This window comes from Streptomyces sp. NRRL S-378 (assembly GCF_000720645.1).
Taxonomy (GTDB): Bacteria; Actinomycetota; Actinomycetes; order Streptomycetales; family Streptomycetaceae; genus Streptomyces.
In genome coordinates this window covers 1-47,792 of the sequence record NZ_JOBX01000069.1, presented here as the reverse complement: position 1 = coordinate 47,792, position 47,792 = coordinate 1, and the positions used below count along the sequence as shown (strand labels likewise).

Annotated in this window: 45 protein-coding genes and 2 pseudogenes; 12 read left to right on the top strand and 35 right to left on the bottom strand. The window is 71.5% G+C overall.

The features are described 5' to 3' along the window. Both IH80_RS47490 and IH80_RS47485 read right to left on the bottom strand, forming a co-directional pair. Positions 1-2,513: pseudogene (locus tag IH80_RS47490) on the bottom strand (beta-ketoacyl synthase N-terminal-like domain-containing protein); the annotation flags it as partial. Between the two features lie 135 nt (positions 2,514-2,648). Beyond that, positions 2,649-4,847: pseudogene (locus IH80_RS47485) on the bottom strand (AMP-binding protein); the annotation flags it as partial. Between the two features lie 188 nt (positions 4,848-5,035). On the opposite strand from IH80_RS47485, the gene IH80_RS0132620 reads away from it, so the two are divergent. Both IH80_RS0132620 and IH80_RS0132615 read left to right on the top strand, forming a co-directional pair. Then, positions 5,036-5,872: a shikimate dehydrogenase family protein gene (locus IH80_RS0132620; protein ID WP_030965280.1), complete on the top strand. Its 837-nt coding sequence runs from the start codon at positions 5,036-5,038 to the stop codon at positions 5,870-5,872. A gap of 141 nt (positions 5,873-6,013) precedes the next feature. After that, a complete protein-coding gene (locus IH80_RS0132615) occupies positions 6,014-7,408 on the top strand; it encodes a class II 3-deoxy-7-phosphoheptulonate synthase (protein WP_030965278.1) in 1,395 nt (464 codons plus the stop codon). A gap of 116 nt (positions 7,409-7,524) precedes the next feature. Here the strand turns inward: IH80_RS0132615 and IH80_RS0132610 are convergent, their stop codons facing one another. The 5 genes from IH80_RS0132610 to IH80_RS0132590 all read right to left on the bottom strand — a co-directional run bounded on the left by IH80_RS0132610 (position 7,525) and on the right by IH80_RS0132590 (position 12,434). Then, positions 7,525-8,187 carry a 4'-phosphopantetheinyl transferase family protein gene (locus tag IH80_RS0132610; protein ID WP_030965277.1) on the bottom strand — a complete coding sequence of 221 codons (663 nt, stop codon included), beginning with the start codon at positions 8,185-8,187 and terminating at the stop codon, positions 7,525-7,527. Continuing rightward, complete coding sequence (locus IH80_RS0132605) at positions 8,184-9,026, bottom strand: metallophosphoesterase family protein (protein ID WP_030965276.1); 843 nt, start codon at positions 9,024-9,026, stop codon at positions 8,184-8,186. The genes IH80_RS0132610 and IH80_RS0132605 overlap by 4 nt, the downstream gene beginning before the upstream one ends. 360 nt (positions 9,027-9,386) lie before the next feature. Then, positions 9,387-10,172, bottom strand: a complete 786-nt coding sequence (locus tag IH80_RS0132600) for an AfsR/SARP family transcriptional regulator (RefSeq protein WP_051810197.1) — start codon at positions 10,170-10,172, stop codon at positions 9,387-9,389. A gap of 466 nt (positions 10,173-10,638) precedes the next feature. Beyond that, positions 10,639-11,463 (bottom strand): AfsR/SARP family transcriptional regulator, encoded by an 825-nt coding sequence (locus tag IH80_RS0132595; RefSeq protein WP_030965272.1) that lies wholly within the window; start codon positions 11,461-11,463, stop codon positions 10,639-10,641. Positions 11,464-11,795: 332 nt separating this feature from the next. Further along, positions 11,796-12,434, bottom strand: a complete 639-nt coding sequence (locus IH80_RS0132590; protein WP_030965271.1) for a ScbR family autoregulator-binding transcription factor — start codon at positions 12,432-12,434, stop codon at positions 11,796-11,798. Between the two features lie 659 nt (positions 12,435-13,093). On the opposite strand from IH80_RS0132590, the gene IH80_RS0132585 reads away from it, so the two are divergent. Further along, positions 13,094-14,095, top strand: a complete 1,002-nt coding sequence (locus IH80_RS0132585; RefSeq protein WP_037881804.1) for a ScbA/BarX family gamma-butyrolactone biosynthesis protein — start codon at positions 13,094-13,096, stop codon at positions 14,093-14,095. A gap of 25 nt (positions 14,096-14,120) precedes the next feature. Here IH80_RS0132585 and IH80_RS0132580 read toward each other — a convergent pair whose 3' ends face one another. Further along, complete coding sequence (locus IH80_RS0132580) at positions 14,121-14,966, bottom strand: NAD(P)H-binding protein (protein WP_030965268.1); 846 nt, start codon at positions 14,964-14,966, stop codon at positions 14,121-14,123. Between the two features lie 133 nt (positions 14,967-15,099). Between IH80_RS0132580 and IH80_RS0132575 the strand changes: the two genes are divergently transcribed. Further along, the gene (locus tag IH80_RS0132575) at positions 15,100-15,771 is read left to right on the top strand and encodes a ScbR family autoregulator-binding transcription factor (protein WP_030965267.1); all 672 of its coding nucleotides are present in this window, start codon (positions 15,100-15,102) and stop codon (positions 15,769-15,771) included. Here IH80_RS0132575 and IH80_RS0132570 read toward each other — a convergent pair. Continuing rightward, positions 15,764-17,272 carry an FAD-dependent monooxygenase gene (locus IH80_RS0132570; RefSeq protein WP_051810196.1) on the bottom strand — a complete coding sequence of 503 codons (1,509 nt, stop codon included), beginning with the start codon at positions 17,270-17,272 and terminating at the stop codon, positions 15,764-15,766. The two genes, IH80_RS0132575 and IH80_RS0132570, sit on opposite strands and share 8 nt — an antisense overlap. Positions 17,273-17,380: 108 nt before the next feature. Then, a complete protein-coding gene (locus IH80_RS0132565) occupies positions 17,381-18,163 on the bottom strand; it encodes a TetR/AcrR family transcriptional regulator (protein ID WP_030965265.1) in 783 nt (260 codons plus the stop codon). Between the two features lie 104 nt (positions 18,164-18,267). On the opposite strand from IH80_RS0132565, the gene IH80_RS0132560 reads away from it, so the two are divergent. Continuing rightward, a complete protein-coding gene (locus IH80_RS0132560) occupies positions 18,268-19,203 on the top strand; it encodes a daunorubicin resistance protein DrrA family ABC transporter ATP-binding protein (protein WP_030965263.1) in 936 nt (311 codons plus the stop codon). Beyond that, positions 19,200-19,955: an ABC transporter permease gene (locus IH80_RS0132555; RefSeq protein ID WP_030965262.1), complete on the top strand. Its 756-nt coding sequence runs from the start codon at positions 19,200-19,202 to the stop codon at positions 19,953-19,955. Before IH80_RS0132560 ends, IH80_RS0132555 begins: the two co-directional genes overlap by 4 nt. 47 nt (positions 19,956-20,002) lie before the next feature. Here the strand turns inward: IH80_RS0132555 and IH80_RS0132550 are convergent, their stop codons facing one another. From IH80_RS0132550 to IH80_RS0132510, 9 genes are all read right to left on the bottom strand, one after another. Then, positions 20,003-20,275, bottom strand: coding sequence for a DUF1876 domain-containing protein (locus IH80_RS0132550; RefSeq protein ID WP_030027023.1), 273 nt, complete (start codon positions 20,273-20,275; stop codon positions 20,003-20,005). A 180-nt stretch (positions 20,276-20,455) separates the two neighbouring features. Beyond that, complete coding sequence (locus IH80_RS0132545) at positions 20,456-21,112, bottom strand: contact-dependent growth inhibition system immunity protein (RefSeq protein ID WP_030965261.1); 657 nt, start codon at positions 21,110-21,112, stop codon at positions 20,456-20,458. A 12-nt stretch (positions 21,113-21,124) separates the two neighbouring features. Then, entirely contained in the window at positions 21,125-21,424 is a 300-nt protein-coding gene (locus IH80_RS0132540) for an RNase A-like domain-containing protein (RefSeq protein WP_030965259.1), read from the bottom strand. A 12-nt stretch (positions 21,425-21,436) separates the two neighbouring features. Then, the gene (locus tag IH80_RS0132535; RefSeq protein ID WP_051810195.1) at positions 21,437-22,006 is read right to left on the bottom strand and encodes a hypothetical protein; all 570 of its coding nucleotides are present in this window, start codon (positions 22,004-22,006) and stop codon (positions 21,437-21,439) included. Next, on the bottom strand, positions 22,006-23,823 hold the full coding sequence (locus tag IH80_RS0132530) for an RNase A-like domain-containing protein (protein ID WP_051810194.1): 1,818 nt from the start codon (positions 23,821-23,823) through the stop codon (positions 22,006-22,008). Before IH80_RS0132530 ends, IH80_RS0132535 begins: the two co-directional genes overlap by 1 nt. Then, positions 23,823-24,128 carry a WXG100 family type VII secretion target gene (locus IH80_RS0132525; RefSeq protein ID WP_030965255.1) on the bottom strand — a complete coding sequence of 102 codons (306 nt, stop codon included), beginning with the start codon at positions 24,126-24,128 and terminating at the stop codon, positions 23,823-23,825. Before IH80_RS0132525 ends, IH80_RS0132530 begins: the two co-directional genes overlap by 1 nt. 23 nt (positions 24,129-24,151) lie before the next feature. Continuing rightward, a complete protein-coding gene (locus tag IH80_RS0132520) occupies positions 24,152-24,541 on the bottom strand; it encodes a WXG100 family type VII secretion target (RefSeq protein ID WP_030965254.1) in 390 nt (129 codons plus the stop codon). Positions 24,542-24,910: 369 nt separating this feature from the next. Beyond that, entirely contained in the window at positions 24,911-25,486 is a 576-nt protein-coding gene (locus IH80_RS0132515; RefSeq protein ID WP_037881802.1) for a hypothetical protein, read from the bottom strand. Positions 25,487-25,503: 17 nt separating this feature from the next. After that, a complete protein-coding gene (locus tag IH80_RS0132510; RefSeq protein ID WP_030965252.1) occupies positions 25,504-26,109 on the bottom strand; it encodes a hypothetical protein in 606 nt (201 codons plus the stop codon). A gap of 124 nt (positions 26,110-26,233) precedes the next feature. Between IH80_RS0132510 and IH80_RS0132505 the strand changes: the two genes are divergently transcribed. Next, complete coding sequence (locus IH80_RS0132505) at positions 26,234-26,620, top strand: hypothetical protein (protein WP_030965250.1); 387 nt, start codon at positions 26,234-26,236, stop codon at positions 26,618-26,620. 13 nt (positions 26,621-26,633) lie between these two features. Here the strand turns inward: IH80_RS0132505 and hemB are convergent, their stop codons facing one another. Continuing rightward, positions 26,634-27,635 carry a porphobilinogen synthase gene (gene hemB, locus IH80_RS0132500; RefSeq protein ID WP_030851849.1) on the bottom strand — a complete coding sequence of 334 codons (1,002 nt, stop codon included), beginning with the start codon at positions 27,633-27,635 and terminating at the stop codon, positions 26,634-26,636. Between the two features lie 43 nt (positions 27,636-27,678). Then, positions 27,679-28,185 carry an ATP-binding protein gene (locus tag IH80_RS0132495; RefSeq protein ID WP_078906865.1) on the bottom strand — a complete coding sequence of 169 codons (507 nt, stop codon included), beginning with the start codon at positions 28,183-28,185 and terminating at the stop codon, positions 27,679-27,681. Positions 28,186-28,298: 113 nt separating this feature from the next. Here IH80_RS0132495 and IH80_RS0132490 point away from each other — a divergent pair, with 113 nt between their 5' ends. After that, the gene (locus IH80_RS0132490; protein WP_030965248.1) at positions 28,299-29,123 is read left to right on the top strand and encodes a helix-turn-helix domain-containing protein; all 825 of its coding nucleotides are present in this window, start codon (positions 28,299-28,301) and stop codon (positions 29,121-29,123) included. After that, the gene (locus IH80_RS0132485; protein ID WP_030965246.1) at positions 29,120-29,362 is read left to right on the top strand and encodes a DUF397 domain-containing protein; all 243 of its coding nucleotides are present in this window, start codon (positions 29,120-29,122) and stop codon (positions 29,360-29,362) included. The genes IH80_RS0132490 and IH80_RS0132485 overlap by 4 nt, the downstream gene beginning before the upstream one ends. 434 nt (positions 29,363-29,796) lie before the next feature. Here IH80_RS0132485 and IH80_RS0132480 read toward each other — a convergent pair whose 3' ends face one another. The 6 genes from IH80_RS0132480 to IH80_RS0132455 all read right to left on the bottom strand — a co-directional run bounded on the left by IH80_RS0132480 (position 29,797) and on the right by IH80_RS0132455 (position 37,107). Continuing rightward, positions 29,797-31,272: a HEAT repeat domain-containing protein gene (locus IH80_RS0132480; RefSeq protein ID WP_051810193.1), complete on the bottom strand. Its 1,476-nt coding sequence runs from the start codon at positions 31,270-31,272 to the stop codon at positions 29,797-29,799. 154 nt (positions 31,273-31,426) lie between these two features. Further along, a complete protein-coding gene (locus tag IH80_RS0132475; RefSeq protein WP_030965244.1) occupies positions 31,427-33,094 on the bottom strand; it encodes a uroporphyrinogen-III synthase in 1,668 nt (555 codons plus the stop codon). Next, complete coding sequence (hemC, locus tag IH80_RS0132470) at positions 33,091-34,059, bottom strand: hydroxymethylbilane synthase (protein WP_030965243.1); 969 nt, start codon at positions 34,057-34,059, stop codon at positions 33,091-33,093. Before hemC ends, IH80_RS0132475 begins: the two co-directional genes overlap by 4 nt. Then, on the bottom strand, positions 34,056-35,750 hold the full coding sequence (locus tag IH80_RS0132465; RefSeq protein WP_030965241.1) for a glutamyl-tRNA reductase: 1,695 nt from the start codon (positions 35,748-35,750) through the stop codon (positions 34,056-34,058). Before IH80_RS0132465 ends, hemC begins: the two co-directional genes overlap by 4 nt. Continuing rightward, positions 35,747-36,556, bottom strand: a complete 810-nt coding sequence (locus tag IH80_RS0132460) for a redox-sensing transcriptional repressor Rex (RefSeq protein ID WP_030965239.1) — start codon at positions 36,554-36,556, stop codon at positions 35,747-35,749. Before IH80_RS0132460 ends, IH80_RS0132465 begins: the two co-directional genes overlap by 4 nt. Positions 36,557-36,828: 272 nt before the next feature. Further along, positions 36,829-37,107 carry a glutaredoxin family protein gene (locus IH80_RS0132455; RefSeq protein ID WP_030965238.1) on the bottom strand — a complete coding sequence of 93 codons (279 nt, stop codon included), beginning with the start codon at positions 37,105-37,107 and terminating at the stop codon, positions 36,829-36,831. 117 nt (positions 37,108-37,224) lie between these two features. Between IH80_RS0132455 and IH80_RS0132450 the strand changes: the two genes are divergently transcribed. The 3 genes from IH80_RS0132450 (at position 37,225) to IH80_RS0132440 (ending at position 40,843) form a co-directional block, all read left to right on the top strand. Continuing rightward, positions 37,225-38,208 carry an HAD family hydrolase gene (locus tag IH80_RS0132450; protein ID WP_030965236.1) on the top strand — a complete coding sequence of 328 codons (984 nt, stop codon included), beginning with the start codon at positions 37,225-37,227 and terminating at the stop codon, positions 38,206-38,208. 371 nt (positions 38,209-38,579) lie between these two features. Further along, a complete protein-coding gene (locus IH80_RS0132445; protein WP_030833467.1) occupies positions 38,580-39,398 on the top strand; it encodes an ECF subfamily RNA polymerase sigma factor, BldN family in 819 nt (272 codons plus the stop codon). A gap of 236 nt (positions 39,399-39,634) precedes the next feature. Continuing rightward, positions 39,635-40,843: a DUF5667 domain-containing protein gene (locus tag IH80_RS0132440; protein WP_030965235.1), complete on the top strand. Its 1,209-nt coding sequence runs from the start codon at positions 39,635-39,637 to the stop codon at positions 40,841-40,843. A 61-nt stretch (positions 40,844-40,904) separates the two neighbouring features. Here the strand turns inward: IH80_RS0132440 and IH80_RS0132435 are convergent, their stop codons facing one another. From IH80_RS0132435 to IH80_RS0132405, 8 genes are all read right to left on the bottom strand, one after another. Next, positions 40,905-41,894, bottom strand: coding sequence for a lysophospholipid acyltransferase family protein (locus tag IH80_RS0132435; RefSeq protein WP_030965234.1), 990 nt, complete (start codon positions 41,892-41,894; stop codon positions 40,905-40,907). Then, positions 41,894-42,970 (bottom strand): NAD-dependent epimerase/dehydratase family protein, encoded by a 1,077-nt coding sequence (locus IH80_RS0132430; RefSeq protein WP_037881800.1) that lies wholly within the window; start codon positions 42,968-42,970, stop codon positions 41,894-41,896. The genes IH80_RS0132435 and IH80_RS0132430 overlap by 1 nt, the downstream gene beginning before the upstream one ends. 95 nt (positions 42,971-43,065) lie before the next feature. Then, positions 43,066-43,164 carry a 30S ribosomal protein bS22 gene (locus tag IH80_RS42980; RefSeq protein ID WP_003948845.1) on the bottom strand — a complete coding sequence of 33 codons (99 nt, stop codon included), beginning with the start codon at positions 43,162-43,164 and terminating at the stop codon, positions 43,066-43,068. A gap of 142 nt (positions 43,165-43,306) precedes the next feature. Next, positions 43,307-43,516, bottom strand: coding sequence for a helix-turn-helix domain-containing protein (locus IH80_RS0132425; RefSeq protein WP_008738568.1), 210 nt, complete (start codon positions 43,514-43,516; stop codon positions 43,307-43,309). 114 nt (positions 43,517-43,630) lie between these two features. Further along, positions 43,631-44,461, bottom strand: a complete 831-nt coding sequence (locus IH80_RS0132420) for a phosphatase (protein WP_030965231.1) — start codon at positions 44,459-44,461, stop codon at positions 43,631-43,633. Between the two features lie 96 nt (positions 44,462-44,557). Continuing rightward, positions 44,558-45,706 (bottom strand): acetoin utilization protein AcuC, encoded by a 1,149-nt coding sequence (locus IH80_RS0132415; protein WP_030965230.1) that lies wholly within the window; start codon positions 45,704-45,706, stop codon positions 44,558-44,560. Beyond that, entirely contained in the window at positions 45,678-46,919 is a 1,242-nt protein-coding gene (locus IH80_RS0132410; RefSeq protein ID WP_030965229.1) for an MFS transporter, read from the bottom strand. Before IH80_RS0132410 ends, IH80_RS0132415 begins: the two co-directional genes overlap by 29 nt. A 43-nt stretch (positions 46,920-46,962) precedes the next feature. Further along, positions 46,963-47,616, bottom strand: a complete 654-nt coding sequence (locus IH80_RS0132405; RefSeq protein WP_030965227.1) for an HAD family hydrolase — start codon at positions 47,614-47,616, stop codon at positions 46,963-46,965. Positions 47,617-47,792: the final 176 nt, after the last annotated feature.

The following is a 47,792-nucleotide window of genomic DNA, read 5'->3' as shown; positions in this document are numbered from 1 at the left end:
ATCGAAGGCCTCCGCGAACACCGGGAAGGCCCCGTACAGCTCACGCCCCATCCCCAGGCGCTGCGCACCCTGCCCCGTGAACAGCACCGCCAGACGGCCCGTACCGGCGACCGAACCCGTCACCTCCCCGTCCGCGACGGCACGCAGACCCGCGACGGCCTCCGCGCAGTCGGCGGCGACGACCACCGCCCGGTGCTCCAGCGCCGCACGCGACGTGACCAGCGAGTACGCGATGTCCGCGGCGCGCGCCGACCCGTCGCCCTCGATGCGATCAGCCAGCCGGGCGGCCTGAGCCCGCAGGGCCTCCGCCGACTTCGCGGACACCGCGAACGGCAGCGGGCCGCCCACGGGCCCGGCCGCGGACGCGGCCGTCTCCTCGGCGGGCGCCTCCTCGATGACGACGTGCGCGTTCGTACCGCTCACGCCGAACGACGAGACACCGGCACGACGCGGACGCCCGTTCCGCGGCCACGGGCGGGCCTCGGTCAGCAGCTCGACGGCGCCTGCGGTCCACTCGACGTGCGGGGTGGGCTCGTCGGCGTCGCCTCGATCGGGTCACCGAGCACGGTGCCCGTGCCGTGCGCCTCGACCACGTCCACATCCGCCGTGGTCAGACGACCGTTCGCCAGCGCCTGACGGATGACGCGCTCCTGCGAAGGACCGTTCGGGGCCGTCAGACCGTTCGAGGCACCGTCCTGGTTCACCGCGGAACCCCGCACCACCGCGAGCACCGGATGCCCGTTGCGGCGCGCGTCCGACAACCGCTCCAGGAGGATGACGGCGGCGCCCTCGGCCCAGGCGGTGCCGTCGGCGCCGGCCGAGAACGCCTTCGCACGGCCGTCCTCGGCGAGTCCGCGCTGGCGGGAGAACTCCACGAACACGCCCGGCGTGGCCATCAGGGCCACTCCCCCGGCGAGCGCCATCGAGCATTCGCCCTGACGCAGCGACTGGGCGGCCAGGTGCAGGGCGACCAGGGAGGAGGAGCAGGCGGTGTCGACCGTGACGGCCGGCCCCTCCAGCCCCAGGGTGTAGGAGACGCGGCCGGAGGCGACGCTGCCCGCGGTGCCGATGCCCAGGTAGCCCTCGGTGCCCTCGGGCACCTGCTGGATGTTGCTGGCGTAGTCGTGGTGCATCACACCGCTGAACACGCCGATGTGGGTGCCGCCCAGCGAGGTGGGGTCGATTCCGGCCCGCTCGACGGTCTCCCAGGAGGTCTCCAGCAGGAGCCGCTGCTGCGGGTCCATCGCGAGGGCCTCGCGGGGCGAGATCCCGAAGAACGCGGCGTCGAAGTCGGCCATCTCCGGCAGGAAGCCGCCGTGGCGGGTGTACGAGGTGCCGGGGTTCGCGGGGTCCGGGTGGTAGAGGCGCTCCAGGTCCCAGCCCCTGTTGTCGGGGAACTCGGTGATGGCGTCGGTGCCTTCGGCGACCAGCCGCCACAGCTCCTCGGGCGAGGTCACCCCACCCGGCAGCTTGCAGCCCATGGCGACGATGGCGATGGGCTCGTCGGAGACCCCCGTGTGCGGGTGGTCGGCGACGGGCTCGCCCGACGGACCGCCGAACAGCCGCTTGCGCAGGTAGGCGGCGACGGCAGCGGGCTTGGGGTGATCGAAGGCGAGGGTGACCGGGAGTCGCAGCCCGGACTCCTCGGTGAGGCGGTTGCGCAGTTCGACGGCGGTCGCCGAGGTGAAGCCGAGCTCCTTGAAGCTGCGGGTGGTGTCGAAGGAGGTGAGGCCGGTGATGGCACGCACCTGTTCGGCGACGAGTTCGGTCAGCAGCCGGTCCTGCTCGGTCTCCGGGTGCCCCTCGAAACGGGCCTTGAACGCCTGCGAGTGGTCCTCGTCGGGAGCCACGGCCGTGGTGCGCGGTGTGTCGATGAGGTCGGCCAGCAGCGCCGGCACCTCCCCGTCGGGCAGGGCGGCGATGTCGGGCCGTATGGCGGTCAGCTGTGCCTGCGCGACGGTGTGCGCGGCGTCGAACATGGCCAGGGCCTCCTGCGCGGCGAGCATGCCGGTGCCGGTCGGCCGGGCGCGGCCGGGCGTCTCGGCCGCCGCGCCGTCCCAGGGGCCGAGCACGAAGGAGAGCGCGGGCAGTCCCAGGGCGTGGCGGTGGCCGACGAGGGCGTCGAGACCGGCGGCTGCAGCAGCCGCCATGCCGTGGCCGGGGGTCCCCAGGATGCCGTCGGCAGGGGGGACCACGATGAACGTGGCGAGCGTGGAGTCCTTGGTCAGCTCGTGCAGGTTCACCGCCCCCTGGAGGGCGAGACGGCGGCCCTGGACCGTGTCCAGGTCCTCACGGCCCGCGGTGTGGACGACCGCGGTGACGGGCGGCTCGGCCCTGGCGAGGAGCTTGCCCACGGCCCTGCGGTCGGCGACGTCGCAGGCTTCGAGTCGGGCGTCGGCGCCGCCGCGGGCCAGTTCTGCCTGGAGAGCGGCGGCCGCCGCGTCGTTGCGGCCGCCACCGCTGACGAGCAGCACGCGGCGGGCCCCGTACACGTCGACGAGATGGCGGGCGATGCTCTCGGCGGCGACACCGTCGGCACCGGTCAGCAGGACCGTTCCGGTGACGTCGGGAGCGGAGCCGGACCCGACGCCGTGGCCGGCGCCGCGGGCGCCCGCGGCCGAGACGGACGCGCGGACGAGCCTCGGGCGGAGCAGGACACCGTCCCTGATCGCCGACTGCGGCTCCTGGGAGGCGAAGGCCGTGGCGAGGGCGGTGGCGGTGCGGAGGTCGTCGAGGCTCTCGTCGGCGCCGAGGTCGGTCAGTACGAACCTCTCCGGGTGCTCTGCCTGGTAGGAACGGACCAGACCCCAGACGGCGGCGTGTGCCATGCCGTCCAGGTCGTCGTCAGGTCCTGTGGCGACGGCGTCGCAGGTGACCACCGTGAGCGGCACCATGGCGGTGCGCTCCTCGGCCAGCCACGCGTCCAGGCCCTGGGCGACCCGGGCCACGAGGGCCTCGATCGCCTCGGCCCGGCGGCAGGTGCTCTCGTCGGCCTCACCGAGGAACAGCATGGCCACATCGGGGGCGGGGGCACCTGCGGCGAGTTCGTCGAGGAAGGAGTCGAGCGCGTCGACGCCGGCGAGTCCGTCCACTTCCGCGAGGTTGGCGAGCCCGCCCAGCGCGAGGTGGGTGTCGACCGTGTTGCCGAGGTCCTCCAACGTGGTGGTCAGGCCGGTGCCGTAGAGGTCACCGGCGACCGCCCAGTGGCCGGGGACGACCTCGGGGGCGGACACGGACGGCAGCGGTAGCCAGTCGGTGCGGAACAGGGACTCGTAGCGGCCGTCGCCCGAGGCGCGCAGCCGGGCGGGGCGTTCCAGCAGGACGTGCCGCTTGATCTTCCCGGAGGCGGTTCGGGGGATGCGGTCGATCTCGTAGAGCTCCTCGGGGATCTTGTGGTAGGCCAGGCGCTCCCGGCACGCCTCGTACAGGCGCTCCAGGTCGAGTCCCTGCGGGCCGGGAACGAGGAAGGCCACCGGTACCTCGCCGAGCACCCGATGGGGCTTGCCCGCGACCGCGACGTCGGCGACGCCGGGCACACCGCGCAGGACCTCCTCCACCTCGCCGGGGTGGATGTTCTCCCCGCCGCGGATGACGAGTTCCTTGATGCGGCCGGTGACGGTGAAGTAGCCCTGCTCGTCGCGGCGCGCGAGGTCGCCGGTGCGGAACCAGCCGTCGCTCATCGCCTCGGCGGTGGCCTCCGGCTGGTTGTGGTAGCCGACCATCACGCTGGCGCCCTTGACCCAGACCTCGCCCTCCTCTCCGGTGGCGACGTCCACTCCCGTCTCGGGATGGACCAGGCGCACGCCGAGGCCGGGGACGGGCAGTCCGCAGGAGCCCTCGACGCGCGCGCCGGTGGGCCAGTTGATGGTGATGGAGCCGCAGGTCTCGGTGGATCCGTAGGCGTCGAGCAGCGGGGCCCCGAAGACCTCTTCGAAGGACTGGCGCAGCTCGGCTGTGGTGATGGCGCCGCCCACCAGGCACATGCGCAGTTCCGGGGCGGTGAACCCGCGCTCACGGGCGGCCTGGACCAGGTAGTGGTACATCGTCGGCACACCGGCGAGGAAGGTGGCGTTCTCCTCGCGGACGGCGTCGAGGATCTCGTCGGCGGAGAAGCCGTCGACGATCCGGGCCGTGGCGCCGACGGCGGTCACCGTGAGCACGCAGACGATGTGCGCGAGGCTGTGGAAGAGCGGCAGCGGCCAGACCACACGGTCCTGCTCGGTCAGACCCGGAATGGGCGCGTAGCAGGCGGCGACGGACGTGAGGCAGTTGCGCTGGGTGGACAGCACCCCCTTGGGACGACCGGTGGTCCCGGAGGTGTAGAGCATCCAGGCGACGTCATCGAGGCCGAGGTCGTCGTGGGCGGGCTGGGCCGGTTCGGTGGCGGCCAGCGTCTCGAAGGCGGTGGTGCCCTTGGGGGCGCCGGCGGGGATCCCCTCGTTGCCGGTGACGACCACGCGGATGTGGGGGCGGTCCTTGAGGAGCCGGGCGACGAGCTCGATCCGGGAGGGCTCCGTGATGACGACACGGGCACCGCTGTCGTCGAGGAGGTAGGAGAGCTCGGACTCCGTGAGGCGGGGGTTGAGCGGCACGCCGACACCGGCCGCCCTGGTGATCGCGAGATAGCTCTCGACGAACTCCACGCTGTTGCCGTGCAGGATCGCGGCCCGGTCGCCCGGCTGCAGCCGCAGTCCCGCCAGATGACCGGCCAGCCGGCGCGTGCGCTCCTCCAGTTCGGCATGGGTCACGCTGCGCCGCGCGTCGCGGTAGGCGACCTTGCCCCCGAAGCGATCGGCGTTCACCCTCAGCAGCTCGGGCAGCGGCCGGATCAATTCGGTACGCAGCATGGCGGACACCCTTCGTCGAATAGAAAGTCACGATGCGGAGATCACAGCGTCACATTCACGGGGTCCGGGTGACCCATTATCACCCCCCCTATGTGGGCCCTGGATTGACGCGGGACGGCGATCGGGGGTAGGGGTACGGGGTTCAATGCGACGGTAATCATCCGCCTCGCCTTCACCGGAGGAATGCAATGGAACATCCCGAACGGGCAACGTCAGGAATTTCCGGGAAGACGAGGCTTTTCGCGGTTCTCGGCGACCCCGTGGAACAGGTCCGCGCTCCGCAGATGCTCAATCCGGTGTTCTCCTCACTCGGCATAGACGCCGTGCTGGTACCGGTGCACGCGCCGGTCGGGCAGCTGGGCGAGGTGGTGCGCGGCCTGCAGCGCTCCCGCAACGTGGACGGGCTGCTCGTGACCGTTCCGCACAAGGACGCCGTGCGGCGGTTCGCCGACGTCAACAGCCCCGCCGTGGAACTGGCGGGCAGCGCCAACGCGCTGCGGCGGGGGGAGGACGGCCGCTGGTACGGGGAGAACTTCGACGGCGCCGGATTCGTGACCGGACTGGTCGGAGCCGGTCACCCCCCCACGGGCCGGCGCGTCGCCCTGGTGGGTGCGGGAGGAGCGGGAGGCGCGATCGCCGCCGCGCTGACGACGGCCGGGGTGGACCGCCTGGACGTGTTCGACCACGACGCCGCACGCGTGGAGTCGGTCGTGGACCGGCTGTCCCGGTACGCCCCGGGGCGGGTCGTCGCCGGTGCACAGGATGCCCTCGGCTCGGCGCACATCGTGGTCAACGCGACCCCGGTGGGCCTGCGAACGGGGGATCCGCTGCCCTTCGACCCGGCCGCGCTGGCCGACGGGACCCTGGTCGCGGACATCATCATGACTCCGCGTGAGACGGAGCTGCTCAAGGCGGCGGCCGCACGGGGGCTGCCGGTGCACCACGGCCACCACATGCTGGCGCACCAGTTGGAGATGTACCTGGATTTCTTCGGACTGCGGCGGCCCGCTCCCGTCGGAGCCTGACCCGCGACGGGCAGAACCGCACCCCGCCCGGGGCCGCCGCACCCCTCCCGGGGCCGCCGCCCACGGCCCCGGGAGCCGGGGTTCGCGGGCAGTGCCCGGCGGGTTCCCGCCCCGTTGCCATGCCCTTCTTAGCCTGCGCGTATGAACCCGACGATCGGCGACGCGAGGGCGGCAGATCCGGCCTCCGCACCGCGAATCCCCGAAGACATTGACGCCAAGGTTGCTGCGGCGCTGGCCCTGCCCGCAGCCCAGCAGCCCGAGTGGCCCGACCCCCGACGCGCCGTCGAGGCGCGGGACACACTGCGGGAACTGCCGCCCCTGGTCGTACCGGGCGAGGTGGACCGACTCCAGGGCCTGCTGTCGGAGGTGGCTCGCGGCCGGGCCTTCCTGCTCCAGGCGGGCGACTGCGCCGAGACCTTCGCGGGCAACACCGAGTCCCACGTCACCGCGAACATCCGCACCCTGCTGCAGATGGCCGTCGTCCTGACCTACGCGGCCAGTGTCCCGGTGGTCAAGGTGGGCCGCATCGCCGGCCAGTACGCCAAGCCCCGCTCCAACGCCACCGACGCCCTCGACCTGCCGGTCTACCGCGGCGACATCGTCAACTCCCTGGAACCCACGCCCGGCGCCCGGGTGCCCGATCCCGGCCGCATGCTCCGCGCGTACGCCAACTCGGCGTCCTCGCTCAACCTGGTCCGTGCGATGGCCGGCTCCGGTCTCGCCGACCTGCGCCACGTCCACGACTGGAACCGGGACTTCGTACGGACCTCGCCCGCCGGTGAGTGCTACGAGGCACTGGCCGGCGAGATCGACCGGGGCTTGGCCTTCATCTCCGCCGCCGGCTCCGACCATGCCGCGTTGCACACCACGGACATCTACGCCAGCCACGAGGCGCTGCTTCTGGAGTACGAGGACGGGCTGCTGCGCTGGGCGGGCTCGCCCGACGGCGAACGGCGGCTCTACGGGCTCTCCTCCCACTTCCTGTGGATCGGGGAGCGCACCCGGCAGTTGGACGGCGCCCACGTGGCGTTCGCCTCCATGCTCGCGAACCCCATAGGTCTCAAGCTCGGCCCGGGGACCACCCCGGAACAGGCCGTCGAGTACGTGGAGCGGCTCGACCCGCACAACGTCCCCGGCCGGCTCACGCTGATCACGCGGATGGGCAACGGGAAGGTCCGCGACGTGCTGCCCGCGATCGTGGAGAAGGTCGAGGCATCCGGCCACCGGGTGATCTGGCAGTGCGACCCGATGCACGGCAACACCCACGAGGCCGCCAGCGGCTACAAGACCCGCCACTTCGACCGGATCATCGACGAGGTCAAGGGCTTCTTCGAGGTGCACCACGCCCTGGGCAGCCACCCGGGCGGCCTGCACATCGAGCTCACCGGCGACGATGTCACCGAGTGCCTGGGCGGTGCGCAGGAGATCGACGAGGAGTCCCTCGCCGAGCGCTACGAGACCAGTTGCGACCCGCGGCTCAATCCGCAGCAGTCGGTCGAGCTGGCCTTCCTCGTGGCCGAGATGCTCCAGGGGTGACGCGGTGAAGGGGGGTATCCGGAACGTCCGGATACCCCCCTTCCGTGTGCCCGGGCCGAGGCCGGGCCCCCGTTCCCGGCCGGGCCCCGCCCGGGCGGGCACGGCCGGCTCCGGACTCAGCCGTCGTCCGCGATCGTGATCGCGGTGAGCAGCAGCCCGCCCGTCGCACTCCACCGGCCGTCGAGGCTGTCGTACCAGCGGCCGCCGACGACCAGTCCCGGCACCAGCAGCCGGGCCCGGAACGTTCCGTTGAAAGGGTCGATGGTGATCGACGCGTCGGAGAAGTCGAGCCGTACCCCCGTCGCCGGGAACGTCGCCTTGTAGACGGACTCCTTGGCGCTGAACAGCAGCCGGTCCCAGGCGATCTGCGGCCGGGCCCGCGACAGCCTGCGGACGTGCGCCTGCTCGACCGGGAGCGCGATCGCCTCCAGCAGGCCGTCCGCGAGCGGCTCTGCCGGCTCCGCGTCGATGCCGATCGCGGTGACGTGCCGGTCCAGCGCGACCACGGTGCCCCGGTAGCCCACGCAGTGCGTCATGCTGCCGACGACCCCCTCGGGCCACCGCGGAGCACCGCGGGGCCCGGGCAGCAGGGGCGAAGGGCCGAGGCCCAGTTCGGCCAGGGCCCGCCGGGCACACACCCGTACCGTCGTGAACTCGCGGCGCCTGAGCGGCACCGACCTGGCCACCAGCTCCGCTTCCTCGGCGAACAGGAAACCGCCGGGCGGGTCCCCGAACTCCTCCGCGAAGGCCACGGCCGGCGGCAGAAGTGATGCGATCACGGGCCGCCTCCCGTCGCCGGCAGGATCTGAACGGGCCACGGGCGCACGGTCGCGTACCGCCGCCGCTCCCGGGGGTAACCGAGCGAGACCTCCTCGAAGCGCACCCCGTCGTGCCATGTGGTGCGCGGAATGTGCAGGTGTCCGTAGACCACTGCGCAGGCGCCGTACCGCAGATGCCAGTCGTCGGTCTCCTCGGTTCCGCACCACTGGGCGAATTCGGGGTGGCGCAGGATCGCGGTCTCGTGCCGCCGCAACGGGAAGTGGTTGACCAGGATCACCGGCAGGTCGCCCTCGAGCGCGTCGAGCCGCTCGCGGGTCCGCTGCAGCCGGTCCCGGCACCACGCCTCGCGGGTGGGGTGGGGATCGGGGTGCAGCAGGTACTCGTCGCTGCACACCACGCCCGCCTCGTGCGCGCGGGCGAGCGACTGCTCCTTGGTGTCCGTGCCGGGTGCGCGGAAGGTGTAGTCGTAGAGCAGGAACAGCGGCGCCACGACGGCGGGCCCGCCGGGGCCGGTCCAGACGGCGTACGGATCCTCAGGCGTCAGTACCCCGATGGACCTGCAGAACTCGACGAGGCGCAGGTAGCGATCCTCGCCCCGCGAGGTGTCCGGGTCCTTGGGGTGCGTCCACAGCTCATGGTTGCCCGGGGCCCAGATGACCTGCGCGAACCGGCGGGCCAGCAGGGCCAGCGCCGACTGCACGTCCGCAGTGACCTCGCCCGCGTCGCCGGCGACGATCAGCCAGTCGTCCGCGGACGTGGGGCGCACGTCCTCCAGCACCGACCGGTTCTCGGGGTACGCCACATGCAGATCACTGAGCGCCAGGAGGCGCGCGCTCATTCGGAGAGGTACGCGAGGCGGTTCCAGGCCGCCGCGGTACCCCGCGCCCCCTCCGGGACGGCCTCCTGAGGAGCGGAAGACACGGCGAAACGTCCGTGGAGATTTCCCGTGAATATACCGATCACGGCATCGAGCGCTGCAGAGAGATCACTTCCACCCTCGGCCCATGAATCTCCCGACGAAAAGCCGCGGTTCAGCACGGCAACGGTGTCGGACGGTCGAGCGGGCATGATTACCCCTCCCTGGCAGGCCGCGAACTCATAACTAGCGAAAATCTAGAAGTCCGGAGCGACCAGGGGATCCCCTAATTCCCCCGACACTTCGAGGGCGCAGCGCCCTGTATTCCGTCATGGCGACGGTTCATGCGAGCTGCGGCTGACGGCCGAGCAGGCTCGGCTCGTGGTTGAGGATCGCCCGCTCCAGCTCCTGCAGTTCACGGGTCGGGTCGAGTCCGTGGACCTCGACGAGGGCATGGCGGGTGCGCCGATAGGCGACGAGCGCCTCGGACTGACGGCCGCAGCGGTAGAGCGCCACCATCAGGTGGCGGCAGATCCGCTCACGGGTGGGAACCGCCGCCCCCATCTCCTCCAGGTCGGCGACCAGCTCGTGGTGGCGGCCCAGCTCCAGACCGGCCGTGACCCAGTCCTCGTACGCTGCCAGGCGCTCCCGCTCGAGCTGCGCGAAGGAGGGCCATGCGATGCCGCTCTCGGCGAGGTCGGCGAGTACGGAGTCCCGCCACAGGTCGAGGCTCTCGGCCAGGGTGTCGACCGCCAGGTCCGGGAACCCGGCGGCCAGCTCGCCGCGTCCCCGGGCCGCCAGGCGGCGGAAGCGCGCGGCGTCGACGGTGTCCGGGTCGATGTGCAACTGGTAGCCGTACGGGGCCGTCGCCAGACGCGTCCCGAGGGCCTCGGCCCCGGGCTCCTCCAGAAGCCGGCGGATGCCGGAGACGGCGTTCTGAACCATCTTGCGCGATGTCATCGGCGCGTCGTCGCCCCACAGCGCCTTCACCAGGCGGCTCGTCGCGACGACCTTGTTGGGGTTGAGCAGCAGGTAGCCGAGGGTGGCGCGCTGGATGACACCGCCGAGCGGCAGGGCGCGCTCGGCGGTGACCACTTCGAGCGGACCGAGAAGGTTGAACAGCATCATGCCCCCACTTGCTGTGACGTCTCTAGCAACACACCCATAAAACAAACCGCGCAGACTGTTTGTCAAGCCCGATGGCGCTGTCCGTCGGCGCAGGCACCGCGAGATCGGCCCGTCATCAGCCAATCCAGCATGGGCAAATGTCCTATCTCACGCATTTTTGCCGTCTTGTGGCGCGCGCTCCACTGCGGGCAATAAACCGCAGTACCGGTATGTTTACCGCTGGTGGTGCGGGGTGCGGGGTGCGGGGTGCGTGGTGCGTGGTGCGTGGTGCGTGGTGCGTGGTGCGTGGTGCGAAGCGCGGGGTGCTGGGTGCGGGCTACAGCGGCCCGGGCAGGGCCCGCACAAACGAACGCGCCCCGCCCCGGCCGGCGGACCGGGCGGGACGGGGCGGGACGGGACGAGGCGGGGCGGGACGAGGCGGGGCGGGGCGGGGCACGCTCTGTGCGCCGCTCGCGGGGAGACGGGTTCAGTTCACCTGGGCCAACTCGCGCCCGGCGGCGGCCGGCTGCGCGGGCCGGGTGCCGGCATTGGCCATGAGGATGGAGCGCTGCAGCCGGACGAGGGATGCCGCGGGCTCCAGGCCGAGTTCCGAGACCAGCGTCGCACGCAGCCGCTGGTAGACGTCGAGGGCCTCGCCACGCCGGCCCGAGCGGTACAGCGCCAGCATGAACTGGCCCTGCAGGCTCTCGTGCGTCGGATGCAGGCTGACCAGGACCGTCAGCTCGGAGAGCAGCTCGCGGTGCCGCCCGAGGTGCAGGTCGGCCTCGATGCGCTGGTCGAGCGCGCACAGCCGGGCCTCTTCGAGCCGCTTGACCTCCGTACCGATACGGACTCCGGGCTGCACGTCGGCCAGCGCGGCCCCGGTCCACAGCGACAGGGCGTCGGACAGGCGGCGCGACGCGCCCGCGTAGTCCTCGGCGTCCATGGCCCGGTACCCGGCCGCCGCACGGCGCTCGAACTCCCGGAAGTCGAGGGAGCCGCCGCCCGCTTCGAGGCGGTACCCCCCGGGGAGCGTCGCGAGGACGTCCTTCGCCGTGCACCGCTCGTCATCACCGTGGGCGAGGGCCTCGGCGATCAGCTCGCGAAGCTGCAGGATGTAGGTCTGCAGGGTGGTGCGCGCGCTGCGCGGCGGCGCGGCCCCCCACAGCTCCTCCATGAGGACCGTCACCGGGACCACCTGTCCCGCGTGGAGCGCGAGCAGCGCCAGCACACGCCGCGGTTTCGGCGCTGTCGGAGTGATCGACACCCCGTTCATGCGTACCGACAGCCCGCCGAGCACTTCGATGTCCACGCTCTCCCCCAACAGTCCGCCCAGAGGCCGGCTTCCGGCGTACAACCACAACCGGACCGCACCGATAAAAAAACAGCGCAGTCGGTTTGTCAATCATCGAGGGAAGGTTTCAGTCATCAGGGTCCTCCGTCCACCCGCCGCTCGGCGTCCGCCCACGGGGGTGGGCACTCCCCGGAACGCGGCCCCCAGCTCCACACAAACACCCGTGGACAGGGGTGATTCGGCGGGCCTCAACCGCCCGGACCACCGCACGGGCGGCGGCGACGGGACCGCCGGGCAAGTGGCCGGAAAACGTTGGCGCTCCACAGCGGGGAAGCTGGGGCCCCGGGCCTTTACAGAACGTTTTGGCCGTTCAGCGGCGAACTTCCTTCCGCTTCGATCCTGCCCCGTACGTCCTCCGACGCGAGGGAGGGCAGGATCAGTTGCCAGAACTGGGTGACCGTGCGCCGGGACATCCACACGGCGTGCCGGGCGCCCAGTACTTCGAAGCCCACGGTCGCGGCGACCACGGCCGTCACGGCGCTCTCCGTCGTCACCCCCGGCCGCAGCTCCCCCCGGCCGGCCGCCCGGGCCATCTCCTCCTCGACCCAGCCCTGCCAGCTGTCGCGCAGGTCCCGGCTCGGCGGGCGGGCCACGTCCCCGCTCAGCTCGAAGCCCGCCCGCAGCACCACGTCGTCCCTCAGCCCGCGGGCGAGCCCGTGCGTCACGTCGACCACGTGCTGCAGCGCGCTCCATCCCTCCGCCGGCGCACGGCCGGTGACGGCTCGCAGCCGTATGAGGGCAGCCGTCTCCACCGCGTCCGCCAAGGCGGCCTTGGTGGCGAAGTGGAAATGCAGCGCGCCGTTGCTCACACCGGCGCGCTTGCTGATGGCGGTGAGCGAGGCGACCGCGAAGCCGTCACTGGTGAAGGTCTCGGCCGCGCACTTGATCAGTGTTTCCCGGGTGCGCACCGCGCGTTCCTGCTGGGCCATCGAGTGCTCCGTTACTGCGGTGGGGTTGCCATGCTTGCGGGACGGCGGATCGGCGTGCCCGCTGTGGAGCGTCGCCAGGACGCCGACGAGGCCCTCGCAGGACTCGGGTCGATGACGTTCGACGACGAGACCGGGTGCGGCCGCGCAGACGGGTGCGTCAGTTCGGCCTGGCGTTCTTCCTTGACCGTCGGTGGGGCGACTATAACAAACCGCAGATGCGGTTTGTTATAGCTCCGCAGCGCTGCCCGGGTGGTTGCGGCGAGTGAGCATGCGATCAGAACGCGCCGGACCGACCGGGGCCCCCAGGACCCGACCGAACCCCCCTCATCATCGGCGGACCGCGGCTCCCGGCGCGACGCGCGGGCTGCAATCTGTCCGAAATCACCTGTGGTGTCGCACCTCCGTCCGGACACCGGACGGGAGTGCGGTGGAACTCCGCTCGCGGGCCGCTAGAGAACCACCAGCGGCGATGAGGGAGGAGTCCGGGCCGCCGCACCACGGGGACCTGGGAAGACGTCCTCCAGGAGATTGTCCGGAACCAATCGCTCCAGTTTTCCCCGGCATGGCAGCCCGCCTCACCCTGGAATAAGAACCGGTTGGTTTGTATGTTTCAGGGGTGGCGGCACACACTGCCGAACTCGTCAACGCCAGGGGGAGCAATGACCGCGATCACGTTCCGAGTCGAACACCCGACTCCCGACGCCCATGCACACGGAGGGCGGGCGTTCATCCCTCGCCAGGCCACCGGATCGCGCTACCCCACGTTGACGGCCACCGTACCCAAGGAGTTCGTGCACCGCGCCGCGGTCGCCGAGGTCATGCTCACCGACTGGCAGCGTCTGGACGACACCCACTTCACGGTGAGCGCCCAGTGGCCGCGCGGGCACAGCTTCTTCACCCCGATCGGCGGCGAGCACCACGACCCGCTCATCGCGGCGGAGACCATGCGGCAGATCGGACCACTGCTGGGACACGCCGAGTTCGGCGTGCCCCTCGGCTACCAGTTCGTCCTGTGGGACCTCGACATCGCGGTGGCCCCGCCGAACATGCGGGTGGGCAGCGCCCCCGCCGCACTCGACATCGAGGTCACCTGCACCGAGATCAAGCAGCGGGGCAGACACCTGTCCGGGCTCCGCATCCTGACGGTGTTCCGACGCGACGGCCAGATCGCGGCGACGGGCACCGGCTCGTTCTCCTGCCTCGCTCCCGGGGTCTACAAGCGCATTCGCGGCGAACACGCCCGCATCGGCGACCGGTCTCCGCTGCCCCTCACCGCCCCAACCCTCCCGCAGAGCGTCGGCCGCACGTCCCCGATGGACGTCGTGCTGTCGCCCATCGGGGAGCCCGCCCGCTGGCAGCTCAGGGCCGACACCCGGCACCCGGTCCTCTTCGACCACGCCGTCGACCACATACCGGGCATGGTGCTGCTGGAGGCCGCCCGCCAGGCCACCGCCGCCGTGCTGGGGCGCTCGACGTACATCCCCCACAGCATCAGCAGCGAGTTCCGCCGCTACGCGGAGCTGGACGCCCCCTGCTTCATCGAGGCGCGCCGCCTTCCCCGGGTGGGCTCCGCCGACCAGGACAGCGTTCTCGTCACGGGCCACCAGGACGACGCCCTCGTCTTCAGTTCGACCGTCACCACGGGAACGCGGGGGCTGTGACCGACCGCTTCGGCGACCGGCCGCGTCAGCCCGCGGAGAAAGCACTCAGATGATCCGCCGCCCAGGCGCGGAAGGATCCGGCCGGTCTGCCGAGGATCTCCCGCACGGCGCCCTCCACCTCGGCCTTTCCCCCCTCCCGCCGGCGTTCCGCGCTCTCCAGCAGGGCCTCGGCGACCGCCTCGGAGTGTCGAGCACGCAGCGCGGCGCGCATCCGGGCCACCCCCAGTTCCTCGAAGCGCAGTGGACGGCCCAGCAGTTCGGCGAGCTGGGCCGTCTGCTCGGCCGCGGTGATCGGTTCCGGCCCGGTCAGGGCGTGGGCCCTGCCCGCGTGGCCGCCCTCGGTGAGAGCCCGTACGGCCACTTCCGCAATGTCGCGCGGATCGACGCACGCGGTGGCCGACGACCCGTACAGCGCCCGCACGACCTGCTCGGTGCGGACGGCCGTCGCCCAGGACAGGGTGTTGGACATGAAGGCGCGCGGCCTCAGCACGGTCCACTCCATGCCCGACTTCCGCAGCAGCTCCTCGTTCCCGCGCTGCCAGCGAGTGATCAGGTCCTGGGCCAGGGGGTCGGCGACCGCGGCCGCGGAGAGCTTCACCACGTGGCGTACGCCGGCCGCGCGCGCGGCCTCCACGAACCGCGCGTCGTCGTCGGAACCGACGCGGTTCGTCACGAGGAACGCGGCGCGCACGCCCTGCACGGCCCGGGCGAGCGACCGCGGATCGCCGTAGTCCCCGCGGACGACCTCGGCCGCACCCGGGTCCGCCACCCGGGCCGGATCCCTGGTCATGACGCGGACGGCCGCGTCGGCGGGAAGGCGGCGCACCACTTCCCGGCCGACCGTTCCGGTGGCACCGGTGACAAGGATCATCAGGTCCTCCTGCGTGTCGCGTCGCCGGCGTCAGGCGAGCGGTTGTGGGGCCCGTTACCCGCTGTAAGATACGGACCGGGCGGTTTTTCAATGGAACACAAGGCTTAAGAACCCGTGAGGGAAGGAGCGCAGCATGGCCGAGCAGGTCCGAGCCATCCGCACACGTCAGGCGATCCTGTCCGCCGCGGCGAAAATCTTCGAGGAGCGCGGCTACCAGGCGGCCACCATCTCCGAGATCCTCACCACGGCCGGAGTGACCAAGGGGGCCCTGTACTTCCACTTCCAGTCGAAGGAAGACCTGGCCCAGGGCGTCCTCGCCGAGCAGGACCAGAAGCTCACCGTCCCCGACAGCGCCGGCAAGGTGCAGGTCCTCGTGGACGTCGTGATGCTGCACGCCTACCGGCTCCAGACGGACCCGATGGTGCGCGCCGGCGTGCGGCTCACCATGGACCAGCTCGCGCAGGGTCTCGACCGCACGGGCCCCTTCGTCCGCTGGAGCGACATCGGGGTCGAGCTGCTGGAGAAGGCGCAGGCTCAGGGGGAACTGCTGCCGCACGTCCTCCCCAGGGAGACCGCCGAGGTCTTCGTGGGGTCCTTCGCCGGCATCCAGTCGATGTCGCAGGCCATCTGCGAGTACCAGGACCTGACCGTCAGGGTCTCGGCACTGATGCGCCACCTGCTGCCCAGCTTCGTGGTGCCTTCCGTGCTGGCCTCCCTGCGGCTCTCCGAGACCCGCGGCGCCGACGTCTACGCCGAGGCCCGCCGGGCCGCTCCCGGCCAGGAAGACAGGCTCCTGGTCAGCTGAGCCGCGGGGCACGCCCGCTCCCCGTCCCCGGTCCTGTTCCCCGGCCCGCGCCGAAGTACCGGAACAGGGCGGCGCCCAGCTCGCCGCCGCCGGAGGACCAGGCGACATAGCCGTCAGGCCGCACCAGCACCGCGTCGTACGCCGGTCCGGGCTCCGGCCGCGACAGCTCGACCACCCGGACGGCCGGTTCCCAGGGGCGTACCGCGGCCCGGTGACGGCTCACGCCGTCGCCGAGGAGCAGCAGGAGCGGCCGGCCCTCCCGGAGCAGCCCGATCACATCGGTCACGCCCTCCGGCGTGGTCAGCGGCATGTTCGTGAAGAACGTCCCTTCCCAGGGGGAGGGACGATCCGTGTACCCCGGCAGCACCACGTCCTGCGCGCTGATCATGTTCCCCAGCAGCCCTCGGCCGCGGTCGGCCGCCACGACACCGGCGAACACCGAGCGCAGCGCATCGACTTCCGGGCCCGGACGCATCAGCGCGAGCTGGGCCCGCGTGTTCTCGACGACCCGCCGGGCGGCTGTACGGCGTTCCGGATCATAGGAGTCGAGCAACGCCGGGCCCGCCTCCCCGCGCGCGGCGAGCGCGAGCTTCCAGCCCAGGCACAGGGCGTCGAGCACTCCGGCGCTCAGGCCCTGGCCACCGATGGGGAAGTGGACGTGCGCTGCGTCCCCCACGAGGAAGACCCGCCCCGCACGGAACGTCCGGGCGAGCCGCGTGTAGTCGCTGAACCTGCCCAGCCAGCGCGGCTGCCCCATCGCGATGTCACGACCGGCGATCCGGGACACCTCCAGCCGGAACTCCTCCAAGGAGACCGGCAGGTGCCGGTTCCCCACGGGCGCCCTGCAGTCGAGGGTCCGGATGGAGGTGCCGGCACCCGGCAGGTGCTTGGAGACGATCCAGCCGCGCGGGGTGCGCAGGAACCCGCCCGGGAGGGCCTCCGCCTCTTCCAGCGTGACCAGGCCCGTCAGCGCGGACACCGTCGCCGGGCTGGTGTCGGAGGCGATCCCCGCCTGTTCGCGGACCGTGCTGCGCGCCCCGTCGGCGCCCACCAGGTAGCGGGCCTCGCAGACCGCAGTCCCGTCCGGCCCCTCCACCTTCAGCCGCACACCCTCCCGGTCCTGCTCGATCGCGGTGACGCGGTGCCCGCGCAGCACGCGCGCGCCCGCCGCCCGCGCCCGCGCCTCGAAGTGCCGTTCCAGTTGCGCCTGGGAGGACTTGAGGATCGGTACCGGCTCGGTCCGGGGCGCCGGGACGGCCAGGCCGGGCAGGCCTGCGAAGTGGAAGTCCCCGGCCGCCGCTCCCCGCGGGCCGTCGGCTGCCGCAGGCGGCAGATGCCCGCGCCGGGCCAGGCACTGCACCGCCCGGGCATGCAGCGTGGTCGCCTTGGGCCGCTCGGAGACATCGGCCCGCATCTCGAAGACGACGACATCGACCCCGTACGCGGCCAGTTCGGCCGCCACCAGCATGCCGACCGGCCCACCGCCCGCCACCGCGTGCATCGCAAGGCGGAGGGCCGCGGCTCGTACTGGACGTACGTGCGCGGTCCGACAACGCGGCGAGGTGCCGTGCCGGGCGTCGCGACCCGGTGAACCCTTCCGGTCACAGCACTAGGCTTCCGACCGCCCCGCGATGAGCGCCGCCAAGCCGTCCAGGATGCGGTTCAGGCCGAAGTCGAACTGGAAGTCCGGTTCGTCCGATCCCGTGAACGCGTCCGACTCCAGCAGCCGCGTCACCGCCGGGTGGGTGTCCGGGCCGGTCATCAGCCGCAGCGTGCGTACGTACTGGCCCAAGACCCGGTCCGGTGAGACGCCCGACTTCACGATGGCGTCCATCATGTCGGCCGCCATCGTCGCCTCGTTGCGGACCAGACCGCCGATCAGGATGATCGTCGAAATCTTCTCGCCCTCGGTCAGGCCAGCGCCGGCCAGTGCCGCGAGCCCGCGTTCCATCCAGGCCAGCTGGTTCGGGCTGACCGGCGCCCCGGTGATCGGGATGCGCAGGATCCAGGGGTTGGCCATCAGCACGGCCCGCTGCTCGTACGCCCACCGGGTCACCAGCTCGCGCCAGCCCCACCCTTCCGCCTCCGGCGGCAGCGCCGGCGGGGCGCCGACGCCCGCGTCCGACATCAGGATGTAGAGCTCCTCCTTCGCCGTGACGTACCGGTAGAGGGACATCGTCGAGACGCCCAGCTCCTTGGCCACCCGGCCCATGGAGACGGCGTCCATGCCCTCACCGGCGGCCAGCGTCACGGCCGTCTCCACGATGCGCGGCAGCGTGAGCGTGGGGCGCGGCCCCTTGCCGGGGCGTTCGCGAAGGCCCCAGGCCATTTCCAGGCTGGCCGGAAGTCCGGTACCGCCGCCCCCGTCGCCCGCGTCGTCCTCGTCCGCCATGACCGCCCACTCCTCGATTGACCCCCATCCTAGTTCTGTGTATTACTTACACAGAAGAGCGTAAGGCATACGCAGAAGCCCCCGCGAAGGGAGCACATCTCCTCATGACCACGCACGCCCCCGGCGCCCTGGGAATCCACGCCACCGGCCTGACCAAGTCCTACGGCGACGTCCGCGTCCTCGACGGCATCGACCTCGCCGTCCCCCGCGGCAGCGTCCTCGCCCTCCTCGGCCCCAACGGCGCCGGGAAGACCACCACCGTCCGGATCCTCGCCACCCTCACCGCCCCCGACACGGGCACCGCCCGCGTCGCCGGGCACGACACCGTCGCCCAACGGGCCCTCGTCCGCGAACGCATCAGCCTCACCGGACAGTTCGCCGCCGTCGACGACCTCCAGACGGGCGCCGAAACGCTCCGCATGATGGGCCGGCTCTGCGGGCTCACCCCGCGCGCCGCCCGCGCCCGCGCCGACGAGCTCCTCGCCCGCTTCGGGCTCACCGGGGCCGCCGCGCGCACTGCCAAGACGTACTCGGGCGGCATGCGACGCCGCCTCGACCTCGCCGCGAGCCTCGTCTCCCGCCCCGAGGTGATCTTCCTCGACGAGCCGACCACCGGACTCGACCCGCGCAGCCGCCAGGACCTGTGGGAACTCGTACGGGAACTGCGCTCCGACGGCACCACCGTGCTGCTCACCACCCAGTACCTGGAGGAGGCCGACCGGCTCGCCGACCGCGTGGTCGTCCTCGCCGACGGACGGATCGCCGCCGAGGGGACGCCCGCCGAACTCAAGGCGCGCGTCGCGGGCCACCGGCTCGACCTGACCCTCACCACGCAGGCCGCCTACGAGGCCCTGGTCCCGCGCGCCGTCCACCTCGCCCCGGACGACCTCACCCTCGGCGTCGCCACCGACGGGAGCGCCGCCCACGTCCGCACCCTGCTCGACGAACTCGACCCGGACCGCACCACCGTGGACCGCTTCGCCGTCCGCACCGCCACCCTCGACGACGTGTTCCTCACCCTGACGGGAGCCGACCGATGACCGCCACCCCCGTGAGCGCCCTCACCCTGGCCGGCCGCAGCCTGCGCATCAGCAGCCGGCAGCCCGACGCGCTGATCACCGCGCTGATGCTGCCCGTGATGCTGATGCTGATCTTCGTCTACTTCTTCGGCGGGGCCATCGACACCGGGACGGAGTACGTGACGTACGTGGTCCCCGGCGCCATGCTGCTCTGCGCCGGCTTCGGCGCGGCCTCCACCGCCGTCAGCGTCGCCGACGACATGCGCACCGGCGTCATCGACCGCTTCCGCACCCTCGACATCGGCGGCATCCCCGTCCTGGCCGGACACGTCACCGCCTCCGTCCTGCGCAACCTGCTCTCCACCACCCTGGTCCTCGCCGTCGCCCTCGCCATCGGCTTCCGGCCCCAGGCCGGACCGGCCGCCTTCCTCGCCGCGGCCGGCCTGCTGCTGGCGTACATCACCGCGATCTCATGGCTGGCCGCCGCGCTCGGGCTGCTCGCCAAGACGCCGGAGGCGGCGGGCGGCTTCACCTTCCTGATGATGTTCCTGCCCTACCCGTCCAGCGCCTTCGTCCCCATCGAGACGATGCCCGGCTGGCTGCACGGCTTCGCCGAGCACCAGCCGCTCACCCCGGTGATCGAATCCCTGCGCGCGCTGCTCCTCGCCCAGCCCGCCGGAAGCGCCCCCTGGACGGCTCTGGCCTGGTGCGCTGGCATCACGGCCGTGGCCGTGACCCTGGCCGCCGTCCTCTTCCGCAGCAGGACCCGCTGAGCGGCTCCGGCAGGAGCCCCTCAGCGGGCCGGTGGTCCGCCCGCCGCTCAGCGGTTGAGCGGGTAGGAATGACGGCCCGTCGCCTCGTCGATCTCCGAGTGGGCCTTCTGCAACATCTGCTGCGCGAGATCCATGAGCGCACGAGCACCCGCGATCTCTTCCCCGACCCTCATCTGCTCCGGGTCGGAGGGGTGACGCAAGGCATAGCCCCGCGCCCTGATCTCGGAGCCGTCCCCGAGCCTTACCAGGGCCGCCGCACTGGTGCGGTGGCCCTCCTCGGTGAATTCGAGCTCCACATGCCACCCGACGAGCGTGGCCATGGTGCATCACCTCCAGGGTCACCTGTTCCCTCCAGAGTGCGCCTACGCCCCGACAGGCGCGAGCGGAGCCAAAGCCCGGCCCCACCCCCAGGCGCGTCAGGGTCACAACACGGCGGCAGCCGACAGGGCGGGGGGCGCGAGGCGAGGCAGGGGGCGTGGGGGAAGCGCGTATGGGGCTGGTCAGCCGCTGGCCAGGCTGGTCGCCACCGACTGGAACCACGCCCCGTACGAGAACGGCTCGGGCGGGTGGACCTCCATGCCGAGTTCCGCCGCGGCCAGGGCGTAGTCCCCCTCGTCCAGCGGGAGGGCGATCAGCTCGTGGAGCTCACCGACAAGGCGGGCGACGAGCTGCGGGTCGGTGGTGGCGGCGTAGTCCGCGACCGCAGCCTCGTGGTCGGGGAACTCGTCGACGATGTCCTGCGAGAACCAGCCGCCCAGCAGCTGGGCGGCCTCCGGGAACCGCGCGTGCCACTCCCAGTGCGTCTGCGGGATCGCCGGCGGGGGCACCTCGCCGTCCTCGACGCTCTGCTTGAGGTGGTCGGCGAGCACGAGCAGCCAGTCCCCGATCGCGGCCTGCGGAATCCCGACGTCGGGGACGGCGTAGAACTCGCCGAGGTCGATCCGCAGGCGCCCCGGAGGATTCCGGCTGTACTCGCGCAGCTGGCGCTCCGCCTCCGCGATCGCCCAGGGGCGGGTGTGCCAGGTGTGGCGCAGATAGGCGTCCAGCGCAGGGCTGCGACGCTCGGCCGTGTCCTCTCCCTGCTGGCCGAGGTAGGCGCGCATGACCTGATCGAGCTCGCCGTAGCGCCGGTCGTGTTCGAGGGGCTTCATGGGCACGGTCGGTTGCCTCTACAGGTAGAACGGGACGGTGGTCTGGACGACGAATCCGTACGGGCTGTCCGGCTCGCGACGCAGGACGACGCGGGCGGCACGAACGTCGACGGGCCCCTGTCCGGCGAGGAGCATCGCCTCCAACTGCACCCGGCCGACGGGGTCCTCACGGGACGGCCAGGCGGCCTCGATGGTGAGTCGGGCCCGCGTTCCCTGGGCGAGCCAGCGGTGGATGACCTGCTCATTGGCGGTCACCACCTGCTGGGTGGCCCACTGTGCGGTCTCCCGGTCGGGGTAGGTGGCGGATCGGGTCAGCATCGGATCATTGTCTCAATTCGCGTTGAACGACCAGAAGACGCCGACCTCGTCCGCGGACACCGCGACCAGGCCGAGATCCATCATGTAGTCGGTGAAGGGGTGGCCGCTTTTGAGATCCTGGGCCAGGAAGTCGGGCGCGTCGCAAGTACGGGCGAGGCGGGAGGAGGTCCAGAACGACGCGTCCGAACCGAAGCGATCCAGCACGGTCCGGGCGTCCGCGAGTACCTCGTCGCGGTCCTCCCTCAACCGGACCGGGTTGTCTTCGAAGAACCACTCCTGCGCGAGCGAGGCGAGCAGCTCGACAGCGGCGCCGGCCGTGATCGGCCGGAGCCCGGCCCGCAACTCCTCGGCGGTCAGCGCAAGGAAGGGGTGGAACGGATAGCCGCTCTCCCGCCCCACCTTGTCCATCTGCCATTCCATGACGGACCAGCCCCGCGGGTCGGCGACCGACCGCTCCATGACGGCGCAGGCGTCCTCGGCCCAGTCCTCGTGCAACCGGGGGCCGCTCCAAGCGAAGGTGTAGACATCCTCCAGAAGCCGCAGCAATGCCGCTTCCCAGGTGATCTTGTCGAGGTGGCTCATCAGGGTGCCGGGAGGTCTTTCGGTCGGGGCGCGGGCATCGACGTGTAGATGACATACGGGGGATCGAGCCTGGAATCGTACTTGAGGACGGTATTGACCCACGTGACACCGACCGGCTTCGCGTTGAGGCCGTGGTCCTTGTACCCCGTCCCAGGGATCTTGCCCGGGGACCCGTCCTGGTTGTCCGTGGCCTGCTTCGAGATGTAGTTGCCGCTGACCTCGCGGTTGGGCGTTTCACTTATGAAGGACTCCCTGTCACCGTTTTGCGGGTTGGAGGCGAGCCACGCGTCGATCTCGGATTGCTTCAGTCGCAGGTTCTGCTCGGTGAGCCGCTGCGCGTCCCCGATCGTCTTGAAGCTGGACGAACCACCGATGCTGGGTTTGGCACCCTCGGGCCACGTATTCGACGCGTTCGACTGGTCGCGCAAGCGCTGCGCAAGCTGCTCGTCGGTCTTGCCCACGTGCTTGTCCAGCGTGTGACCGCCGCCGAGGTACTCGTTGGAGGCCAGGTCGAAGGCCACGTTGCCGTTCGAGCCGGGAACGGTCCACTGCTGCTCGTGCTTGAAGTCGTTGAGCGACCGGGATCCAAAGCCGTGGGCGCGGGCGACGCCGGCCTCGAACTTCGGGGCGCTCCTGTGCGCTTCGTTCAGGACGGCCTCAAGCGCTTCCATCCGTGTGGTGAGGCCGTCCACGATGCCGGTGTACTCGTCCACGATCCGGTTGAGCTTGGCCTTGTCCAGGTTCAGGACCGTGTTGACGTCGAACTTCAGCAGGAGCCCGACTGCCCCTCCGGCCCCGCTGGCCACGCTGGTGACCGCGCCCGCGATGGTCTTGAGGCTGGGCTTCTCCTTGGCCTTCTCCAGGTCATCGAGGATGCTCATGGCGGCCTTCTTCATGGCCCGCTTGAGCTCTTCGAAGACGTCGTGGTTCAGCTCGACGGCGGCTTCCGCGTACTCGCGCAGACAGTCGCTGATCTTGATCGCCACATCTGCCAGGACAGCCATCACCGGCTGACTGCCCGTGGCAACCCGTGCCCCGTGCGAGCCGGTGGTGTGCGCCCACTGGTAGCCGTGCCGGGATGGCCCGGACTGACCCCAGTCCGTCGCACCCCACAGCGCACTGCAGAACGTCCGCATGGCGGCTTCCCAGTCGGCCCGGCCGTGGTTGGTGATGGTGCCAATGATGTTCGTCAGCTCGGCCGCCGTGTTGCCCGGGACGGTTGAGGCGTTCATCCAGCTGTGGCAGTGCGAGTTGAGGTAGTGCTGCTGCGGGAAGGGGTAGACGTCCGCCACCTTGCCGACGCGGAAGATGTTCTTCGCGGCGGGCTGCAACACATCCCGGACGATCTCCGGTATACCCTCCATCGCGCCGCGGATCAGGTCGTCCCCGCCGTCGTTGTCACCCCACTTGATGTCGGGGACGCTGGCGAACTTGGGGTCCTTGTCGATGACCGTGGGCAGGGGGCGCTGCTCCGCGGCCTTCCCGGGCTTGGGGTGGGCCGCCGCATCGGCCTTGGTGTAGGCGTTGGCGGTCTCCGTGAAGCCGACGGCGACACCACCGATGCTGACCACGCTCTTGCCCAACACCTCCAGCCAGCGGTTGCCTATCTTCTTGTAGGCCTGCGCGAACTTCTCGGCGCTGGTGCCCGCCCCACCGGCGTCCGGGTATTTCTGCAGCTCCTGCACGAGTGTGTTCCCACCTCGCATCATGGGGTCCTGCTGACCGGCGACCCGCCCGGAGACGGTCCACAGGCTCGACGGCTTGACGTCGATGTTGCCGCCTCCGGCAGGCGGCTGCGCCGGGGTAGGGCCGGCCATCAGGCGCCGCCTCCCCAACCCTGGAGCACGGATTTGTTCGCCGCCGCGTAGTTGAGGTGTCCCTTGACCACGACCTCGTGGAGCCAGGCTTGTGCGGCCTTGAGGTCCTGGGCCGAGCGATCCCATTTGTCGAGCTCGTCGATGAAGGCCTGCCGTGCCTCGCCGTCCCAGCTCATAACGGCCTTCTTGGTGCGCTCGTAGAGCAGGTCGAGCTTCTCGTTGAGGTTCTTGAGGATCTCCTCCAGGTCGCCGGAAAGGCGCTGCAAGGTGGCGAAATCGACGGTTATGCGGTCGTCGTCCGACATGGTGGGGCTGTTCCTCGCTGCTCTCAGATGTCCTGCAGACGGCTCTGCGGAGCCGCTGGAGCCTGGTCGGGCACGGTCAATTCCTCGGCAGACGCCGCCACGTCCTCCTGGCTCTGTACACGCTTGAACGCGGCCAAGATCTCCAGTTCCTGGGCTGTGAAGCCGTCACGAGCGGCCCGGGTGGCCTCTTCGAGGAGGGCGAGCACCTGCCGGATCCGCACGGCGTCCTCTGCCGCTCCCCGATGCAAGGAGCGGTAGGCCGTAGCCGTGGGACCCTGCCAGCCGGCCGCGATGCTGTCGACCACCCGGTCCATGTCGCGGATCTGCCGTTCCAGATGGCCCTGCATCTGGTCCAGGTCGTCAGCGAGCCGGGTGAGGCCGTCCTCCGAAACCCTCAGATCGCTGTCCTGCATGTCCACCCCTCGCCAGCACTGCTGTGCCGAATTCGTACATACTGCCTATGAGGTTCGCATATTGTCGAACTGCACGCCTGAGTGCGCGTACTCAGGCGTGTCGGCCAGAGACGGCGTGAACCTCACAGGCCCACATGTGTACTTGACACGTCGACGCCCGAAGGGTTCTTGCTGCAAGCCGGGGAGCTGCGTGTGGCCGACCCGGTCTCACGGGAAGCTGCGCTACTCAGGCTTCCAGCCGGCTCGCCCGCGCCTTCCGAACCGGCCGATGAATCAGCCTTCCGCCCGCCCGGTCTGCCCATGTCAGCTCAGATGAGAGGCAGACTCGGTCGTCGAGGAGCGCGTAGCGGCCGATCCACCACCCCGCGCTCACAGCGCGTTGAACGACCAGAAGACGCCGACCTCGTCCGCGGACACCACGACCAGGCCGAGATCCATCATGTAGTCGGTGAAAATGTGGCCGCCTTCGAGCTCCCGTGCCAGGAAGTCGGGCGCGTCGCAGGTACGGGCCAGATCTGAAGACGTCCAGAACGCCGCGTCCGGGCCGAAGCGGTCCAGCAGGGTCCGGGCGTCCGCCAGCACCATGTCCCGGTCTTCCCTCAACCGGACCGGGTTGCTCTCGAAGAACCACTCCTGCGCGAGCGAGGCGAGCAGCTCTACGGCGGCGCCGGGCGTGATCGGCCGGAGCCCGGCCCGCAACCCCTCTGCGGCCAGCGCACGGAACGGGTACGACGGACGGTAGGCCCGACGTCCTTCCTCATCCATCTCCCATTCGCGGCCGGACCAGCCCCGTGGGTCGGCGACCGACCGCTCCATGACGGCGCAGACGTCCTCGGCCCAATCCTCGTGCAACCGGGGGCCGCACCGAGCGAAGGTGTAAACGTCTTCCAGGAGCCGCAACAGAGCTGCTTCCCAGGTGGCGGCATCGGTGGATCGGGGCTGCATGGATTCCTCCTCTCGCCTCAGCAGTCGAAGCTCCAGAACAACCCGACCTCAGTGTCGGAGACGATGACCAGGCCGGCGTCCTCCCAGTAGAAGGTCATCGGGGTATAGCCCCAGTGGGACGCCCCAAAGTCCAGCGTGTCGTCCTTACGCGCGCCGACGGTGACGTTGGTGTAGCACGTGAACGTGTCCCCGTAGCGGGCGAGGATGGTGCGGGCCATGTCCTGCAGCTCGTCGAAGCTCTCGGTGAACCGTTCGAGGTTCCGCAGGGTGCAGCCGCCGTCGGTGAGCGCAAGGAGAAGGTTCTCGGCACTCGCACGGTTGATCTCGTGCAACCGTTCCGCGATGTCGGCCGGGGTGAGCGGGCGGGACGGATCGGATCTGAAAGCCGGACGGCAGAAAGGGAAGTCCGGGTGCTCCTGAGAGCGCTCGTTCGCGGTGTCGTCGAGCCCCGCCCAGCCGCGCGGGTCGGGGACGGCGCGCGCCATGACGGCGAGCACGTCGGCCCGCCAGTCCTCGTGCGCGCGCGGACCGGTCGCACTGAACGTGGTCGCGTCCTCGTACAGGTGCCGGATCGCCCCTTCCCAGGACGCCTGGTCGGCAACGGACAGGTGTTCAGCCTGCATGCAGAACCTCTCGGTACGACGTGCCAAGTGCGCACGTATGCCTATGAGGTTCACAGACCTCCGCGCCGCGCACCTGAGTACGCGCACTCATGTTCGCCGTTCTGTCGCGGAGTTCACTGGAGGCATGAACCCGACCACAGCCCCGACCAGGGCCCCGGCCCCGACCCCGGACAGCGGCACCGACCGGCATCCGCGCGCGTTCGTCGCGCCGCTCGTCTCCACCCTGCTGACGCTGCCGATGGCGGCCGTCGCGTTCTTCTTCGTCGGGCTGGCCCCGATGGCCTGCGACTCCTGCGGGGGTGCGGTGAGCGACCGGTTCGACGACTCCTACAAGCTCGCCTTCCCCGTCTTCGGGTTCGGCCTGATGGTGGTCCTGGTCGTGCTGCTCTCCGCGTGGGCGCTGCCCTGGCGGCGGGGCAATGCCGCCGCCAGGGTGTGGCCGGCCGTGATCGCCCCGGCCGCCGTCGTCTTCGACTTCATCGTCTTCCACGGCCTCGTCGACTGGCCGTAGGACGAAAGGAGCGTCAGCGGGCCTCGCGCAGCCAGCCCGCGACCTCGGTCGCCCAGTAGGTGAGGATCGTGTCCGCGCCCGCGCGCTTGATGCCGAGCAGGGTCTCCAGGATGGCCCGGTCCCGCTCGATCCAGCCCTTCTCCGCGGCCGCCTCGATCATCGCGAACTCGCCGCTGATCTGGTACGCCGCCACCGGTACGTCCACGGCCTGCGCGACCCGGTACAGGATGTCGAGGTAGGGGCCGGCCGGCTTGACCATCACCATGTCCGCGCCCTCCTCCAGGTCGAGGGCGAGCTCCCGCAGGGACTCGCGGGCGTTCGCCGGGTCCTGCTGGTACGTCTTGCGGTCGCCCTGGAGGGAGGAGGCGACGGCCTCGCGGAAGGGGCCGTAGAAGGCGGAGGAGTACTTCGCGGTGTAGGCGAGGATCGACACGTCCTCGTGCCCGGTCTCGTCGAGGGCGTCGCGGATGACGCCGACCTGCCCGTCCATCATTCCGCTGGGGCCGACCACGTGGACGCCCGCGTCGGCCTGGACCTGCGCCATCTCGGCGTAACGCTCCAGCGTCGCGTCGTTGTCGACGCGGCCGTGCTCGTCGAGGACGCCGCAGTGGCCGTGGTCGGTGTACTCGTCGAGGCACAGGTCCGACATGATCACCAGGTCGTCGCCGACCTCGGCCTTCACGTCGCGGATCGCGACCTGCAGGATGCCGTCCGGCTCGGTGCCCGCCGTACCCAGCGCGTCCTTGTTCTCGTCGGCCGGGACGCCGAAGAGCATGATGCCCGCGACGCCCGCCTCGACCGCTTCCACGGCCGCCTTCCGCAGGGTGTCCCGGGTGTGCTGGACCACGCCCGGCATGGCCGAGATGGCGAGGGGCTCGCTGATGCCCTCGCGCACGAACGCCGGGAGGATCAGGTCCGAGGGGTGCAGCCGGTTCTCCGCGACCATCCGCCGCATCGCCGGGGTGGTGCGCAGCCGCCGGGGCCGCGAACCGGGGAAGGATCCGTACGCGCTCATGTTCCAGTCGCCTCTTCGAGCATCGACAGCAGTCGCAACAAGCCTAGAGCCCGTCCGACGGCCCGCCCGCGCCGACCGTCCCGCCCGTCCTGCCTGCCCCGCCCGGCTCGCCCGCCCCGCCCGCGCCGACCGTCCCGCCCGCCTCGCCCGCCCCGACGGCGAACTCGCACCACACCACCTTGCCCGGCACCCGTGCCAGGATCCCCCACCGGTCCGCGATCGCCGCCACCAGCAGCAACCCGCGACCGCCCTCGGCGCCCGGGTCCCGGCGCCCGATGCGCGGCCGGCCCCCGCCGCTGTCGTGGACCTCCACCCGGACGACCCCCTCGAACCTCAGCATCCGCAGCCGGTACCCGCGGCCGGGCGGGACGCCGTGCAGCAGGGCGTTGGTCGCCAGCTCGCTCACGCAGAGCGACACGTCGTCCTGGCGGCACGTGACACCCCACGCGTGCAGTGTTTCTGCGGCGAACTCCCTGGCAGTGCGGACGGTCTGGCGGCTGCGGGGGTAGAACCGCTCGCGCAGCAGGGCCGGTTGGATTTCCACATTCACGGACCCATCGTCGCCCTGCGTGACTACCGTGGAGGAGGCGAGCAACCCGTACTCCTTGATGAGTACGGGTTGGCACGGGTGTCTCGCGCACCGAGGCGGGGAGTTCAACGGACATGCCAGTACGCAAGAGGCCCCGGCCCAACGAGACCGCCATGAAGATGGTCGGCGCCCTGGTCGCCGCCGCCCGCATCGCCGCAGGGCTGACCCAGCGTGCTCTCGCGGACGCGCTGCACATGGACGTCGAGACGATCGCCTCGATCGAGCAGGGCCGACGGGTCCTGATGCCGAACGTCGCCGAGAAGATGGACCGCGCCCTCGGCCTGCCCGGCCTCCTGTCCGTCGTGGCGAACCGCCTGCCGGAGGTGGACATGGTTCCGGCCTGGGCGGAGGAGTACATGGCGCGGGAGGCGGAGGCCCTGGCGCTGTCCTGGTTCGACACGCTGACCGTTCCGGGGCTGCTCCAGACCGAGGCCTACGCCCGCGCCGTCCTCGGCTGCCGCGTCCCCTTCGTCGGGGAGGAGAAGACAGAGCTGCAGACCGCGCACCGGATGAAGCGCCAGGAGATCCTGCACCGCGCCGTCCCGCCCACCCTCAGCTTCGTGATCTGGGAGGCGGCCCTGCGGGACCGCATCGGCGGGGACGAGGTCCACCGGGAGCAGCTCCGGCACCTGCGCGCCTGCGCCGACCGCCCGGCCATCGCCATCCAGGTGCTGCCACTCGGGCTCACCACCCACGCGGGCCTCGACGGCGCCTTCATCCTCCTGGAAACACCGGAGTTCCAGCACCTCGCCTACTCGGAAACCCAGCGCGGCAGCTTCCTCGTCAGGGACCCGAACGAGGTCAGCATCCTCTCCCAGAAGTATGCGATGCTGCGGTCACAGGCCCTCAACCTGGCAGAGACGAAAGACCTGTTGGACCGGCTGGCAGGAGAGACATGAGCGCCCCACTGAAGTGGTTCAAGTCCAGCTACAGCGGCAGCGAGGGCGGGGCCTGCCTGGAGGCCGCCTTCGCCTGGCGGAAGTCCTCCTACAGCGGTGACGAGGGCGGGGCCTGCGTCGAGGTCGCCGCCTGCCCCGCCGCACAGGTGCACGTCCGGGACTCCAAGGTCACCGACGGGCCCGTCCTCACCCTCGCCCCCGCCGCCTGGGCGGGGCTCACGGGCTGGGTTCGGTCCTGAGCTTCCAGCGCCACAGGCCGTCCGCCCTGTGGTCGTGCTCGAACTCCGGGCGTTCGAGTCGGCCCACACGCGCGTACGCCTCCACCGTGCGCGGGTCGTCGCGCAGGGCCAGGCCGTAGGCGGCGCTGAGCCGGACGTCCTGGTCCTCGGTGATCTCCGGCGCGGTCCGCGCCCCGAGCGGTGGCGCAGGCAGCCTCGGACGCCTCGATCGCCCGCAGGAGCGGGGTCGTGCCGTCCGGCAGTCGCTGGTCCGGGTCGGCGCCTGCCGCGACCAGTGCCTCGGCGACCCCGTACGCGAACGCCGCCACCGCCGCGCACAGCACCGGCAGGCCGTCGTCCCCCACCGTGTCGGGGCGGCGCCCGCGCCGAGCAGGTCGCGTACCGGCTCGGAATCGCCCGCCCTTACCGCCGCCGCAATGCGGCGTCTCCCTCCGTCATCCGTCCCCCCCGTGGGGCAACGCCTCATTGCGTCCGAGCCAGTCTTCGAGCGCGTTCGCCCGGTGGGCGGGCAGGTGGATCGGGCCGAGCTCCTCCACCCGCGCGTACGCCTCCGGGGTGCGAGGGTCGTCCCGCCGGGCCAGGCCGTAGGCTCCGACCAGGCGCAGGATGCGGTCGTCGGTGTCCAGGAGAGACAGCAGCAGCTCCGTGGCGTCGGCCGTGCGGTCGTCGGACTCGGCCAGGGCCTCGGCGGCTCCCCCGCGCATCGGGCTGTGCGGGTCGCGGACCAGGTCCCGTACGACAGCCCGGGGTCCGTCCAGGTCTTGGCGTTCGTCCCCGACCAGGATCAGCGCGGCTTGGAAGCGCACCTCGGCGTCCGCATCGTGTGTCAGGGCCCGTAGCGCAGCAGCGGCCTCGACCGTCAGGTGCCGGTCGGGCCACCAGAGGCAGTCGGACACCATCCGGCGCACCAGCGGATCGGGGTGGCCGGCGTGCCGGAGGCCGATGGCCTCCAGTCGGGGGTGTTCCTCGGCGTGCTCGGTGAGGGCCCGGAGCACCTCGGCGAGAACCACGGCGTCCGTCTCCGTCTCCGCCCAGGCGGCGAGGAAGTCGCGGTCTTCCGCGTGGTGCGGGTACGCCGTGCCCTTCAGGAAGTACTGCCGGGACCCCAGCACGTCGGCGGCGAAGCGCCGGTGGTCTGCGGACGGATGGTGCCGCAGGGACGTCACCAGTTCCCGGGCTTCCTCGTCGGGGCGTCTGCCCAGCCGGGTGCTGGACTCGCGCCAGTCCACGTGGCCGGGGTCGGGGTGCCGGACGGCGCGGGCCACCAGTTCCGTCAGCGGGGTCGGGACGCCGAAGGCCGCCTCCAGGGTGGTCAGGACGGCGCCGTGTCCGGCGCGGACGGTCCGCCCGCCGAGCGTGATCTGCTCGACCTCGTGCCAGTCGTCGTCGACGCTCGAGGTCTTCGCCGGGCCGGTGGCGCCGGTGCGGCGGCGCAGTTCCGCCTCCGCACCCGTCTCGTACCAGTGGCGGGCCGCGGCGAGCAGCCGCTCGCGCACCGGCTGCGCCAGGGGCAGTTCCGGCGCCGGGAGGTACTGCCCCCACAGCAGCGCCGTGACCGTGGCCGGGGAGCCGCCCTCGACGGCCCGCAGCAGCGGGGTCGTTCCGTCCGGCAGTACCTGGTGGGGGTCGGCCCCTGCCGTGACGAGGGCTGCGACGGGCCTGTGGGCGAACGCGGCTACCGTTGTCCACAGCACGGGCGCGCCGTCCGCGCCCACCGCCTCGGGATCGGCTCCGGCGCGCAGCAGGGCCTCGGCGATCTCCTCTTCGCCTGCGGCCACCGCCGTGCACAGCACCGGCAGGCCGTCCTCGTCGGCCGCGTCGGGATTACCCCCGGGCCACAGCAGGGCGTTGACCTCCCGAAGGTTCCCTGCCCGAACCGCCGCCACCAGTTGCGCGTCCCCGTCCGCCATTCCGCTCCCCCGTGTCCCCGTTCCGTCCGGCGGCGATCCTTTCCGGACAGCACCCCGCCGCACAACGGGATTACGCAAGCGCGAGGGGCCCGGGTGCGTGTGCACCCGGGCCCCTCGACCGCTGCTCCGGACCGCGTCCGGCCGGCTAAGCCGATCACGTGGTACGGCGCCGCCGCGCGCCCGGGCGGCGTTCGCTCGGGCGGAACACCGTCTCGCCGGCCGCCTTGGCCGCCTCGCGGCGCGCCGCGCCGTACTCGGCGAGGGCCTCCGCCAGCTTCGACACCGACGGCTCCGGGGAGAGGACGTCGACCCGCAGGCCGTGCTCCTCGGCGGTCTTGGCCGTCGCCGGCCCGATACAGGCGATGACGGTCACGTTGTGCGGCTTGCCCGCGATGCCGACCAGGTTGCGGACGGTCGACGAGGACGTGAAGAGAACGGCGTCGAAACCGCCGCCCTTGATCGCCTCGCGCGTGTCCGCCGGCGGCGGCGACGCGCGCACGGTCCGGTAGGCGGTGACGTCGTCGACCTCCCACCCGAGCTCGATCAGCCCGGCGACCAGCGTCTCCGTGGCGATGTCGGCCCGCGGCAGGAAGACGCGGTCGATCGGGTCGAAGACCGGGTCGTACGGCGGCCAGTCCTCCAGCAGCCCGGCCGCGGACTGCTCCCCGCTCGGCACGAGGTCCGGCTTGACGCCGAACTCCACCAGCGAGGCCGCGGTCTGCTCGCCCACCGCGGCGACCTTGATGCCCGCGAAGGCGCGCGCGTCGAGCCCGTACTCCTCGAACTTCTCGCGGACGGCCTTGACGGCGTTGACCGAGGTGAAGGCGATCCACTCGTAGCGGCCCGTCACCAGGCCCTTGACCGCGCGCTCCATCTGCTGCGGGGTGCGCGGCGGCTCCACGGCGATCGTCGGCACCTCGTGCGGCACCGCGCCGTAGGAACGCAGCTGGTCGGAGAGCGAGGCGGCCTGTTCCTTCGTCCGCGGTACGAGGACCCGCCAGCCGAACAGCGGCTTCGACTCGAACCAGGACAGGTCCTCGCGGCGCGCGGCGGCGCCGTGCTCGCCGACCACGCATATGACGGGGCGGGCGCCTTCGGGCGAGGGCAGCACCTTGCCCTGCTTGAACACCTGGGCGATCGTGCCCAGGGTCGCCGACCAGGTCCGCTGGCGCGTGGTCGTGCCGGAGACCGTCACGGTCAGCGGGGTGTCGGGCTTGCGCCCGGCGCTCACCAGCTCGGCGGCGGCGGCCGAGGCCGTCTCCAGCGTCGCGGAGACGACGAGGATCCCGTCGCTGGTCCCGGCCTCGCTCCAGCAGCGCGCCGACGCGGTCTTCGCGTCGACGAACCGCACGTCCGCGCCCTGCTTGTCACGCAGCGGGACACCGGCGTACGCGGGCACGCCGACGGCGGTCGCGACGCCGGGCACCACCTCGAAGGGGATCCCCTCGGCCGCGCACGCGAGCATCTCGTCGGCGGCGTTGCCGTCGAGTCCGGGGTCGCCCGTGACGGCACGCACGACCCGCCTGCCGGAGCGTGCGGCCTCCATGACAAGATTGGCCGCGTCCCGGATCACCGGGACCCCGGCGGCTGCTGACAACTCGTCAGCCACCGTCAGCTGCGGCGTGTCGACACCCGCGCGCGCATGCGTCCGTACGACCTCGAGCACCTCGGGTTCCGCGATCAGTACGTCCGCGGCGGCGAGCGCCTCGACGGCGCGCAGCGTCAGCAGACCCGGGTCGCCCGGGCCTGCGCCGAGGAAGGTGACGCGCCCGTGGGCGGCGACGGCCGGAAGAGCGGAGGTGGTCGGAATTGAGGGGTTCAAAGCGATCGCTCCCCCATCAGACCGGCCGCGCCCTTGGCCAGCATCTCGTCCGCGAGTTCGCGGCCGAGCGCCATGGCCTCGTCGTACGACTGGGGCACGGGACCGGTGGTGGACAGCTGCACCAGCGTCGAGCCGTCGAGGGTTCCGACGACGCCGCGCAGGCGCATTTCATTGACAATCCGTCCGTCGGCCAGCAGGTCGGCGAACGCGCCCACGGGTGCGCTGCAGCCGGCCTCCAGGGCGGCGAGCAGAGAACGCTCCGCGGTCACGGCGGCCCGGGTGTGCGGGTCGTCGAGCCTGCTGAGCGCGGCGATGAGGTCCGTGGAGGACGCGGGGCACTCCACGGCCAGGGCTCCCTGGCCGGGGGCGGGGAGGATGCTGTCGACGGACAGCAGTTCGGTGGCCTCGTCGCCGCGGCCGATCCGGTTCAGGCCGGCCGCCGCCAGGACGACGGCGTCGAGCTCGCCGTCGCGCACGAATCCGATGCGGGTGTCGACGTTGCCGCGGATGGGCACCGTCTCGATCCGCTTGCCGAGCGAGCGCGCGAGGTGGTTCAGCTGGGCGGTGCGGCGGGGCGAGCCGGTGCCGATGCGGGCGCCGTCGGGCAGCTGCTCGAAGGTCAGGCCGTCGCGGGCGACGAGTGCGTCGCGGGCGTCCTCGCGCTGCGGCATGGCCGCGATGACGAGGTCGTCGGGCTGCGTGGTCGGCAGGTCCTTCAGCGAGTGCACGGCGAAGTCGACCTCACCGCGCAGCAGCGCGTCCCGCAGGGCGGTGACGAACACGCCGGTCCCGCCGATCTGGGCGAGGTGCTCGCGCGAGACGTCGCCGTACGTCGTGATCTCCACGAGTTCGACGGGCCGGCCGGTGAGCGCCCGGACCGCGTCGGCGACGTGCCCCGACTGGGACATGGCCAGCTTGCTCCGCCGCGTACCGAGCCGCAGCGGCTGGTCGGGACGTGTGTTCATGATGCCCGTCCTGGGTCGTCGTTCTTCGGATCGGCCGCGTCCGCCCGGCTGACGGAAGCAACCGTCTGAGGGTCGAGGTCGAAGAGTTCGCGCAGTGCGTCGGCGTACCCGGCGCCGCCGGGCTCGCTCGCGAGCTGCTTGACGCGCACGGTCGGCGCGTGGAGGAGCTTGTCCACGACGCGGCGCACGGTCTGGGTGACCTCGGCGCGCTGTCGCTCGTCGAGGTCGGGGAGCCGCCCGTCGAGGCGGGCCACTTCCATGGCCACGACCTCGGCCGCCATGGCCCGCAGGGCGACGACGGTGGGCGTGATGTGGGCGGCCCGCTGCGCCGCGCCGAAGGCGGCGACCTCCTGGGCGACGATCCCGCGTACGGCGTCGACGTCGGCCGCCATCGGGGCGTCGGCGGACGCCTCGGCGAGGGATTCGATGTCCACGAGCCGGACGCCGGGGATCCGGTGCACGGCGGCGTCGATGTCCCTGGGCATGGCCAGGTCGAGCAGCGCGAGCCGGACATCGGTGGCGTGGGCCTGCGTACGGGCGCTGCGGCGGGGCTGCCGCTGCGCGGCGGCCTCGCCCTGGTCGGCCCAGGTCCCGTGCAGTTCGAGGGAGCTGGCGTCGACGCCGGTCAGGGCGGAGCGTCCGTCGAGCCCGACGGGGCAGCCGTCGGCCTCGGTGTCCGCGGGCGCGCTGATGGTCCGCGCGGCTCCGGCGTCGGCGAGCCGGGCGCCGGCCTCGGCGGCGGCGACCAGCCGGGCGAGCACATCGGCGTCGGCCGGGCCCGGTCCGGCCTGTGCCGGGACGGAAGGCACGGCGTCGGCCGCAACCGGTCCGGCCGGGGCGGGTCCGGGGACGGCGCCGAAGGACACGGCGGCGAGCACGTCGTCGGCGGTCAGTACGAGCCCGGTGGCGCCGGTGCAGGACACGACCACGTCGACTCGTGTCAGCTCATCGGCGACCTCGGCCATCGGGATGGCCGAAGCCCGCACTCCCGTGCCTGAGGCAACCAGAATCTCCGCCAGTCGCTCGGCCCGCTCGGCGGTCCGGTTCGCCACGGCGATCTCGGCGATGCCGACCCGGGCGAGAGTGGCCGCGGCCAGGGAGGACATCGATCCGGCGCCGATCACGAGGGCCCGCTTGCCGGACGCCCACTCGGCGACCGGCGTGTGCACCGCGAGCTGCTGCAGCCCGAAGGTCACCAGCGACTGGCCGGCGCGGTCGATCCCGGTCTCCGAGTGCGCGCGCTTGCCGACCCGCAGCGCCTGCTGGAACAGGTCGTTGATCAGCCGGCCGGCGGAGTGCTGTTCCTGGCCCAGCGCGAGGGCGTCCTTGATCTGGCCGAGGATCTGGCCCTCGCCGACGACCATGGAGTCCAGTCCGCACGCCACCGAGAACAGGTGGTGCACCGCCCGGTCCTCGTAGTGCACGTACAGGTACGGGGTGAGCTCCTCCAGCGCGACTCCGCTGTGCTGGGCGAGCAGCGTGGACAGCTCGGCGACTCCGGCGTGGAACTTGTCCACGTCCGCGTACAGCTCGATGCGGTTGCACGTGGCGAGCACGGTCGCTTCCGTCGCCGGTTCGGCGGCGAGGGTGTCGTGCAGCAGCTTGGTCTTGGCGTCGGCCGGCAGCGAGGCGCGCTCCAGCACGCTCACGGGTGCGCTGCGGTGGCTCAGCCCGACGACGAGCAGGCTCATGCCGGCATCACCGCCGGGACATCACCCTCGGGGCCGCCCTTGCGCGCTTCGGCGGTGGTGCGTCCGGCCGGCGGCACGACGGCTGCGGCGGGTGCGGCGCCGCCCACGGCGGAGCCGGGCTCGGTGCCGGCCGCGGCGGCTTCCTCGCCGGCCTTGCGCTGCTCGTGGAAGGCGAGGATCTGGAGCTCGATGGAGAGGTCGACCTTGCGCACGTCCACGCCGTCGGGCACGGACAGCACGGTCGGCGCGAAGTTCAGGATGGAGGTGACCCCGGCCGCGATCAGCCGCTCGCTGACCTGCTGGGCGGCGCCGGCGGGCGTCGCGATGACGCCGATCGAGACGCCGTTCTCCTCGATGATCTTTTCGAGGTCGTCGGTGTGCTGGACGGCCATGCCGGCGACCGGCTTGCCGGCCATCGCCGGGTCGGCGTCGATCAGCGCGGCCACGCGGAACCCGCGCGCGGAGAAGCCGCCGTAGTTGGCGAGTGCGGCGCCGAGGTTACCGATGCCGACGATCACTACCGGCCAGTCCTGGGTCAGGCCGAGCTCGCGGGAGATCTGGTAGACGAGGTACTCGACGTCGTAGCCGACGCCGCGGGTGCCGTAGGAACCCAGGTAGGAGAAGTCCTTGCGCAGCTTGGCGGAGTTGACTCCGGCGGCGGCCGCGAGCTCCTCGGAGGACACCGTGGGGACCGATCGCTCGGAGAGCGCGGTCAGGGCACGCAAGTACAGCGGAAGCCGGGCGACAGTGGCCTCGGGAATACCTCGGCTGCGGGTCGCCGGTCGGTGAGTTCGGCCAGTTGCCACGATGCTCCTGCGGGATGAGCGGGGCTGCAGGCGGCCTCTTGTCCCAGGACCGCCCCGTCGACAGCAGGCTATGCCTTTGTGAACGCGTGCACAAAGATTGTGTCCGCTTTGTCCGACCAAAGTGACCGGGGTCACGCGACATCGGCACGCAATCCCGGAACCGACGGCACGCCGAACCCGTTCAAATACCAAAGGGGGCAAAACCGTGCACACTCCTCACAGATACGCCCCCAGACCCCACAAATCGCCCATGATGGTAACCGGGAAGGGGGTCAGGCTCCCAACGCCCGCCGGAGCCGGTCCGGGTTCACCCTCCAGAAGGTGTGCTGTTCGCCGTCAACCAGGACCACCGGAATCTGCTCCCAGTGCAGCCGGTAGAGCTCCGCATCCTGCGAAATGTCCTTCTTCTCCCATTGCGCCCCGGTCTCGGCACAGACCTTCGCGACGACTTCCTCGGCTTCGTCACACAGGTGGCACCCAGGCTTCCCGATGAGCGTCACCAGGCGCTCGCCGGGGCTCTTCTTCTCTTTACGGCGCAACAAAGGGCTCATCCCCCCATTCTCCCGCGCCCCCGCGGCCGCCCGTTCCGTCGGTGACGACGCGAAGAGTTAACTCCTCCGTTTCCCATCGGTTCGGGAACTCCCGAACACAGTGGCTATGCTCGCGTCATGGCCGCTCCCGGATGGCTCACCCCTCGCAGGCGCTCCGCCACCGCACGTAGCGTGCTGGCCGGGGAGGCCTCGGCCGAAGCCGCCCGCAAGACCGCGCTGACCGGGCCCGAAGGGCCCGCCCAGGCCGGGACCGAAGAAGCCGACGCCGAACTCCTCGCAGCGCTGGAAGCGGTCGAGGGTCCCGCGGAGCCCGTCTTCCCCGTCGCCGGCGACGACCTCGCCGCCGCCTTCTTCGACCTCGACAACACCGTCATGCAGGGCGCCGCGATCTTCCACTTCGGCCGGGGCCTCTACAAGCGCGAGTTCTTCCGGCGCCGCGAACTCGCCCGCTTCGCCTGGCAGCAGGCCTGGTTCCGGCTCGCCGGCGTCGAGGACCCCGAGCACATGCAGGACGCCCGCGACAGCGCCCTGTCCATCGTCAAGGGCCACAAGGTCTCCGAACTGATGGCCATCGGCGAGGAGATCTACGACGAGTACATGGCCGAGCGGATCTGGCCCGGCACCCGCGCCCTGGCCCAGGCCCACCTCGACGCCGGACAGAAGGTGTGGCTGGTCACCGCAGCGCCCGTGGAGACCGCCACCATCATCGCCCGCCGCCTCGGCCTGACCGGCGCCCTGGGCACCGTCGCCGAATCCGTCGACGGCGTCTACACCGGCCGCCTGGTCGGCGAGCCGCTGCACGGCCCCGCCAAGGCCGAGGCGGTCCGCGCCCTGGCCGCCGCCGAGGGCCTCGAACTCGAACGCTGCGCCGCCTACAGCGATTCGCACAACGACATCCCGATGCTGTCGCTGGTCGGGCATCCGTACGCGATCAATCCCGACACAAAACTGCGCAAGCATGCCCGGATCAACGACTGGCGACTGCGCGACTATCGGACCGGCCGCAAGGCCGTGAAGGTGGGCGTCCCGGCGGCCGCCGGGGTCGGCGCGATCGCGGGCGGCGCGGCCGCCGCCATCGCCCTGCACCGGCGCCGCAAGTAACGACTCCGGGCCCAGGCCCAGGCCACACCGCGCCCACGCCCGCCGGGGCCACCGTCCGCCCCGGCCACGGGCATTCGCTCACCCCTACCCGCGCCCGGGGCGCGGCACTCCGCCCTGCCCGACTCGGTCGCACGCCCCCTTGGAAGCGTCCATTCCGCGCATCCAAGCGATCAAGAATCGATCACCAACCGCGATCGAATATGCCCTCGACACGCAACAGAAGTGTCGGAACCGGTGATTTGTGCAACTGGGTGTAGCGCTGCCTGTACGAAGCGTTATTCTCCTCAGACGCATGCCACCGGTCACCTGTCGCCACGACGGGTGAACGGCCCCGCACTGCACGTGATGGAAGCTCTGCCTCTGGGAGTCCCGTGTACCCACCTGTCGGGGTTGACGCCTCGGGCCTGGCTCAGCTGCGCGCAACGGTCCTCGACCACCTGCGCGGCTTCGTCCCCACCGCGTACACCGCCCCCGCCTTCGCCGCCGCGGTTCCTGCCGGCCTCGGCCCGGCCGGGCCCTGCTACGCCCTGACCGACGGCGGGGCCACCGTGGGCAGACGAGGCCGCTCGGCCGCCGGGGGCTCGAACGGCGCCGCCGGCACGAGCACCCAGGCCGCCCCCCGCCGCCCCCTGGCGGACAGCGACCAGGCCCGCATGATGGACCTGGTCGAGCGCGCCCAGGCCGGAGAGGCCGAGGCCTTCGGCCGCCTGTACGACCAGTACAGCGACACGGTCTACCGCTACATCTACTACCGCGTAGGCGGCAAGGCGACTGCGGAGGATCTCACCAGCGAGACCTTTCTGCGCGCCCTGCGCCGCATCTCCACCTTCACCTGGCAGGGCCGCGACTTCGGCGCCTGGCTCGTGACGATCGCCCGCAATCTGGTGGCGGACCACTTCAAGTCCAGCCGCTTCAGGCTGGAGGTCACCACCGGGGAGATGCTCGACGCCAACGAGGTGGAGCGCAGCCCCGAGGACTCCGTCCTGGAGTCCCTCTCCAACGCGGCCCTGCTGGAGGCCGTACGGAAACTGAATCCGCAGCAGCAGGAGTGCGTGACCCTGCGCTTCCTGCAGGGCCTCTCGGTCGCCGAGACGGCCCGGGTGATGGGGAAGAACGAGGGCGCCATCAAGACGCTCCAGTACCGGGCGGTCCGCACCCTGGCCCGCCTCCTCCCCGAAGACGCCCGCTGACGGACCCGTCCAGACACCCTCCCCGACCTCACATTCGGTGACCCCTCGATGACGCTGTGGTCCGATCATCCTTCGTCCGTAACCCAACTGCCGCGACGCTCGTTGTGCGGAATGCAGGCTCCCTGTGGACACGCCCTGCCCGAAGCCGCTCACTCGAAAGTGTGGACGTGCTCAAGGAAGGCAACCTTCCGGACACCTTGGGGAGTCGATCGTCATGACGAGAGGAGGTGCCGCCAGTGATCGCGAACGTGACCCCGCACCGGCGGGCGAACGCCTTCGCCCAGGCCCTGGAGGATCGGAACCCATCCGACCTTTCGGAACCGGACCCGGCGGCCGAGCAGTCCGAGGCACCTGCCGAATCTGCTGACCACGACCGGTTGTTGGCCCTGGCGAGCGTGCTCGGCGAACGGATGCCGCGCCCAGCCCTGGACCCCGAGGTCAAAGTGGTGCAGCGAGCCCAGCTCGTTGCCGCCATGGAGGCCATGGTGCTGGAGGAGAGGGCCGGGGGCGGTGCCGCCTCGGACCCTCAGGTGCCCGAGCAGCGGACCGGCCGCGGCGCCCACCGGGCGACCCCGCTCCGGAAATTGCGGCCCCGCTCCCGCTGGTCCAAGGGCATCGCAGCGGGCGGCCTCACCGTGGGTGTGGCCGCAGGGGCCTTCAGCGGGGTGGCCGCTGCCAGTTCCGACGCCCTGCCCGGTGACCACCTCTACCCCGTGAAGCGGGGCATGGAGGACCTGAAGCTGGGCATGGCCGACGACGACGCGGAGCGCGGCGAGCTCTATCTCGACCGGGCCTCCAACCGCCTGTCGGAAGCCCGCAGGCTGATGGAGCGCGGCCGGACCGGCACCCTGGACCACGAGTCCCTGGGCGCGATCCGCCGGGCGCTCTCCGGCGTCAAGCACGACGCGGAAGAGGGCCACCGCCTCCTCCAGGCCGCGTACGACCGGGACGGATCCCTCGGCCCGATCCAGACGCTGTCGTCGTTCTCCCGCTCACACCGCGACACCTGGGGCAAGCTGCGCGAGAAGCTCCCCGTGCAGCTCACCGACGTCGGCGGCGAAGTGGACTCGGTCTTCCAGGCCATAGACGAAGACGTGGCGCCGCTCCAGAGCCTGCTCCCCAAGCCACCCGAGCAGACCCGCGGCGGCAGCGGCTCGTCGGGCTCCCCCGCCAAGCCCGACGCCTCCAGCGGTGCCAAGCACTCCGCCCCCGCCGGCGGCACGCCCTCCGGCAGCAGCCCCGCGCCGTCCCCCTCGGGCAGCACCCGGCCACCGGCCGACGGCGGCCTCCTCGGCGGTACGGGCGACCTGCTCAACCCGCCCGCGGGACAGTCGGCGCAGCCCCCCGCGGGCACCCCGGAAGGCCCGAAGCCGGAGATCACCCTCCCGCCCCTGCTCCCGGGTCTCCTCCCTGGCCTGGGCATCGGCGCGGAGGACGCGGAGTAACAGCACGCGGAAACGGTGGTGGGCCGGGGCGGCGCCCCGGCCCACCACCGTCGCAGCACGTTCAGAAGAAGACGGATCTCCGCTGCACCAGCAGTTTGTAGAGCGTGTGCTGGATCTGCTCCCGCACCTGGTCCGTCAGGTTGAACATCAGCATGGGGTCCTCCGCCGCCTCCGCGGCGTACCCGTCGGTCGGGATCGGCTCCCCGAACTGGATCGTCCACTTCGTCGGCAGCGGCACCGCCCCCAGCGGCCCCAGCCACGGGAACGTGGGCGTGATCGGGAAGTACGGAACCCCCAACAGCCGCGCCAGCGTCTTCGCGTTACCCACCATGGGGTAGATCTCCTCCGCCCCCACGATCGAGCAGGGCACGATCGGCGTGCCCGCCCGCAGCGCCGTCGACACGAACCCGCCCCGCCCGAAGCGCTGGAGCTTGTACCGGTCCCCGAACGGCTTCCCTATCCCCTTGAAGCCCTCCGGCATGACACCGACCAGCTCCCCGGCCTCCAGCAGCCGCTGTGCGTCCTCCGCGCACGCCAGCGTGTGCCCCGCCTTGCGGGCGAGCTCGTTCACCACCGGCAGCATGAAGACCAGGTCCGCCGCCAGCAGCCGCAGGTGACGGTCCGCCGGGTGGTGGTCGTGCACGGCGACCTGGAGCATCAGCCCGTCCAGCGGCAGCGTCCCGGAGTGGTTCGCCACGATCAGCGCACCACCCTCCGCGGGGATGTTCTCGATGCCCTTGACCTCGACCCGGAAGTACTTGTCGTACAGCGGCCGCATCAGGGACATCAGGACCTGGTCCGTCAGCTCCTTGTCGTAGCCGAAGTCGTCGACCTCGTACTCGCCGGTGATCCGCCGGCGCAGGAACGCCAGCCCGCCGGCGATCCGCCGGTCCCAGTCGTCACCACGCTCCGCCGGGGCGGCCCCCGGCTCCGGCGCCGGAGCGGCCGGCTCCGGCTCCACCGGCTCGGGCGCCGGCACCGCCCGCACCCGGCGGGGCATCCGCCGGCGCGGCCGGTCCTCGTCGAACGGAATGACCTTGGCGTCCGCCACTATCGCTTCGCTCCTTCAACCGTGTCGACGTCGTCCCGCAGGCCGTCCGCGTCCAGCATGGCCGCCACCCGGTCCACGGCCCGTCCGACCCGCTCGGGCGGCAGCAACCCGTTGCCGCGGCTCCGCGCGAAGTCCGCGAAGGTCTCGGTGGTCGTGTAGAGCGGCTCGAAACCGAGGACCTCGCGCATCTGCGTGGTCTCCACGACCCGGCCGTGCGTGAGCAGCCTCATCTGCTCGGGCGAGAAGTCGGTGACCCCGACCGCCCGCAGCGCGGACCCCACCCAGGTGAGCGCGGGCAGCAGCAGCGGCAGCGTGGGCCGCCCCAGCCGCCGCGAGCACTGCGACAGCAGCAGGACGCCGTCACCCGCGATGTTGAAGGTCCCGCTGTTCAGGGTCCCGCGCCGGGGCTCCTGCGCGGCCAGCCGCAGCACCTCCAGCACGTCGTCCTCGTGCACGAACTGCAGCCGCGGGTCGTAGCCCAGGACGGTCGGCATGACCGGCATCGAGAAGTACTCGGCGAGAGCCGAATCGGCGAAGGGTCCCAGGATGTTCGCGAACCGCAGCACGCACACCGCGACGTCCGGCCGTCGGCGCGCGAAGCCCCGTACGTAGCCCTCGACCTCGGCGGCGTCCTTGGCGAAGCCGCCCGACGGCAGCGACTTGGGCGGCGTGGTCTCGGTGAAGACGGCCGGATCCCGCGGGGTGCCCCCGTACACGCTGGTACTGGACTTCACCACCAGCCGCCGGACCGTCGGGGACTTCTGGCAGGCACCGAGGAGCTGCATCGTCCCGATGACGTTGGTCTCCTTCACGGCGCTGTGCGCGCCGCCCCCGACCGGCCGGCCTCCCGTGACCGCCAGATGGACCACCGTGTCCACGGCGTGCTCGGCGAGGACCCTGGCGATCGACGACTGCCTGATGTCCGTACGGACGAACTCCGCCGACCCCAGCCGGTGCGGCGGCGTCGCGGCGTCCACCGCGATCACCCGCTCGACCTCCGGGTCACGCTGGATCCGGCGCACGAAGCGGCCGCCCAGCTGCCGGGCAGCCCCGGTGACGAGCACGACCTTCCCCACGAGCTCAGCGCCTCCCTCGAAGAAGTACCCGGCTGCACCGCAGCCCCTCCACCAAGGATGGTGGAGGGGCTGCGGAGAACACGTACAGCTGCCGTTTACTTCTTGTTACGGCGCTGGACGCGGGTGCGCTTGAGCAGCTTGCGGTGCTTCTTCTTAGCCATCCGCTTGCGCCGCTTCTTGATAACAGAGCCCACGACTACCCTCGCTCACTTCTCTTCACTGGTGCGGGGCGTCTGGGCCCACACGACCTACGTCGGCCTAGCCTACCCGCCCGAGCTCCGAGCCCGTAATCCGAGTGCTTCCCAGGGGTTACGAAGGCGTCAGGGCCCGTCAGTCTCAGGCCGACTCCACCCCCACATAGGACTCTCGGAGGTACTCATGGACCGCGTTCTCGGGGACCCGGAAGGACCGGCCCACCCGGATTGCGGGCAGATGACCGTTGTGCACCAGCCGGTACACGGTCATCTTCGACACTCGCATCACCGAGGCGACCTCCGCCACGGTCAGGAACTGAACCTCACTGAGAGGCCTCTCGCCAGCAGCCATGACACACCTTGACCTTCCGCGCATGACGGGCACCGGCTTCCCCTCCGGTTACTCCTCGTCGTCGCACGCTCACTCCCCAGAGTAGGGGCGCGTGATACGAGTGGGGAAGAGGAGCTACGGCCACTCCTGCCGCCCCGTCAGACTCGCCCGGCCCAGCACGTACCGGGCAAGCGGACGGTAGTAGTCCGATCGCACCGCATCATCAAGCGGAACGGCCACCGACACCCGCCCCTCCGCCTCCCCCACGAACAGCGCGGGATCATCGGTGTCCGCCAGCCCGATCGCCTCCACGCCGAGCTGACCTGCACCGCAGACCCATCCGTGGTCACCCACCACCAGGTCCGGCAGCGGCCCGCCGGCCTCCGCGAGGGCCCCCAGAGCCACCCGAACCGGCAGGGGCGAATGACTGTGCACGCCGGTCGCACTCCCCGGCACCCGCACGCCGGGTTCCCGCACCAGTGCGACCCCCCGTACGTAGGCGATGCAGTGCGTGCGTACGCCGAACCGGGTCGCCATGTCGACACGTACCCCCTGCGCCGGGGTGAGGACAACACATCCCGCCGCCGACATCGCCTCGGCCAAACCGGCGTAGAAACCCAGGAGCCGATGCGGATGACCGGTCCCGAACAGCACCCGCGACCCCGCCCTCGCCGCCTCCCGCAACCGCCCCGCGAACGCCTCCAACGCGGCCACCGTCCGCTCCGGATCGATCACGTCCGGCCCGTTGACGTGCGAAGGGTCCGCCGAGACACCGCACTTGTCCGCCATCAGCCTCAGCAGATCACCCTCGCCCCAGCCCCCCTCGGGATCCAGCCCCAGCAGCACCCGCGGATCCCGCGCCGCGAACAGCCGGTAGCTGCGCAGGCTCTCCTCCCGGGAGGTGGCGACGGGCCCGGCCAACCGGGCGGCCAGCAGATGCGCACGCAACGCGCCGGTGCTCAACACCCTCCGATGCTCCCCCACCCCACCTGTCGGGTCATCAATTCCGGCGAACAGCCCCACAGTTGGCGTAACGATGCATCAACGGCCGCACACCGGACCTCAGGTCAGCATGCCGCGCAGCGGGAAGACCGCCCTCCGGGTGGCGAGAACGGCCTGATCCGTTCGGTCCGCCGGGTCGTAGCCCGCGTCCCAGTCCCGCCACGACGGGCTCCGCCCGTCCGTCATCCGCCCCGGCGCCAACTGCCGCGTCCGCGCGTACACCTCGTCGCGCCACGAAGCCGGGACCGCCGTCTCCGGATCCACCGGCCGGTGCGCGGCGATCGCCACCAGATGCGTCCACGACCGCGGAACGACGTCCACCACCGCGTACCCACCGCCGCCCAGCGCCAGCCACCTCCCGTCCGCGTACTCGTGCGCCAGCTGGTGGCAGGCCTCCTGCACGGCCCGCTGGGCGTCCAGGGACACCGCCAGGTGCGCGAGGGGGTCCTCGAAGTGGGTGTCGGCCCCGTGCTGGGTCACCAGCACCTGCGGCCGGAAGTCCGCCAGCAGCTCCGGCACCGTCGCGTGGAACGCCCGCAGCCATCCCTCGTCCCCGGTGCCGGCCGGCAGCGCCACGTTCACCGCCGACCCCTCCGCCGCCGGGCCCCCGGTCTCCTCCGGCCAGCCCGTCTGCGGGAACAGCGTCCGCGGATGCTCGTGCAGCGAGATCGTCAGCACCCGCGGGTCGTCCCAGAAGGCGGCCTGCACGCCGTCCCCGTGGTGGACGTCCACGTCCACGTACGCGACCCGTTCCGCACCCAGCTCCAGCAGCCGGGCGATGGCCAGCGACGCGTCGTTGTACACGCAGAAACCGGCCGCTCCGCCCGGCATGGCGTGGTGCAGCCCGCCGGCGAAGTTCACGGCGTGCCCGGCCTCCCCGCGCCAGATCGCCTCCGCACCCGCCACGGACTGCCCGGCGATCAGCGCGGACGCCTCGTGCATCCCGTGGAAGGCCGGATCGTCCACCGTGCCCAGCCCGTACGACCCGTCGGCGGCACCCGGGTCGGCCGACACCTCGCGCACCGCAGCGACGTAGTCCTCCCGGTGGACGAGCCTCAGCGTCGACTCCCCGGCCGGCCGGGCCGCCCGCACCTCCATCTGCCGGTCCAGCCCGAAGGCGCGCACCAGGCCCATGGTCAGCGCCAGGCGCACCGGGTCCATCGGATGGCTCGGTCCGAAGTCATACCCCGTTACCGCCTCGTCCCACATCAACAGCCCGGTCACCGGCTCGCCGCTCATGGTCGACACCGTATCGGGCCTCCCGCGGCCCGAACGAGCGGGCATGGAACAGCGTGATCAGGACGAGGACCATCGGCACCAGCATCGCGCCCCGGTAGCTCCAGGCGTCGCCGATCGCACCGACGAGCGGCGACCCGATCAGGAACCCGACGTAGTTGAAGATGTTCAGCCGCGCCACCGCCGTGTCGGACGCCCCCGGGAACAGCCTCCCCGCGGCAGCGAAGGTCTGCGGCACGATCACGCACAGCCCGATCCCCAGCAGCGTGAAGCCGAGCATCCCCGCCCACACCGCCGGCGCGGCCGCCACCACGGCGAACCCCGCGGCGGCGAGCAGGGTCCCGCACCGCACCACGGCCACGGCCCCGAACCGCCGCACACCCAGGTCCCCCACGGCCCGCCCCACGAGGGTCGTCACCATGTAGACGTTGTAGGGGACGGTCGCCGTCTGCTCCGAGCTCCCGAGCACGTCCTGGAGGTACTTGGCACTCCAGTTCGCGACCGTCGAGTCCCCGATGTACGCGCACGCCATCACCAGGCAGAGCGGCAGCAGGAGCGCGAACCCCCCGGCCCCCAGCCCCTTCTCCGGCAGACCCTCCGGATCCTCGTGGTCCGGGCGGTCCGTCCGGTCCACGTAGTACCGGCTGCCCAGCAGCACGCACGGCACCAGCACGGCCACGGCCGGCAGGTAGCTGACGAGCAGCCCCAGGTGTGCGTGCGCCCCGTACCAGGCCGCCGAAGCCCCCAGGATCCCGCCCAGGCTGTACGCGGCGTGGAAGCCCAGCATGATGCTGCGCCCGTACGCCCGCTGCAGGCTGACCCCGAGCATGTTCATCGAGGCGTCCAGCGCGCCCACCGACAGTCCGAACGCCCCCAGGGCCACCGCCACGTGCCACAGCCGCTCGCCGGCGCCCACCCCGAGCAGGGACAGCAGGACCAGCGGCTGGGCCCACCGCAGGACGACGCTGGGCGCGACCCGCTTGACCAGGTGCTCGGTACCGACGCTGGCCGCACCCGCGAGGACCGGCACCGCGGCGAGGAAGACGGGCAGCAGCCCGTCGGATATCCCGTACCGGTCCTGGATGGCCGGGATCCGGGTGACGAGCAGGGCGAAGGTGACGCCCTGCACGAAGAAGCTGAACCCCAGGGCGCCACGGCCGCGCTGCAGCCGCACATCATCCGTCATGGCGGGTCAGCGTAGGCCCCGGGGCTACCCGTGGGTAGAGAGATCACACGGGCAGTTGCAGGATCAGCGGGAGCTGCATCATGTCGCCGAAGTAGCCGGTGGCTCCGGGGAGCCGGTCCGCGGGCAGCAGCGCGGTGAACCCGTACACGTCCATCCCGGCGGCCGCGGCGGCCTCGATCCCGCGGGGGCTGGCCTCGATGACGACGCACCGCGTGGGCTCGACGCCCATCTGCCGTGCGGCGTGCAGGTAGAGGTCGGGTGCCGGCTTGCCCTGTCCCACGTCGTCGACGCTGAAGATCCACTCTTCTTCGAACCACCCGTCGAGGCCGGCCACCCGGTGCCCGACGCGGATCCGCTCGTGACTGCCGGAGGAGGCCAGGCAGTACCCGATCCCGTGGGCGGTCAGCGCCCCGAGGACCTCCTCCACTCCGGGCACGGGCTTCAGCTCCTGCTCGAACGCGGCGCAGGTCCGCGCGTGCAGCGTCTCGTCGAAGTCCGCCGGCAGCCGCTCCCCCGTCCGCTCCTGGACGAGGTCGTGCACCTGGTGCACGGCGGCGCCCATGTAGTCGCGGACCGACTCCTCGTAGGTGGTCGGGTGCCCCAGCTCGGTCAGGTACCCCGCGAGGACGTTGTTGGCGAGCGGCTCGCTGTCCACCAGCACGCCGTCGTTGTCGAAGATGACAAGGTCGTAGCCCATACCCCCACATTACGGAGGAATCGGATGCCGGACGGTTCCGCCGTGCCCAGCCCGACACGGGGTCACCCGACCGGCCCGTGAACGCAGAAAAGCCCCGCACCAGAAGGTGCGGGGCTTTCCCACAATGATTGTTCGGCGGCGTCCTACTCTCCCACAGGGTCCCCCCTGCAGTACCA

Excerpts from the sequence above, each read along its gene's own strand:
- IH80_RS0132525 (WP_030965255.1), bottom strand. The coding sequence starts at position 24,128 with ATGTCGGACGACGACCGCATAACCGTCGATTTCGCCACCTTGCAGCGC.
- IH80_RS0132415 (WP_030965230.1), bottom strand. The coding sequence starts at position 45,706 with ATGTGGGACGAGGCGGTAACGGGGTATGACTTCGGACCGAGCCATCCG.
- IH80_RS0132465 (WP_030965241.1), bottom strand. The coding sequence starts at position 35,750 with ATGAGCCTGCTCGTCGTCGGGCTGAGCCACCGCAGCGCACCCGTGAGC.
- IH80_RS0132425 (WP_008738568.1), bottom strand. The coding sequence starts at position 43,516 with ATGGCTGCTGGCGAGAGGCCTCTCAGTGAGGTTCAGTTCCTGACCGTG.
- IH80_RS0132570 (WP_051810196.1), bottom strand. The coding sequence starts at position 17,272 with ATGCACGCGGTGGCGGGCGGTGGGCCGGTCGGCATGCTGGTGGCGGCC.
- IH80_RS0132480 (WP_051810193.1), bottom strand. The coding sequence starts at position 31,272 with ATGGCGGACGGGGACGCGCAACTGGTGGCGGCGGTTCGGGCAGGGAAC.
- hemC (WP_030965243.1), bottom strand. The coding sequence starts at position 34,059 with ATGAACACACGTCCCGACCAGCCGCTGCGGCTCGGTACGCGGCGGAGC.
- IH80_RS0132535 (WP_051810195.1), bottom strand. The coding sequence starts at position 22,006 with ATGAGCCACCTCGACAAGATCACCTGGGAAGCGGCATTGCTGCGGCTT.
- IH80_RS0132615 (WP_030965278.1), top strand. The coding sequence starts at position 6,014 with ATGAACCCGACGATCGGCGACGCGAGGGCGGCAGATCCGGCCTCCGCA.
- IH80_RS0132520 (WP_030965254.1), bottom strand. The coding sequence starts at position 24,541 with ATGCAGGACAGCGATCTGAGGGTTTCGGAGGACGGCCTCACCCGGCTC.
- IH80_RS0132560 (WP_030965263.1), top strand. The coding sequence starts at position 18,268 with ATGACCACGCACGCCCCCGGCGCCCTGGGAATCCACGCCACCGGCCTG.
- IH80_RS0132515 (WP_037881802.1), bottom strand. The coding sequence starts at position 25,486 with ATGCAGCCCCGATCCACCGATGCCGCCACCTGGGAAGCAGCTCTGTTG.
- IH80_RS0132605 (WP_030965276.1), bottom strand. The coding sequence starts at position 9,026 with ATGAGCGCGCGCCTCCTGGCGCTCAGTGATCTGCATGTGGCGTACCCC.
- IH80_RS0132540 (WP_030965259.1), bottom strand. The coding sequence starts at position 21,424 with ATGCTGACCCGATCCGCCACCTACCCCGACCGGGAGACCGCACAGTGG.
- IH80_RS0132600 (WP_051810197.1), bottom strand. The coding sequence starts at position 10,172 with ATGATGCTGTTCAACCTTCTCGGTCCGCTCGAAGTGGTCACCGCCGAG.
- IH80_RS0132585 (WP_037881804.1), top strand. The coding sequence starts at position 13,094 with ATGACCGCGATCACGTTCCGAGTCGAACACCCGACTCCCGACGCCCAT.
- IH80_RS0132490 (WP_030965248.1), top strand. The coding sequence starts at position 28,299 with ATGCCAGTACGCAAGAGGCCCCGGCCCAACGAGACCGCCATGAAGATG.
- hemB (WP_030851849.1), bottom strand. The coding sequence starts at position 27,635 with ATGAGCGCGTACGGATCCTTCCCCGGTTCGCGGCCCCGGCGGCTGCGC.
- IH80_RS0132405 (WP_030965227.1), bottom strand. The coding sequence starts at position 47,616 with ATGGGCTACGACCTTGTCATCTTCGACAACGACGGCGTGCTGGTGGAC.
- IH80_RS0132580 (WP_030965268.1), bottom strand. The coding sequence starts at position 14,966 with ATGATCCTTGTCACCGGTGCCACCGGAACGGTCGGCCGGGAAGTGGTG.
- IH80_RS0132575 (WP_030965267.1), top strand. The coding sequence starts at position 15,100 with ATGGCCGAGCAGGTCCGAGCCATCCGCACACGTCAGGCGATCCTGTCC.
- IH80_RS0132530 (WP_051810194.1), bottom strand. The coding sequence starts at position 23,823 with ATGGCCGGCCCTACCCCGGCGCAGCCGCCTGCCGGAGGCGGCAACATC.
- IH80_RS0132565 (WP_030965265.1), bottom strand. The coding sequence starts at position 18,163 with ATGGCGGACGAGGACGACGCGGGCGACGGGGGCGGCGGTACCGGACTT.
- IH80_RS0132555 (WP_030965262.1), top strand. The coding sequence starts at position 19,200 with ATGACCGCCACCCCCGTGAGCGCCCTCACCCTGGCCGGCCGCAGCCTG.
- IH80_RS0132455 (WP_030965238.1), bottom strand. The coding sequence starts at position 37,107 with ATGAGCCCTTTGTTGCGCCGTAAAGAGAAGAAGAGCCCCGGCGAGCGC.
- IH80_RS0132550 (WP_030027023.1), bottom strand. The coding sequence starts at position 20,275 with ATGGCCACGCTCGTCGGGTGGCATGTGGAGCTCGAATTCACCGAGGAG.
- IH80_RS0132620 (WP_030965280.1), top strand. The coding sequence starts at position 5,036 with ATGGAACATCCCGAACGGGCAACGTCAGGAATTTCCGGGAAGACGAGG.
- IH80_RS0132505 (WP_030965250.1), top strand. The coding sequence starts at position 26,234 with ATGAACCCGACCACAGCCCCGACCAGGGCCCCGGCCCCGACCCCGGAC.
- IH80_RS0132590 (WP_030965271.1), bottom strand. The coding sequence starts at position 12,434 with ATGGCCCAGCAGGAACGCGCGGTGCGCACCCGGGAAACACTGATCAAG.
- IH80_RS0132450 (WP_030965236.1), top strand. The coding sequence starts at position 37,225 with ATGGCCGCTCCCGGATGGCTCACCCCTCGCAGGCGCTCCGCCACCGCA.
- IH80_RS0132485 (WP_030965246.1), top strand. The coding sequence starts at position 29,120 with ATGAGCGCCCCACTGAAGTGGTTCAAGTCCAGCTACAGCGGCAGCGAG.
- IH80_RS0132510 (WP_030965252.1), bottom strand. The coding sequence starts at position 26,109 with ATGCAGGCTGAACACCTGTCCGTTGCCGACCAGGCGTCCTGGGAAGGG.
- IH80_RS0132410 (WP_030965229.1), bottom strand. The coding sequence starts at position 46,919 with ATGACGGATGATGTGCGGCTGCAGCGCGGCCGTGGCGCCCTGGGGTTC.